The sequence below is a fragment of the Fibrobacter sp. UWB4 genome, assembly GCF_002210345.1.
GTDB lineage: Bacteria > Fibrobacterota > Fibrobacteria > Fibrobacterales > Fibrobacteraceae > Fibrobacter.
On sequence record NZ_MWQI01000007.1, the window covers coordinates 1 to 57,671 of the forward strand.

The 57,671-nt window shown below is 49.7% G+C and carries 48 protein-coding genes and 2 tRNA genes (1 of these 50 running past the window's edge); 40 read left to right on the top strand and 10 right to left on the bottom strand.

What is annotated here, in order from left to right:
- The 14 genes from B7990_RS10685 to B7990_RS14855 form a co-directional block, all read left to right on the top strand.
- A partial coding sequence (locus tag B7990_RS10685) for a hypothetical protein (protein WP_141099263.1) occupies window positions 1-98 on the top strand: 98 nt, incomplete at its 5' end.
- Window positions 99-109: 11 nt separating this feature from the next.
- Window positions 110-262 carry a 50S ribosomal protein L33 gene (gene rpmG / locus B7990_RS10690; RefSeq protein WP_088640950.1) on the top strand — a complete coding sequence of 51 codons (153 nt, stop codon included), beginning with the start codon at window positions 110-112 and terminating at the stop codon, window positions 260-262.
- Between the two features lie 12 nt (window positions 263-274).
- A tRNA-Trp gene (locus B7990_RS10695) sits at window positions 275-347 on the top strand.
- Window positions 348-366: 19 nt separating this feature from the next.
- Complete coding sequence (gene secE / locus B7990_RS10700; RefSeq protein WP_014545992.1) at window positions 367-555, top strand: preprotein translocase subunit SecE; 189 nt, start codon at window positions 367-369, stop codon at window positions 553-555.
- Window positions 556-558: 3 nt separating this feature from the next.
- Window positions 559-1,098, top strand: a complete 540-nt coding sequence (nusG, locus tag B7990_RS10705) for a transcription termination/antitermination protein NusG (RefSeq protein WP_088640951.1) — start codon at window positions 559-561, stop codon at window positions 1,096-1,098.
- A gap of 31 nt (window positions 1,099-1,129) precedes the next feature.
- On the top strand, window positions 1,130-1,555 hold the full coding sequence (rplK, locus tag B7990_RS10710) for a 50S ribosomal protein L11 (protein WP_014545990.1): 426 nt from the start codon (window positions 1,130-1,132) through the stop codon (window positions 1,553-1,555).
- Window positions 1,556-1,595: 40 nt separating this feature from the next.
- Window positions 1,596-2,282 (top strand): 50S ribosomal protein L1, encoded by a 687-nt coding sequence (gene rplA / locus B7990_RS10715; RefSeq protein ID WP_088640952.1) that lies wholly within the window; start codon window positions 1,596-1,598, stop codon window positions 2,280-2,282.
- Window positions 2,283-2,290: 8 nt separating this feature from the next.
- The gene (gene rplJ / locus B7990_RS10720; protein WP_014545988.1) at window positions 2,291-2,824 is read left to right on the top strand and encodes a 50S ribosomal protein L10; all 534 of its coding nucleotides are present in this window, start codon (window positions 2,291-2,293) and stop codon (window positions 2,822-2,824) included.
- A gap of 51 nt (window positions 2,825-2,875) precedes the next feature.
- Complete coding sequence (gene rplL / locus B7990_RS10725) at window positions 2,876-3,250, top strand: 50S ribosomal protein L7/L12 (RefSeq protein ID WP_015731969.1); 375 nt, start codon at window positions 2,876-2,878, stop codon at window positions 3,248-3,250.
- Window positions 3,251-3,355: 105 nt separating this feature from the next.
- Window positions 3,356-7,645, top strand: coding sequence for a DNA-directed RNA polymerase subunit beta (gene rpoB / locus B7990_RS10730; RefSeq protein WP_088640953.1), 4,290 nt, complete (start codon window positions 3,356-3,358; stop codon window positions 7,643-7,645).
- Window positions 7,646-7,647: 2 nt separating this feature from the next.
- A complete protein-coding gene (rpoC, locus tag B7990_RS10735; protein WP_088640954.1) occupies window positions 7,648-12,087 on the top strand; it encodes a DNA-directed RNA polymerase subunit beta' in 4,440 nt (1,479 codons plus the stop codon).
- A gap of 67 nt (window positions 12,088-12,154) precedes the next feature.
- On the top strand, window positions 12,155-12,544 hold the full coding sequence (gene rpsL, locus B7990_RS10740; protein WP_015731968.1) for a 30S ribosomal protein S12: 390 nt from the start codon (window positions 12,155-12,157) through the stop codon (window positions 12,542-12,544).
- An 11-nt stretch (window positions 12,545-12,555) separates the two neighbouring features.
- The gene (gene rpsG / locus B7990_RS10745) at window positions 12,556-13,032 is read left to right on the top strand and encodes a 30S ribosomal protein S7 (RefSeq protein ID WP_072829989.1); all 477 of its coding nucleotides are present in this window, start codon (window positions 12,556-12,558) and stop codon (window positions 13,030-13,032) included.
- A 135-nt stretch (window positions 13,033-13,167) separates the two neighbouring features.
- On the top strand, window positions 13,168-14,250 hold the full coding sequence (locus B7990_RS14855; protein WP_141099264.1) for a hypothetical protein: 1,083 nt from the start codon (window positions 13,168-13,170) through the stop codon (window positions 14,248-14,250).
- Window positions 14,251-14,332: 82 nt separating this feature from the next.
- Here the strand turns inward: B7990_RS14855 and B7990_RS10755 are convergent, their stop codons facing one another.
- Together B7990_RS10755 and B7990_RS10760 are read right to left on the bottom strand one after the other, a co-directional pair.
- Window positions 14,333-14,764, bottom strand: coding sequence for a glycosyl hydrolase (locus B7990_RS10755; protein ID WP_254917485.1), 432 nt, complete (start codon window positions 14,762-14,764; stop codon window positions 14,333-14,335).
- Window positions 14,765-14,920: 156 nt separating this feature from the next.
- Complete coding sequence (locus B7990_RS10760) at window positions 14,921-16,069, bottom strand: glycoside hydrolase family 26 protein (protein ID WP_088640956.1); 1,149 nt, start codon at window positions 16,067-16,069, stop codon at window positions 14,921-14,923.
- 144 nt (window positions 16,070-16,213) lie between these two features.
- On the opposite strand from B7990_RS10760, the gene B7990_RS10765 reads away from it, so the two are divergent.
- The 13 genes from B7990_RS10765 to B7990_RS10825 all read left to right on the top strand — a co-directional run bounded on the left by B7990_RS10765 (window position 16,214) and on the right by B7990_RS10825 (window position 34,229).
- The gene (locus B7990_RS10765) at window positions 16,214-17,533 is read left to right on the top strand and encodes a GntR family transcriptional regulator (RefSeq protein ID WP_088640957.1); all 1,320 of its coding nucleotides are present in this window, start codon (window positions 16,214-16,216) and stop codon (window positions 17,531-17,533) included.
- A gap of 184 nt (window positions 17,534-17,717) precedes the next feature.
- The gene (locus tag B7990_RS10770) at window positions 17,718-18,215 is read left to right on the top strand and encodes a hypothetical protein (RefSeq protein ID WP_254917486.1); all 498 of its coding nucleotides are present in this window, start codon (window positions 17,718-17,720) and stop codon (window positions 18,213-18,215) included.
- Between the two features lie 3 nt (window positions 18,216-18,218).
- The gene (locus tag B7990_RS10775; protein WP_254917487.1) at window positions 18,219-19,025 is read left to right on the top strand and encodes a hypothetical protein; all 807 of its coding nucleotides are present in this window, start codon (window positions 18,219-18,221) and stop codon (window positions 19,023-19,025) included.
- A 75-nt stretch (window positions 19,026-19,100) separates the two neighbouring features.
- Window positions 19,101-19,910 (top strand): hypothetical protein, encoded by an 810-nt coding sequence (locus B7990_RS10780; protein ID WP_088640958.1) that lies wholly within the window; start codon window positions 19,101-19,103, stop codon window positions 19,908-19,910.
- A 69-nt stretch (window positions 19,911-19,979) separates the two neighbouring features.
- Complete coding sequence (locus tag B7990_RS10785; RefSeq protein ID WP_141099265.1) at window positions 19,980-20,636, top strand: hypothetical protein; 657 nt, start codon at window positions 19,980-19,982, stop codon at window positions 20,634-20,636.
- 28 nt (window positions 20,637-20,664) lie between these two features.
- A complete protein-coding gene (locus B7990_RS10790) occupies window positions 20,665-21,417 on the top strand; it encodes a hypothetical protein (protein WP_254917488.1) in 753 nt (250 codons plus the stop codon).
- Between the two features lie 207 nt (window positions 21,418-21,624).
- Window positions 21,625-23,040 carry a phosphopyruvate hydratase gene (gene eno, locus B7990_RS10795; RefSeq protein WP_088640960.1) on the top strand — a complete coding sequence of 472 codons (1,416 nt, stop codon included), beginning with the start codon at window positions 21,625-21,627 and terminating at the stop codon, window positions 23,038-23,040.
- 180 nt (window positions 23,041-23,220) lie between these two features.
- Window positions 23,221-24,387, top strand: a complete 1,167-nt coding sequence (locus tag B7990_RS10800; RefSeq protein ID WP_088640961.1) for a ribose-phosphate pyrophosphokinase — start codon at window positions 23,221-23,223, stop codon at window positions 24,385-24,387.
- A 173-nt stretch (window positions 24,388-24,560) separates the two neighbouring features.
- A complete protein-coding gene (locus tag B7990_RS10805) occupies window positions 24,561-28,343 on the top strand; it encodes a response regulator (protein ID WP_088640962.1) in 3,783 nt (1,260 codons plus the stop codon).
- A 7-nt stretch (window positions 28,344-28,350) separates the two neighbouring features.
- Window positions 28,351-31,377, top strand: coding sequence for a response regulator (locus B7990_RS10810; protein WP_088640963.1), 3,027 nt, complete (start codon window positions 28,351-28,353; stop codon window positions 31,375-31,377).
- 115 nt (window positions 31,378-31,492) lie between these two features.
- Window positions 31,493-32,779, top strand: coding sequence for a Na+/H+ antiporter NhaA (gene nhaA / locus B7990_RS10815; protein WP_254917491.1), 1,287 nt, complete (start codon window positions 31,493-31,495; stop codon window positions 32,777-32,779).
- A 102-nt stretch (window positions 32,780-32,881) separates the two neighbouring features.
- Entirely contained in the window at window positions 32,882-33,211 is a 330-nt protein-coding gene (locus tag B7990_RS10820; RefSeq protein ID WP_254917492.1) for a GIY-YIG nuclease family protein, read from the top strand.
- A 73-nt stretch (window positions 33,212-33,284) separates the two neighbouring features.
- Window positions 33,285-34,229, top strand: coding sequence for a hypothetical protein (locus B7990_RS10825; RefSeq protein WP_088640965.1), 945 nt, complete (start codon window positions 33,285-33,287; stop codon window positions 34,227-34,229).
- Window positions 34,230-34,231: 2 nt separating this feature from the next.
- Here the strand turns inward: B7990_RS10825 and B7990_RS10830 are convergent, their stop codons facing one another.
- The 3 genes from B7990_RS10830 to B7990_RS10840 form a co-directional block, all read right to left on the bottom strand.
- The gene (locus B7990_RS10830; RefSeq protein ID WP_088640966.1) at window positions 34,232-35,002 is read right to left on the bottom strand and encodes a sulfite exporter TauE/SafE family protein; all 771 of its coding nucleotides are present in this window, start codon (window positions 35,000-35,002) and stop codon (window positions 34,232-34,234) included.
- On the bottom strand, window positions 34,999-36,288 hold the full coding sequence (locus B7990_RS10835) for a hypothetical protein (RefSeq protein ID WP_141099266.1): 1,290 nt from the start codon (window positions 36,286-36,288) through the stop codon (window positions 34,999-35,001). Before B7990_RS10835 ends, B7990_RS10830 begins: the two co-directional genes overlap by 4 nt.
- Window positions 36,289-36,451: 163 nt before the next feature.
- Window positions 36,452-39,829: a transglycosylase domain-containing protein gene (locus tag B7990_RS10840; protein WP_088640968.1), complete on the bottom strand. Its 3,378-nt coding sequence runs from the start codon at window positions 39,827-39,829 to the stop codon at window positions 36,452-36,454.
- Window positions 39,830-40,005: 176 nt separating this feature from the next.
- On the opposite strand from B7990_RS10840, the gene B7990_RS10845 reads away from it, so the two are divergent.
- Window positions 40,006-40,094: transfer RNA gene (locus B7990_RS10845), tRNA-Ser, on the top strand.
- A 126-nt stretch (window positions 40,095-40,220) separates the two neighbouring features.
- On the opposite strand, the gene B7990_RS10850 is transcribed toward B7990_RS10845, so the two are convergent.
- Complete coding sequence (locus tag B7990_RS10850) at window positions 40,221-41,750, bottom strand: GGDEF domain-containing protein (RefSeq protein WP_176407284.1); 1,530 nt, start codon at window positions 41,748-41,750, stop codon at window positions 40,221-40,223.
- A gap of 294 nt (window positions 41,751-42,044) precedes the next feature.
- Here B7990_RS10850 and B7990_RS10855 point away from each other — a divergent pair, with 294 nt between their 5' ends.
- The gene (locus tag B7990_RS10855; protein WP_088640970.1) at window positions 42,045-42,392 is read left to right on the top strand and encodes a hypothetical protein; all 348 of its coding nucleotides are present in this window, start codon (window positions 42,045-42,047) and stop codon (window positions 42,390-42,392) included.
- Between the two features lie 320 nt (window positions 42,393-42,712).
- Window positions 42,713-44,032, top strand: coding sequence for an SUMF1/EgtB/PvdO family nonheme iron enzyme (locus tag B7990_RS10860; RefSeq protein WP_176407293.1), 1,320 nt, complete (start codon window positions 42,713-42,715; stop codon window positions 44,030-44,032).
- Window positions 44,033-44,098: 66 nt separating this feature from the next.
- Here B7990_RS10860 and B7990_RS10865 read toward each other — a convergent pair whose 3' ends face one another.
- Window positions 44,099-45,277 (bottom strand): FprA family A-type flavoprotein, encoded by a 1,179-nt coding sequence (locus B7990_RS10865; RefSeq protein WP_088640972.1) that lies wholly within the window; start codon window positions 45,275-45,277, stop codon window positions 44,099-44,101.
- Window positions 45,278-45,560: 283 nt separating this feature from the next.
- Here B7990_RS10865 and B7990_RS10870 point away from each other — a divergent pair, with 283 nt between their 5' ends.
- The 10 genes from B7990_RS10870 to B7990_RS10915 all read left to right on the top strand — a co-directional run bounded on the left by B7990_RS10870 (window position 45,561) and on the right by B7990_RS10915 (window position 55,461).
- Window positions 45,561-47,228, top strand: coding sequence for a thiamine pyrophosphate-dependent enzyme (locus B7990_RS10870; protein ID WP_088640973.1), 1,668 nt, complete (start codon window positions 45,561-45,563; stop codon window positions 47,226-47,228).
- Between the two features lie 18 nt (window positions 47,229-47,246).
- Window positions 47,247-47,720, top strand: a complete 474-nt coding sequence (locus B7990_RS10875; RefSeq protein WP_088640974.1) for a 2-oxoacid:acceptor oxidoreductase family protein — start codon at window positions 47,247-47,249, stop codon at window positions 47,718-47,720.
- A gap of 183 nt (window positions 47,721-47,903) precedes the next feature.
- Window positions 47,904-48,707 (top strand): LPS export ABC transporter periplasmic protein LptC, encoded by an 804-nt coding sequence (lptC, locus tag B7990_RS10880; RefSeq protein WP_254917494.1) that lies wholly within the window; start codon window positions 47,904-47,906, stop codon window positions 48,705-48,707.
- On the top strand, window positions 48,707-50,044 hold the full coding sequence (locus B7990_RS10885; protein WP_088640976.1) for a hypothetical protein: 1,338 nt from the start codon (window positions 48,707-48,709) through the stop codon (window positions 50,042-50,044). The genes lptC and B7990_RS10885 overlap by 1 nt, the downstream gene beginning before the upstream one ends.
- Window positions 50,041-50,778 (top strand): LPS export ABC transporter ATP-binding protein, encoded by a 738-nt coding sequence (gene lptB, locus B7990_RS10890; RefSeq protein ID WP_173353569.1) that lies wholly within the window; start codon window positions 50,041-50,043, stop codon window positions 50,776-50,778. The genes B7990_RS10885 and lptB overlap by 4 nt, the downstream gene beginning before the upstream one ends.
- Before the next feature lie 8 nt (window positions 50,779-50,786).
- Complete coding sequence (gene rpoN / locus B7990_RS10895) at window positions 50,787-52,421, top strand: RNA polymerase factor sigma-54 (RefSeq protein WP_088640977.1); 1,635 nt, start codon at window positions 50,787-50,789, stop codon at window positions 52,419-52,421.
- A gap of 184 nt (window positions 52,422-52,605) precedes the next feature.
- Window positions 52,606-52,923, top strand: coding sequence for a ribosome-associated translation inhibitor RaiA (gene raiA / locus B7990_RS10900; RefSeq protein ID WP_088640978.1), 318 nt, complete (start codon window positions 52,606-52,608; stop codon window positions 52,921-52,923).
- Window positions 52,923-53,951, top strand: coding sequence for an HPr(Ser) kinase/phosphatase (gene hprK / locus B7990_RS10905; protein ID WP_088640979.1), 1,029 nt, complete (start codon window positions 52,923-52,925; stop codon window positions 53,949-53,951). The genes raiA and hprK overlap by 1 nt, the downstream gene beginning before the upstream one ends.
- Window positions 53,944-54,861: an MlaD family protein gene (locus B7990_RS10910; RefSeq protein ID WP_088640980.1), complete on the top strand. Its 918-nt coding sequence runs from the start codon at window positions 53,944-53,946 to the stop codon at window positions 54,859-54,861. Before hprK ends, B7990_RS10910 begins: the two co-directional genes overlap by 8 nt.
- 126 nt (window positions 54,862-54,987) lie before the next feature.
- Entirely contained in the window at window positions 54,988-55,461 is a 474-nt protein-coding gene (locus B7990_RS10915; protein WP_088640981.1) for a TraR/DksA C4-type zinc finger protein, read from the top strand.
- A gap of 132 nt (window positions 55,462-55,593) precedes the next feature.
- Here the strand turns inward: B7990_RS10915 and B7990_RS10920 are convergent, their stop codons facing one another.
- The 3 genes from B7990_RS10920 to B7990_RS10930 all read right to left on the bottom strand — a co-directional run.
- Window positions 55,594-56,637, bottom strand: a complete 1,044-nt coding sequence (locus B7990_RS10920) for a serine hydrolase (protein WP_088641078.1) — start codon at window positions 56,635-56,637, stop codon at window positions 55,594-55,596.
- Window positions 56,638-56,937: 300 nt separating this feature from the next.
- Window positions 56,938-57,252 (bottom strand): hypothetical protein, encoded by a 315-nt coding sequence (locus B7990_RS10925; RefSeq protein WP_088640982.1) that lies wholly within the window; start codon window positions 57,250-57,252, stop codon window positions 56,938-56,940.
- Window positions 57,253-57,297: 45 nt separating this feature from the next.
- Window positions 57,298-57,671, bottom strand: partial view of a glycosyl transferase family 2 gene (locus tag B7990_RS10930; protein ID WP_088640983.1) — the end only. Its footprint extends 529 nt past the window's final position; only the last 374 of its 903 coding nucleotides appear in the window; the start codon falls outside the window, past its right edge; the stop codon is at window positions 57,298-57,300.

Sequence of the window (57,671 nt, forward strand, 5' to 3'; positions counted from 1 at the left end):
TCATCGCTCCGATCGCCATGGAAAAGCAGCTCCGCTTCGCTATCCGCGAAGGTGGTCGCACGGTTGGTGCAGGTTCTGTAACCGAAATCATCAAGTAATAGAGTAAAAAATGCCCAGAGAACTCATCGTGCTTGAATGCACAGAATGTGGTCAGCGCAACTATGATTGCGACAAGAACAAGCGTCTTCATCCTTCCCGCGTGGAATACAAGAAGTACTGCCGCTTCTGCCGCAAGCATACTGTTCACAAGGAATCCAAGTAAGGAAGTCCGAATAGGTCGATAGCTCAATTGGTAGAGTCACGGTCTCCAAAACCGTTGGTTGGGGGTTCGAGTCCCTCTCGACCTGCTCACTTCCCGGAGAAAAAATGCGTAAGGTTCAGCAATATGTATCAGAATCTGTCCAAGAACTGAAACAGGTTACTTGGCCCACCTGGGAAGAACTTAAGGGTTCTACTCTTGTTGTAATGCTTTTTAGCGTTATCATGGGATTCTATATTGCAGGGCTCGACTTTGTGCTCTCTTGGATTGTAAATTTCATTATGGGTAGAGGTTAGTGTATGTCCATGCAGTGGTATGCCGTTCACACCTTTACCGGTCAAGAAAACAATATCAAGAAACGCCTTGAGCAAATGATTGAGCGCGAAGGCGTTCAAGATAAATTTGGACGTATACTCGTACCTATCCGCGAAGTTGTTTCCAACGTTCGCGGTAAGCGTCGTGTTAGCGTCCAAAATTTGTTTCCTGCATATATCATTATTGAAATGGAGCTGGACGAGCTCACCCAGCACCTGGTGTCCACCATCAATGGTGTCACCCATTTCGGCGGAATGACTCGCGCTTCTCGAGTACCTATTCCGCTTCGTCAGAGCGAGGTCGATCGTCTTCTGGGTGTTGATCCTGAAAACTCCATCGAAGGCGAGATCCAAATTCCGTATACAATTGGCGAAAATGTCTGCATCAAGGAAGGTCCTTTCAAGGGCTTTGTGGGCGTCGTAGATGAAATTATGGAAGCCAAGATTAAGGTCATGGTTTCCGTTTTTGGTCGTTCTACGCCAGTCGAACTCGCTTTTAACCAAGTCGAATCCGCCGACGCATAATTGATACGGTCTTTGAAACGGAGATAATACAGTGGCAAAGAAAATCACAGGTTATATTAAGCTCCAGATTCCCGGTGGCGCAGCTAACCCAGCTCCTCCGGTAGGTCCTGCCCTTGGTCAGAAGGGCGTGAACATCATGGAGTTCTGCAAACAGTTTAACGCAAAGACTCAGAATGACAAGGGCATGATTGTGCCGGTCGTCATCACGGTCTACGCTGACAAGAGCTTTACCTTCATCACGAAGGTCTCGCCGGTTCCGGCCCTCATCAAGAAGGCTACTGGCGTGCAGAGCGGCTCTGGTGAACCCAACCGTAAGAAAGTTGGCAAGATCACTCAAGCCCAGATCACGGAAATCGCCCAAAAGAAGATGCCGGATCTAAACACAATCGACCTCGAAGCCGCCAAGCGCATGGTTGCGGGCACTGCTCGTTCCATGGGTATTGAAGTGGTTGACTGAGGCAGGTAATTCACCGTTACGTATCTGACAGGAAAATTTCATGTTCAGAGGAAAAAAATACAAAAAGATTGCTGAATCTTTCGATCGCACCAAAGCGTACGATTTGAAGGAAGCAATCGAAATACTCAAAAAGTCCGAATTGAAGTTCGACCAGACGGTCGAAGTACACTTCAATCTCGGTGTGGACCCAAAACATTCCGACCAAGTGGTTCGTGGCACTGTCGTGCTTCCGCATGGTACCGGTCGTCAGGTCCGCGTCTTGGTGTTCTGCAAGGACAACAACCTTGAAGTTGCCAAAGCCGCAGGTGCTGACTACGCTGGTGGTGCCGACTTGGTTCAGAAGATTCAGGAAGGCTGGCTGGATTTCGACGCCGTCGTTGCTACTCCCGACATGATGCCGGTGATTAGTAAGGTCGCACGTGTCCTCGGTCCTCGTGGTATGATGCCGAGCCCCAAGGCTGGTACGGTGACTGTTAACGTCGCTCAGACCGTCAAGGAACTCAAGGCCGGTAAGATTTCCTACCGCGTTGACAAGGGCGCAAACGTCCACGCTCCGGTTGGCAAGCTTTCCTTCACTGCCGATCAGCTCGTTGAAAACACGAAGGCTGTCATCGACTCTGTTGTGAAGAACAAGCCTCAATCTTCTAAGGGCACTTACATCAAGAGCCTCACATTGACGGCTACGATGGCCCCGGGCATCAAACTTGATATGGCACTGACGCGCTAGGAGAAACCATGAAAGCTGTAGTTAAAAAACAACAGACCGTGGACGCGCTCGTCGAGTCCTTCAAGGGCGCTACCGCCGTCTATCTGCTCAATTTCCAGGGCATCACTGTCGATAAGGACAATGCCCTCCGCAAGGCCCTCGCTGCTAAGGGTGTCAAGTACCACGCTGTGAAGAACACTCTTCTCAAGCGCGTTCTCGAAGCACTCAAGGTTGAAGGTCTCAACGACTCCCTCACTGGCGCAACGTCTGTGATGGTCGGTTTCGAAGAAGACCCGCTCCTGCCGGCTCGCGAAATTGAAGCATTCCACAAAGCAAACCCTGATTTCTTGGTTGCCAAGAGCATTTACCTTGATGGCAAGGCAATGCCGGGCTCCGAAGTCGTGAACCTCTCCAAGATTCCGGATCGTAAGGGCATGATCGCAATGATCGTCTCTATCGCTCTCGGACCTGGCTCCACGATCGCCGGTCAGCTCAAGACCCTCCAGGAAAAACTGGAAAAAGAATCGGGTTCCGAAGCAGCCCCTGCTGCAGCGGAAGCTTAACAACAAACCACAAACCAAAAATTTTAAACGGAATAATCGGAGAAACACATCATGGCAACTGATATCAAGGCATTGGGCGATCAAATCGTTGGTCTTACCCTTCTCGAAGCCAAGGCTTTGGCTGACTACCTTAAAGAAACCCACGGCATCGAAGCCGCTGCCGGTGGCGCTGTAGTTATGGCTGCAGCTGCTGCAGCTCCTGCTGAAGAAAAGACCGAATTCGACGTCATCCTCGCCGAAATCGATCCGGCCAAGAAGATGGCTATCCTCAAGGAAGTTCGCGCTATCACGGGTCTCGGCCTCGCTGAAGCCAAGAAGGTCGTCGAAACTGCCAACAGCGTCATCAAGGAAGCTGCACCGAAGGCTGACGCCGAAGCTCTCAAGAAGAAACTCGAAGAACTCGGAGCAAAGGTTACCCTTAAGTAATGCTTTTGCTGCATTAATTCTTCCTTACCAATTGCCTGCACAACAGTGCGGGCTTTTGGTGTTTTTTGACTATTATTAGGCTCTTCACCGGATGAGGTATTTCTAATGACGACGGAGCGAAAATCCTATTCCTCCAACAAGTTCCACCTGGAACTCCCGTACCTGATCGAAGTCCAGAAGGCTTCGTACGAGCAATTCCTTCAAAAGGACATTCCGCAAGAAAAAAGGATGAACGTCGGGCTTGAACGCGTGTTCCGCGATATCTTCCCGATCACCGATGACAAGGATCTGTATTCCTTGAAGTATGAAGGATATTATTTCGGCATCCCGAAATACAGCATCCCCGAATGCCGTGAGCGCGGTCTCACGTATTCCATGGAACTTTTTGCAACTCTCTCCCTCCAGGTGTTTGAAAAGGACGGAGAAGAAAGCAAGCTCAAGGAAGAAATCAAGAACGATGTCTTGGTTTGCGAACTTCCTATCATGACCGAGAACGGAACGTTTATCATTAACGGCGCCGAACGCGTCGTCGTTTCGCAGTTGCACCGTTCTCCTGGTGTGAGCTTTGACGAAGAAATGCAGCCCAATGGCCGCTCTGACTACAAGAGCCGTATTATTCCGCATCGCGGCGCATGGGTTGAATTCAACACCGAAGGCGACATCCTTTACCTCATCATCGACCGCAAGAAGAAGATCGCCGCTACCGCTATGCTTCGCTGCATCGGCTTCGAAACGACTCAGGATATCCTGAACCTCTTCTACAAGAAGACCGACGAAATCGTTCTCGACGATGCCGCATTCAATGACTTTGACAAGGAAGGTGTCTGCACCCTCATCAACCGCATCATCTTCAACGATGTCGTTGACGAAGAAACGGGTGAAATCATCCTCGAAGCTAACACTGTCATCGACGACAAGAAGCTCGAACGCCTCCGCGAAAGCAGTGTCGAAAAGATCACCGTGCTTTCCAAGGAAGAAGACAACCTCCTCATCCACTACACGCTCGCTGCCGACAAGACGAAGTCCCGCGAAGACGCCCTCAAGGCCGTCTACTCCGTGACCCACCAGCAGCAGGAAGAAGCTCCGAACCTCCAGACCGCCGAACGCTACTTCGACGAACTCTTCCTCAACGACCCGCACAAGTACGATCTTGGCGAAGTCGGTCGTTACCGCTTGAACGCAAAGGTTTACACCGCTGCTATTCTTGCCAAGGTTAAGGAAGTTGCTGAACGCTTCGACCGCGTCAACGAATTCAAGATGCCGTCTGTGACCCAGATGACGATGAGCAAGACTGACTTCCTCGCTATCATCGAATACATGGTCGGCCTCTTCAACGGCGACGAAGGCTACACTCTTGACGATATCGACCACTTGGGCAACCGTCGTACACGTTCCGTGGGCGAACTCCTTGCCGGTCAGATTTCCGTCGGCCTCTCTCGTATGTCTCGCGTCATCCGCGAAAACCTTTCTCTCCATTCCGAAGAAGAACAGACGACTCCGCGCGAACTCGTGAATACTCGCATGGTCTCTACTGTCGTCCAGGCATTCTTTGGCCAGAGCCAGTTGTCCCAGTTCATGGACCAGATGAACCCGCTTTCTGAACTTACTCACAAGCGTCGTCTCTCCGCTCTCGGTCCTGGTGGCCTTACCCGTGAACGTGCAGGCTTCGAAGTCCGTGACGTTCACTACACGCACTATGGCCGCCTCTGCCCGATCGAAACTCCGGAAGGTCCGAACATCGGTCTTATCAACTCCCTCGCATCTTACGCCGTGGTGAACCACTTCGGCTTCATCGAAACCCCGTACCGTATTGTGGGTCTCGTTGAATTCAAGGACGCTCAGGGCAACAAGTGCTACTTCCCGGAAGAAAAGTGGCATTTCGGCATCTTCAAGGGCTTCGTTCATGATCCGCACCTCTTCGTGGAACTTGAACTCACCCAGAAGGAAATTGACACTGTCCGCCTGAACCTCGACAACCGCCAGCGCGAATTGTTCGAAGGCTTCGTGAACAAGGTCTTCCAGCTCAAGGATGCCGACGGTAATGTTTCTTACTGCAAGAACGGCTTCGCCCTCGACGATTTCGACGGCACTCCGGACTACGTGCAGGTGGGCGACGTCGTGGAACAGATCGTTTCCGACTACATCAGCTACCTCACTGCAGATGAAGAAGACTCCTTCAAGGTCGCTCCGGCTTCTACCGAACTTGACGAAAACAACCGCTTCAAGGGCGACATGGACGGCTATGTCATCGTCCGTGACAAGAGCGAATATCCGCACTTGATGAAGCAGGATTCCATCGCCATCGGCGACACCGAAACCGAACGTATCGACCTCATGGACGTGGCCCCGATGCAGATCGTGTCTGTGGCTGCTGGTCTTATCCCGTTCCTTGAACACGATGACGCTAACCGTGCATTGATGGGTTCTAACATGCAGCGCCAGGCTGTGCCTCTGCTCCGCGCCGAAGCTCCGGTCGTGGGTACTGGCCTCGAACGCCGTGCCGCTCTCGACTCGGGTACGGTTGTCCGCGCCAAGCACGACGGTAAGGTCACGTTTGTTGACGCTCGCCACATCACGGTGCAGCGCGGCAATATGGTGAACGGCGTATTTGAACCGCTCACTGGCCTTGGCGAAAACTATGAATTCCTCGGCAAGGATCCGATTGACGAATACACGCTCCGCAAGTTTGAACGTTCTAACCAGGATTCCTGCATTAACCAGAAGCCGATTGTGAACGTGGGCGACTTTGTGAAGGTCGGCGACGTCTTGGCTGACGGTGTTTCTACTGACCATGGCGAACTGGCTCTCGGTAAGAACATCCTCATCGGCTTCCTCCCGTGGAACGGTTATAACTACGAAGACGCTGTCATTATCTCCGAAGAACTTGCCATCAAGGACACGTTCACTTCTATCCATATCGAAGAATACGAAATGGAAGTCCGCGACACCAAGCGCGGTCCGGAAGAATTGACTCGTGAAATTCCGAACGTCGGTGAAGACGCTCTCCGCAACCTCGACGAAAACGGCGTGATCCGCGTCGGTGCTGAAGTCGGTCCGGACGATATCCTCGTCGGTAAGGTTACCCCGAAGGGCGAAACCGAACTCACTCCGGAAGAACGTTTGCTCCGTGCCATCTTCGGCGAAAAGGCCGGCGATGTGCGTGACTCTTCCCTCAAGGCTCCTCCGGGAATGAAGGGCGTCGTGCTCGAAACCCGTATCTTCAGCAAGAAGGACAAGGCCGACAAGAAGAGCAAGGAAAAGGATCAGGAAACGATCGAAGAAATTCGTCAGAATTTCCAGAGCCAGATCGACCGCATCAAGGATGCATGCCGTGAACACTTGTTCGACCTCCTCGCAGGCAAGTCTGCTGGCAAGGTCATGGACAACGAAACTCACGAACTCCTCATCCGCGAAGGCCAGACTTATAACGAACAGAACCTCAGATTCATCGACGTGACGAAGGTCTCTCCGAACTCCACATTCGTTGTGGATGACGATGACCTCCAGGACAAGGTGCTCTCTCTCGTTCTCGTCGCCCGCGACAACCTCGATACCCTTACCCGCACGATGGAAAAGGAAATCGACAAGGTCACGAAGGGTGACGAACTCAAGCCGGGCGTCTTGAAGAGCGTCAAGGTCTACATCGCAAAGAAGCGCTGCCTCTCCATCGGTGACAAGATGGCTGGTCGCCACGGTAACAAGGGTGTCGTCTCGAGAATCGTTCCGGTCGAAGACATGCCGTTCACTGAAGACGGTCGTCCGCTCCAGATTCTTCTGAACCCGCTGGGTGTGCCTTCTCGTATGAACATCGGTCAGGTGCTTGAAGTTCACTTGGGCTGGGCTGCAAAGACTCTCGGCTTCAAGGTGACGACTCCTGTGTTCGACGGTGCCAAGTTCGAAGATATCTGCAAGGAACTCGAAAAGGCTTACCAGAAGAACCCGATCGTGAACTACGAAATGGATCCGGATAACAACAAGATTATCGGTAAGGCCAAGCTTTACGACGGCAAGACCGGTGAAGCCCTCCTGAACCCGGTGACCATCGGTTACATGTACTACCTCAAGCTCGGTCACTTGGTCGACGACAAGATCCACGCACGTTCTATCGGTAGCTACGCTCTCGTGACGCAGCAGCCGCTTGGCGGTAAGAGCCAGTTCGGTGGCCAGCGCTTCGGTGAAATGGAAGTGTGGGCTATGGAAGCTTACGGCGCCGCTTATACGTTGCAGGAACTCCTCACCGTCAAGTCTGACGATGTACAGGGCCGTTCCAAGGTCTATGACGCCATTGTCAAGGGTCAGAATACTCCGAAGCCGGGTATCCCTGAATCCTTCAATGTTATGATTCGCGAAGTTCATTCTTTGGGTCTTGATATCGAGACCACTGGAGACAAGTAATTATGGCTGAAGAAATGACTGAACAGTTTGGCGACATTTCTATTCATCTCGCCTCCCCGGACCTGATCCGTTACTGGTCCTATGGCGAAGTGACAAAGCCGGAAACGATTAACTACCGTTCCTTCAAGCCTGAAAAGGATGGTCTTTTCTGCGAAAAGATCTTTGGACCGGTTAAGAACTGGGAATGCAACTGCGGTAAGTTCAAGCGCATCCGCTACAAGGGCGTCATCTGCGACCGTTGCGGCGTTGAAGTGACTCACTCCAAGGTCCGTCGCGAACGCATGGGCCACATCGAACTTGCTATCCCTCTGACCCACACCTGGTTCGTCCGTAACCAGCCGTGCGTCATCGGTGCACTCCTCAACCTCAATACTAAGGACCTCGACCATATCATCTACTACGAAAAGTACGTGGTGATTGATCCGGGTACGACCGACCTCGAACCGAACTCCCTGATCGACGAAGCTCAGTATCAGGACCTCGTTGCCGAAGGCCGTGAATTTGAAGCCAAGATGGGCGCATCTGCTATCAAGCAGTTGCTCGACCGCGTCGACTTGACCAAGCTCTCCGAAGAACTCCGCTTGCAGGCAACTTCCAAGTCCAAGACCAAGCAGGATGATGCTGTGAAGCGCCTCAAGGTCGTCGAAGCCTTCAAGAAGTCCCAGATGGAAAGCTTCCGCAGCTACTACAAGAATCCGGATCCGGCCCGCGACGCAAGCAAGGCCTGGCTCAAGGGTCTTGCCGAAGCTGTCGCCGAATTCAAGGTAGACTACGAAGCCAAGCACTCTGACTTTGTGCTTGCCGACGCCTACGAAGAATTCCGCCACAAGTATCCGAACGAAGCTCGCTTGCTCGCTAACCAGCCGTCCTGGATGATCCTCGATGTGCTTCCGGTTATCCCGCCTGATCTTCGTCCGCTCGTACCGCTCGAAGGTGGCCGCTTTGCTACCTCCGACTTGAACGAACTCTATCGCCGTGTCATCAACCGCAACAACCGCTTGAAAAAGTTGATTGACATCCGTGCCCCTAACGTGATTCTCTGCAACGAAAAGCGTATGCTCCAGGAAGCTGTCGACCAGTTGTTCGATAGCGGCCGCCGCACCGCTCGTGCAGGTTCTGCACGTCCGCTCAAGAGCCTCGCTGAACTCCTCAAGGGTAAGCAGGGCCGCTTCCGTATGAACTTGCTCGGTAAGCGTGTTGACTATTCCGGCCGTTCCGTGATTGTCGTGGGACCGGAACTTCGCATGCACCAGTGCGGTCTCCCGAAGCGCATGGCTCTTGAACTTTACAAGCCGTTCATCATCCAGCGCTTGGAAGAAGAAGGCATTGTCTACACGCTCAAGTCTGCTAAGAAGTACGTTGACGCAGAACGTCCTGAAGTTTGGGACATTCTCGAACAGATTATTGAAGACCACCCGGTCATGTTGAACCGCGCTCCGACGCTTCACCGCTTGGGTATCCAGGCCTTCTATCCGAAGCTCATCGAAGGTAACGCGATTCGCCTCCACCCGCTCGTCTGTACAGCATTCAACGCTGACTTCGACGGTGACCAGATGGCTTGCCATCTTCCGCTTAGCTTCGAAACTCAGCTCGAATGCCGCGTGTTGATGCTTTCTTCGAACAACATTCTTCACCCGGCTTCCGGTCAGCCGATCGCTGTGCCGGGCCAGGACATCGTGCTAGGGCTCTACTACCTGACCAAGCCGCGTCCGAACCGCAAGGGTGAAGGCATGCACTTCTACGACCCGGCCGAAGCCGTCCGCGCTTACGAAAACGACGTCGTGGATTTGAACGCCAATGTTTACCTCAAGCTCCCGGCAGGTCGCAAGATCTATATGGGCGCTCTCGAAAAGGATTGCACCTGCATCCGCGAAATGGCTGATGACAATGGCAATCTCGAAGTCCAGGTCAAGGCTGGCGAAAAGATTAAGTTCCTCACCCTTAAGGAAGACAACGTCATCAAGACGACTGTCGGCCGTATCATCTTCAACGAATTTGTTCCGAACGCTCTTGGTTACGCCAACGAAACCTTCGGCAAGAAGGTGATTGCTAAGTCCATCGACGACCTCTATCGTCGTACCGGCAACCGCGTGACCGTCGACTACCTCGACGACCTCAAGGCTAACGGTTACAAGTGGGCTACTCGCGCTGGTTCTTCTGTGGCTATCGCCGAAATGGTGATCCCGAAGGAAAAGCAGGAAATGCTCGACAAGGCTGCCGAACAGGTTTCCAAGATTCGCGCCCTTTACGAAGACGGTGTCATTACTGACGGCGAACGTTATAACCAGACGATTGACGTGTGGTCCAAGACGACGTCCGATGTCGCAGCCAAGCAGTGGGATTTGCTCTCTCACGACCGTGACGGTTTCAACCCGGTCTACATGATGGCTGACTCCGGCGCTCGTGGTAGCCGTGAACAGATTAAGCAGCTGTCCGGTATGCGTGGTTTGATGCAGAAGCCGATCAAGCAGCTCGGTGGTCAGGAAGTTATTGAAAACCCGATTAAGTCCTGCTTCCGTGAAGGCTTGAACGTGATGGAATACTTCATTTCGTCTCACGGTGCTCGTAAGGGTCTTGCTGATACGGCTCTTAAGACGGCTGACGCTGGTTACCTTACCCGTCGTCTCGTGGACGTGGGCCAGGACCTCGTTATTACCGAACCGGACTGCGGAACTACCGACGGTATCGAAGTTTCCGCATTCAAGGACGGTGACGATACTGTCATTCCTCTTGAAGAACGTCTCCTCGGTCGCGCACCGGTCGATGACATCAAGCACCCGGTGACGGGCGAAGTGATCGTCAAGGCTGGCGAACTCGTGACCGAACGCGACCTCCCGAAGATCTCTGCTACGGGTCTTGAACACATCAAGATGCGCTCTGTGCTCACCTGTAACTCCAAGAACGGTGTCTGCGCTAAGTGCTACGGCCGTATGCTTGCTTCCGGTCGTCCGGTTGACCTCGGCGAAGCTGTTGGTGTGCTTGCTGCACAGTCCATCGGTGAACCGGGTACGCAGCTTACCCTCCGTACGTTCCATATCGGTGGTGCTTCCTCCCGTTTGACGGTTGAAAGCGACAAGAAGGCTGCAGTCGATGGCCACGTCGAACTCGAACAGGTCGAAACAGTCGACCACGAAGGCCAGAAGGTTGTCGTCTCCCGTATGGGCGAACTCGTTATTTTCGATACGACCGGCATTAACAAGGGTCGTTACCAGATTCCGTACGGTGCAATCTTGCACGTCGAAAACAATGCTACCGTCAAGAAGGGCGAAAGCATGTTCGAATGGGATCCGTATAACAGCCCGATTATCACGAACGTGTCCGGTACGATCGCATTTAGCAATCTTATTGAAAACAGAACTTACCGTATTGAACGCGATGAAATGACCGAAGTCGAAACTTGGATCGTCATCAGCGACAAGCAGCACGGTAAGAACCAATTGCGTCCGGTCATCATCATCAATGATGAACGTGGCGAAAAGGTTGGCCACTTCATGTTGCCTGACGGCGCTATCCTCGCCGTGCATCAGGGCGACAAGGTTACCTCCGGTCAGGTTATCGCAAAGCTTCCGCGTGCAGCTGGTAAGACCCGCGATATTACCGGTGGTCTTCCGCGCGTCGCTGAACTCTTCGAAGCTCGCGTTCCGAAGAACAAGGCGTTCATCGCACCGGTTGACGGTCTCGTCAAGTACGGTAACGAAGTGCGCAACAACCAAGAAGTTATTATTCAGCAGATGGATGGCAACGAAGTGAAAGTGCTGGTTCCGCGTGGTATCCATCTGGCGGTCAATGACGGTGACCGTGTCCGTGCTGGTCAGAAGATCAGCGAAGGCAGTGTGGACCCGCACGATATCCTCGACGTTCTCGGACCCGAGGATGTGCAGCGCCACTTGGTGAACGAAATCCAGGCAGTTTACCGCCTGCAAGGTGTGGCTATTGCAGATAAGCACATCGAATGTATCGTTCGTCAGATGATGCGTAAGGTCCGCATTTTGGATCCGGGTGAATCGGATCTCTTGCCGGGCGAAGAAATTTCCAAGACCCGTCTCCGTACCGAAAACGAACGTCTGCGCGCTCTCGGTAAGGCTGAAGCTAAGTATCAACCGATGCTCCTTGGTATCACTAAGGCTTCCTTGGCAACGGACAGCTTCATTTCTGCAGCTTCCTTCCAGGAAACCCAAAAAATCCTTACTCGCGCCTCCATCGAAGGCTGCGTGGATCCGCTCATGGGTCTTAAGGAAAACGTGATTATGGGTCGACTTATTCCGTGCGGTACTGGTGCCCGTCACTTGAGGAACGTCCAAGTGATCGATGCCGATGCCGACGAAATGGAAGAACGCTCTCGTTTGCAGAATGTACAGGCTGAAAATTATGAATCTGGTTCCGGAATCCAGCTCCTGGATAACGAAATCGGCTCTTCTGACGAGGAAGATTCGGATAATTAACAGCTAAGTACTTGAAATATTTGGAAATAAAACTATATTTGCACTCCAAAATCTAGGAGATTAAACAGTGCCAACTATTCAACAGCTCGTCCGTAACGGACGTGAACAGATCAGCAACAGGACCGCTTCCGTAGCTTTGAAGTCCTGCCCCCAGAAGCGCGGCGTTTGCACCCGTGTTTACACCAGCACCCCGAAGAAGCCGAACTCTGCTCTTCGTAAGATTGCCCGTGTGCGCCTCTCCAACAAGATGGAAGTTACCGCTTACATCCCGGGTGAAGGCCACAACCTCCAGGAACACTCCATCGTGCTCATCCGCGGTGGTCGTGTTAAGGACGTTCCGGGTGTTCGCTACCACATCATCCGTGGTACGCTCGATACTCAGGCAGTCAACGGCCGTCAGAACGGTCGCTCCAAGTACGGTGTTAAGAAGAAAGGTGCCGCTCCGGCCAAGAAGTAAGGAAGTAATCTATGTCTAGAAGAAGAAAGGCTCTCCATCGCTCCATCCTCCCGGATCCGCGTTTCCACTCCACGCTCGTCACTGAACTCGTCGGTGTCGTGCTCAAGCAGGGCAAGAAGACTATCGCTGAACAGATCGTCTACACCGCTCTCGACCTCCTCGACAAGAAGGTTGAAGGCAAGGAAACCCCGCTCGAAAAGTTCGAACTCTGCCTTGAAAACATCAAGCCGCGTGTCGAAGTCAAGTCCCGTCGCGTTGGTGGTGCAAACTACCAGGTCCCGATGGAAGTTGCTCCGGATCGCGCCAAGGCTCTCGCTCTCCGCTGGCTCCTCGATGCAGCTCGTAACCGCAACGAAGCCAACATGGCAGAACGTCTTGCTGCAGAACTCGTTGCCGCTAAGAACAGCGAAGGCAACGCAGTCCGTAAGAAGAACGATACGCACAAGATGGCCGAAGCCAACAAGGCTTTCGCTCACTTCCGTTTCTAATTCTTGCGCGCAAGCACAGAATTATCCTAGAGAGAGGCTCCGCTCAAAAAGCGGAGCCTTTTCTGTATTTGTATGAAAAGCCTGGTTTTGTCATTCCTTTTTTTATATTATTCAAAGTAGTCTCAGGGAGAAAGAATGAATAAATATTTATCAATTGTTTTTGTTCTGTTGTTCGTTGCTTGTAGCGATGAGAATCCAATAAATAATCCAATTGATGTAATTGCGATGTCTTCTGACTTGGAACAGTCTTCGTCAAGTGAAAATGTTCAGTCTTCATCTGCTAAAAAGGGCGTATCATCGTCAAGTAAGGAATTATCGAAATCATCGAGTTCGGTACGCTTTTCTTCAAGTGCAAAAGTTTTATCGTCAAGTTCTGTTTTGTCATCGTCATCTAGCTCGGCAAGTTTGTCGTCTAGTGCTGAATTTTTTGAATCTTCAAGTTCCGTGCAATCGTCGTCAAGTGTTGTCTTAGAGTCTTCGTCTAGCGAGGTATTTTCTTCTAGTTCGGTCGCAATATCTTCTTCAAGCGAAGCTTCTTCTTCTAGTGTTTATGTGAAAATTTGTGGACCAGAGCCAAGCACCGTGAGCTTGGAAGATGTTTTTGAAAATCAAGGCAAGGCTGCGTATCCAGATACCTCTGAATACCAAGTGAAGATATATATAAACTCTCCTGGAGTTCTTGAAATGAATTTTGGGATGGCTATTCTTACTGCGGGACCTGACAAGTCGATTACAACTGTCAAGAACAGTTTAGTTCAAACGGAAACGGTCCGTAATAATGGGCGTATAAAAGTTACTGATTTAAAAACGGGAAAGGTTTTACCTTCGTCTGATGCCGAAACCAATCTTATGGATTTTAGACAGTTTGTTGGAACGCCGGAAGACTATTCTGGAGCTACTTTTGAAGATGGCCTATGGAAGTTGTCTCCTAAAGATGATGCTGGGAAAATCTTGTATTATTCTGCTTGTGAAGAAAGAATTATGAAGATTTTTTATGTTTCGGGCGATACTGTGACAACCATGAATTATTCTTATTTTGATGAATTTGCCGATTTTCCTGGAACTGTTAAGTCGATGAATTTGGAAAGATCCGTTTATTTAAGGGATGCCACTATGCGTGACTATATAAAGTCCGATTCCATGAAGGTTTTCATGGATTGGAGCTTGTATAGGATAAAACAAAGGCATCTTTTGCCAGGTAAGCTGTTTGATATATAGATTAGGATCCCTTAGCTTTTGTTCTCATCTTCGCAATGCCCGCCTTCCAGGCGTTGACGGCATCTTGCGAGGTGTTGAGCGCTCAGTCGCCTTCGTAGTCTTTGCTTTGGCTGAACCACATCACGGCAAATACGCGTGAGTAGTCGGTGCGGAAATGCTCGAACATGTCGGTAATCCATTTGGCCTTGCATCCACCTTTTTCGGAACTGGAGATTTCGGCGATAAAGAGCGGCTTGTTTATATTTGCGAGTGCCTTGTAGGCGTCATCGAAGACTTGCGCAAAGGACTTCCAGCTGGACCAGCTTTGGCTCTTGCCCCAGTTGTACCCGTCAATGGAAAAGTAATCCACAAATTCGTCGCCGGGATAGTTGCCCGTGAGCGTGGCGCCTTCGCCGTGGTTCGTGACGTTTGTGGTCCAGACCCACTTGACGTTCTTCACGTTTTCTTCGCAGAAAATCAGAATTATTGGTGATGTTCCCTTTTGCGTGCATACAAATTCTAAGAGCCGTTTCAATCGGTCAAAAACTCGGCTCTGATTGATTCCATAAAGCGGCGATTATGGCTATTCCGTTTGGAGAAGCTTAGTAGGAATAAAAAATTCCCACTCTAGCGTTACCTTTGGGGTGGCTAGAATGGGGGTTGTCTAAGGAGCTTTATGAATAAGTTTTGTTTAGCGCTTCACGGAGAGCTTGAATAGGCTTCGCGTACTTGCCTTGGGGGCGTCGATAGCGTGTACGCCCGCGGAGAAGTGCTGCACCGGGCTCTGCCATAGGACGCGGCCCTGGTAGTCAAACTGCACGACGCTTGCCTTTAATGCTTTGCCGGTCTGCATGTAGAGCTTGCCGTCTTGCAGGCGAAAGGAGCTGCTGGATGCCCTCCCGGCTGGTTTGATGGAGGTGCTGCTGTCCAAGGCCTTCATCTTCGCGATGCCCGCCTTCCATGCATCAACTGCAGCCTGCGAGGTGTTGAGTGCCCAGTCGCCTTCGTTATCTTCCTTGCTCTGGCTGAACCACATCACTGCGAATACGCGGGAGAAGTCGGTCGCGAAGTGCTCGAACATGTCGGTAATCCATTCAGCCTTGTTGCCGCCAAGTTCGGAGCTGGAAATTTCAGCGATAAAGAGCGGCTTGTTGATCTTGGCGAGTGCGTCGTAGGATTTTTTGAACACCTGCGAGAACGTCTGCCAGCTAGACCAACTCTGGCATTTGCCCCAGTTGTAGCCGTCGATGGAGATGTAGTCGACGTATTCGTCGCCGGGGTAGTTGCCGGTAAGCGTCGAACCCTTTCCTGCGTTTGAGGCGTTGGTGGTCCATACCCATTTGACGTTCGTTACGCCTTCTTCCTTGAAGATTTTTACGATATGACGGAATGCTTCGGCGACGTTTGCGTCGGTGTTTCCGGCGCCAGCCTTGCCTACGCCCCAGTCGTACCAGTCGCCGTTTGCTTCGTGAAGCGGCCTGAGCCAGATTTCTTCGCCGTAGTCTTTGACGCCCTTGGCGTATTCGCGGATGTATTCATCGGCCTTGCCGTTCACCAAATCCTGGGCGTTGTAGCCGTTTGCCATCCAGGTCACCACAAGCGTGGAGCCGTTGTCTTTCGCAACATTTGCGAATTCCTCGGTTGCGTTCCAGTCGTTCACGTCAAAGAGCGCGAAATAGCTGATGAGGTCGATATGTGTGCCCTGCAAATCCTGGAATGCCTGCACGTTTTCTTGGGTGGGCTGCGGGTATTGGCCGGGGCCACCGACCCAGGCGCCGACTTGGAATGCTAAAGCGGTCATAGGCAAGATCCCCAATGTGAAGAGTAGTGATTTGAACATAGTAGCCCTCGATATTCAAAAAGTTGAAGTTTATTTTGTTTCCTTACATAAATTAGGTTACTAGGCTTTCCCTGTATCTGAATTTTTTGTATGTTCGTGCTATAGTGTATCTAGTGTTATAAAATGAGGTGAGGGACCGTTTTTATGACAGTCGAAGATTTTTGCAAGTGGATTGGATCGTCTAATTTCAAGGATGGGGATCGGCTCCCGTCCGTGCGCGAGGTGGCGGCGTCTTCGGGGGCGTCGACGTTCACCATTTTCCGTGCTTACAAGAAGCTGGCGTCTCAGGGGAAGATTTATGGGGAACATGGCAACGGGTATTTTTGGGGGATGAAACCTAAAATCGAGGTGCCTGCGCATGAACTCGAAACGGAACGCGTAGAGCGATTGCTGCTGGAGGACTGGAAGTCGGGAAAGATTTCGGTTAATCGCCCGCTTCCATCAATCAAGGACATGTGTCAGTCTTATGCGACGACGTTGGGGACCATGCGGCGTACACTGGAATCATTGCATGCAAATGGAATTTTGGAACGCAGGGGGCAAGGGCGTTATTATTTTGTCGATGCCCGGTTGGCGGTTTCTAAGACAAAAGAAATTCTCCTGATTATGCGTTGCAACCCTAACGGGGATTTTAATTGTCTTGGCGAACGCGAACTTTCGTTTATGCGAAAAGTGTATGTGGAAGCGCACCGTAATAACTTAAACGTCAAGGCGCTTGGCTATTACGAAGAAGAGGGCGCATTTTTGGATGCGAACGGCAACCGCATCAAGCTGGAAGAATGCCGAGGCTGCTTTGGAGCCGTTGTCTCGACGATGCTCGTATTCGATATCAATAAACTATTTGCAAAACTTGCGGCAACGCGTTTCCCTGTAGCAGTGTGGTGGGAGCACCCGCTGTACGACATTCCGCGTGCGTTGAAAAAAGAAAAGCGATTTGCGTTTTTCAACCTCGCCTTTGGTGAGTTCCCGGGACGCATTGTCGGGCGTTTTCTGAAGAAAAAAGGCTTGACGCGGATAGCCTTTGTTTCTCCGTATCACATGAGCATGTGGTCGAGGGACCGCTTGAAAGGTCTCAAGAATGTGGGGCTTGAGGTGTTCGAAGCGACTGATGCCTCGCATGCGAGCCCTTATGACTTTATGCAGGAACCGCGTGCACATGCCCTTTATAGACAAATTTTAATGACGCTCGTGAAAAAAATCCCGCCTGTGGATGCGTGGGTTGTTTCTAACGACAGGGTCGGTGTCGAGCTGATTTCGCTTGCGAACCAGGGCAAGATTCCGCTCCCGCCTTACATGGTTTCGTTCGACAACTCTACGGATAGCTACCGCAACCGCCTGGATTCTTTCGAGTTCAACGTGGAAACGCTTGCTGAACAGTCTGTGTTTCACTTGGTTTCGCCGGGTATTACCTTGTATAAAAAAGGCGATTTCCGTGAACTCTCGGGGCATGTTGTCAAGAAGTAAAATATTTTTGTTCTTATATGGTGCAGGCGAGATTATATTTAAAGTAAAGGATTTGTTCGTGAAAAGAATAAGGAAATTTATTGTACTTCTATTTTCGGTTTCGCTGTTGTTCCTTGGCGGTTGTGCCAAGAACCATAACGATATCTTTCTTCATAAGACAACGTCTTTTTGGACGGGGAGCCCGGTGATTAAATTGGATGTCCCGTATCCTGAACCGCTCACTTTTGAACTCCCGTCTGCTGAATGGACTCCTCTTAAAATTCAAAAGAAGGAAGGTGTAAATACGCGGGTCGAGCTTGCAGAAGGTGTGGCCGATTCGTATGTGAAGGTGGCGATTGAAGGCCAGACTAAGAGCTTATTCGAAAGCCTTGAAATCGAAAGCGGTGTGGATTTTGGCCAGTCGGATTCGTTGATTCTCATGGGGCTTTTCGATCATTACAAGACGATGACTAAAGCTGAAAATTCTGATAAGCCGATTCAGTATAGCGAGACGAAATTCGAAAGGCAGGATGGCGATGCGTTTGCTTGGATGGTAACTTCAAACGGTTCGTACGGTGTTGCGTATGCGGTACTCATGACGAAGAACAATAATTATTTCACGATTGAAGTCAACCAGAAAAATCGCGAGACGAATATCGAGAAAACGCTTTTGGATATTGTAAAGAGCCATAAGACGTATTAGTAATTGAATGATGAAGAACGTTGCATGGCTGGGTATCATAGAATGAAATTATTTTCTTTGTTCTTTATGTTAATGTTTGCGGTATGTGTTTTTGCACAGCCGTCTGCGCAGAATTTGCAGGACTCGCTGGATGCAGATTCGCTTTCGAAAATTTCTCTAGTGCTTGATGTTGATACGAACGGCGTTGTTGATACGAATAAAGTTGAACATATTGATGCTGGGATTGAAGAAATTCCTATTGCAGAAAGAGAGTTTTTCCCGAGCGGTTTTGTTATGGAAATAGCTTATGCCGCACCAACGGTGATACAAGTCCCTTTTTTAGGAATGCGTGATAAATCTGCGGTATGGGGAAATGAGTTTGTTGCTACTGGATATGCGGTAGTGTCAGTAGATGTTGAATTTCGGTCAGGTGGGGTAAGAGTTTCGGATGAATTTTTGTGGGCGTTTATTTTATCTGTGTCGATTTCTGGAAATCCCAATGATCCTACTATTAACAGAGAAAAACGTGATAGGATTTCGGAATGGGTTGAATACATATTGATTGGCAATACTTATTGGGCGTTGTCGCAAAATGCGAAAATTGGGTTGTTTGAATCGCATCATTTTGTGGATTATCTCTTCAGCAGTGCCGCTTATTCTGAATTTTGGGAATTTGGTTGGTCACAAGCTGTGGGACTTAGGTATGTTTATTCGGGAAACGCAAAAGATGGAGGTGCTTATATTGATTTGGGAGCACATGCAAGAATTACAAATAAGCATTTTCTTTTTGGTGTATTTGTGCAGTTAGGAATTTTCGGCGGTCATAAGTAAAAATTCAAAGTGTCTCTAGTGTTTGGTTGCTGAGAAATTATTTTATATATATACCTATATTGCAAGGACATTTTTATGAAAAAGATTTTTGAGAGCTGTGTTTTGATGATTTCTATTCTTGCCGCTGGAGCTTCGGCCAAAGGACTTTATTTGGAAGGTTCTTTGGGCATCGCCAAGGCGGATTACGTGGAACAGGAACGCCCTCGCAGGTTGCAACAGGCCGATGACCATGTTGGAGAATGCCTCGACATTGAGGGTTGCAAGGATACGGGACCTAGCGGGGATTATGCTCCGCGGGATAGGGTGGAATACGTGGGCTATGGCCCAGTGCTGGATTTGAAAGTGGGGTATGGCTGGGAAAAACTGGCTGTATTTGGTGTTATTCAGGGAGCGTACACCGAAGGTTTCCATGTATTTGATTGTTATGTAATGAGTAAACCCGTGGAATACAATGGCGACCATGAAGGTTATGCGTTCCACAATCATAGAGTGGAGTATGAAGACTATCTTCGCTATAGTGAGCTTCATTCCTTTTCAACGCGATTGTTCTTTGGGGCCGGATTTACGGTATTTCCCTTTGCAAAAAAAGAATCGCCCTTGACGGGTTTCCATGCCGGCGCATCATTCGGTTTTTCTATTATCGAGACGCAGGTAGAAGAGGAAAAGACTGGTGTTGCAGACAGGAATCATGGTGCTATTGAGATAACATCTGCCCCAAATTACAGCCTCACTTTTGATGTGGGACATACTTGGTCTGTTAACGAAAAATGGAATATGGGTGTTGCTTTGACCGCGGCGTTTGAAAATCCTGTTGAATTTGAAAAGGAATACAGCATGTTCAACCTTCATACAATTTGGGTGGGGTTGCGGTTTGCCAGGAAGTAGTTTTAACGCTAAGCGAATGATCTAAATAGTATAATCCTATTGTTGGCTTAAAATGAAGGAACTTTGTCCGTGAAGCTTTCTAAAAGAATGAATTTGTTTGCGCTATTCTGCTTTTTCGTGCTCACGGTACATGCTTTTGCGCAGCCTGCCGAAGTAAACGAGCCCATTTTGCAGGAATACTGTTATAATTGCAATGTCTATGATGTGAAACCTTATACACCGTACGGATTTACGGTAGAGGCTGCTTACGCAGGACCATCAGTATTGAGCATACATCTTTTGGGGTACAGGAATTTTTATATAAAGCATAAAGTCCTTGTTGGCGTGCCTTGGGTTGCTGCGGATATCGATTTTGACGGGGGAAAGGTTTCTGACGAAGGTATATTGGCTGCAATCCTTTTTTTTAGCAGTTTTGAGCATAATGGCAATTTTTTAATTTGGCTGGATTATTTATTGTTCGGTAACACCTACTACCCTTTGACTGGAGATGATGGGATTGGGTTGTTCGAAACGCATCATATTGTAGATTACCTAATTTATGATTTGAGTAATGATAAACCTTGGGAATTTGGTTGGTCACAGGCTGCGGGCTTTAGGTTTGTTTATGCGAAGGGCGATAGGGATGGTACATATTATCTTGACTTAGGGGCCAATGTTCGATGGACCAATAGGTCTTTCCGCTTCGGTGTATTTGTGCAATGGGGCATGACGGGAACACATACGTAATTTTTTTTGAGTTATTGTTGTTTTGAAGTTGAGTTTTATTCGATTTTTTCTTTGCTGTGTTTTGATTTTTGCGACTCAAGCGTTGGCTCAGGAACCTGCTCTGGATTTGCAGGATTCTTTGCGCGTTGATTCACTACATGTTGACTCTCTTTCGAAAATTTCGTTGACTGCTGATATTGATGCGAACAATGTAGTTGATACGAATAAAGTTGAAAGTGTTGATGCGGGGATATCTCAAAATTTAGATTCTGTAGATGTAATTAATCCTTATTATCCATCGGGGTTTACAATTGAGGCTGCTTATGCGGGACCGACTATATTGCAACTTAGATTGTTTGGAGGAAGAGAAAATCCTCATGAGCTGTTTAAAAATAAATGGATTAGTTTTGGTTTTGCTGTTGGATATCTTGATATAGATTTTCAACGAGGCTTTATTTCAGATGATTGTTTGTTCATGCTCTTAATATCTTTAATGGGACGTACGGAGACGTTTGAATCTTTTTGGGTTGTATTGGCATCTGTTGTAAATGGTAATACGTATTTGTCATTAACGGAAAATGCTAGAATAGGATTGTTTGAAACGCATCATTTTGTGGATTACTTATTTAGTGGTTTAAGTTCGTCGTATGGTTGGGAATTTGGCTGGTCGCAAGCAATGGGAGTAAGGTTTGTATTGTCAAAAAGTTCTTACCTTGATTTAGGAGGCCATGTTGAAATTACGAACCAACGCTTTCTTTTTGGAGCGTTCGTACAGTTAGGAATTTTCGGCGGTCATAAGTAAAAATCACTGGATCCTTCCTCTGTCTCCTTACAGGATCCAGAGTCAGGATGACGAAGAAGCGTTAACTGATGACTAACAACTAATGACCAATGACTAATCGCTAACAACTAAATCTTCACATTTTTTCTTCTTACTGTCTACTACCTACTTCCTACTTTTTTATATTTAGAACACAAAAAATTTTCACTTTAACAGAAGGTTAATAAAATGGCTAAAATCGCTAAAGTTTGGGCTCGTCAGATTTTGGATTCCCGTGGCAATCCGTCTCTCGAAGTCGATGTCACTCTTGACAACGGTATCGTTGGTCACGCAGCTGTTCCGAGTGGCGCATCCACCGGTGAACGCGAAGCTTGCGAACTCCGCGACGGCGACAAGAAGACCTATCTCGGCAAGGGCACTCTCACTGCCGTGAAGAACGTCAACACCAAGATCGCTAAGAAGATCGTTGGCATGGATCCGTCCAAGCAGACTGAAGTTGATGACGCTATGATCGAACTCGACGGCAACCGCATGCTCAAGAACACGCTCGGTGCAAACGCTATCCTCGGCGTTTCCATGGCTGTTTGCGTTGCTGCTGCTAAGGATGCTGGCCTTCCGCTTTACCAGTACATTGCTAAGCTCCATGGCACTGAAAAGCTCACCCTCCCGTGCCCGATGTGCAACGTGATCAACGGTGGTGCTCACTCTTCCGCTCCGATCGACTTCCAGGAATTCATGATCGCTCCGGTTGGCGCTAAGACTTTCTCCAAGGGTCTCCAGATGGTGACCGAAATCTTCCACGCTCTTAAGGCTGTCCTCAAGAAGGGTGGTTTCGACACGACCGTCGGTGACGAAGGTGGCTTTGCTCCGGGCGTTGCTATCAAGCCGGCTAAGAACAAGTTCGGTTACGAAATCAAGGACGTGATGACCCTCGAAAAGGCTCTCGCTGCTTTGAAGACCGCTACTGAAAACGCTGGTTACGTTTTCGGCAAGGACATCAAGATCGCTCTTGACGTTGCTTCTTCCGAATTCTGCGACAAGGATACTGAAAAGGAAGGCTCCAAGGCTGTTACCTACACCTTCAAGAAGAGCACCAAGAAGACCCTCAAGTCTGCTGACATGGTCAAGCTCTATGAAAAGCTCATCGACAAGTACTCCATCTTCTCCATTGAAGACGGTCTCGATGAAGCTGACTGGGCAGGTTGGAAGGTTCTTACCGACAAGCTCGGTGGCAAGATCAACCTCGTGGGTGACGACCTGTTCGTTACGAACCCGACCATCTTCGACGAAGGCATCAAGGCTGGCATCGCTAACGCTATCCTTATCAAGGTGAACCAGGTCGGTTCTGTTTCTGAAACCCTCGCTGCTATCAAGCGCGCTCAGGTTGAAGGCTATGCTCCGATCGTTTCTCACCGTTCTGGCGAAACCGAAGACACCTTCATTGCTGACCTCGCCGTCGGTACTGCCGCTGGCCAGATCAAGACTGGTTCCCTCTCTCGTACGGACCGCGTCTGCAAGTACAACCGCCTCCTCCGCATCGAAGAAGAACTCGGCAAGGCTGCTGTCTACGCTGGCGATCCGCGCAAGGGTGCCAAGGCTCCGGCTAAGAAAGCTCCGTGCAAGAAGGGCTGCAAGAAGGCCTAATCAGGCGAGAGTCGCGACTGCGACAGTTGCTTTAGAACAAAGTATCTAGAAAGAGCCTCGGCTAAAAGCCGGGGCTTTTTTGCTTTTGGTAATTTTCTTGCCCTAAAACTTGAAACGTGGATAGATTCTAACTATATTTGGGAATAACACAAAATAACCCCCTAAATCAAGGCTAGGAAAATGTCAGATCGTTTTATCGTGACCGGCAACTTTACCGATGATCCTTTTGCCATCGACATGGCGCAGTACATCGGTCTCCGTGAAGATATCTCCGACGTAGTCTCCCTGAAGACTTTCGCCAACTCCGAATTCTGCCCCCGCTACATGCTGGACATGGATGACCTGGAACATATCGGCAAGCGTCTGGAAGGCAAGATTGTCTTGATTTGCTCTGTCTCTAACCATGAACGCAGCCGCAACGACTATGCGATGCGTAACTTCATCTTGGCCCGCGCCGCCAAGGACAACGGTGCAGAACAGGTCGTCCTGGTTGAACCGGACCTCTTCTACAGCGCCCAGGATCGCGGCCCGCACCGCATCGGTGAACTCGAAAAGGACCGCCCGGACATCGACCTCAAGAAATTCGACGGCCAGGCATTCACGAGCCTCCTTTACGCCCAGCTTTTGAAGACTGCTGGTGTCGATGCCGTTGTCACCTGCCACAACCACAGCATCAAGGTTCAGAATCTCTTCAACGAAATTTTCGAAGGCAACTTCCACAACTTGATCCCGACGGACGTTTACGCCCACTACATCAAGAACAGCAACTTTGTGCAGACCGGCAAGGACGGCAACAACCTCGTGATTGTCTCCCCGGACAAGGGCGCACGTCCGTTCATGAACGCCGTGTTCGACGCTCTCCAGCTCCCGGAATGCAAGCGAGTCGTGATGGACAAGGTCCGTACTGGCGAACGCGAAATCAGCATGACCTTCAACCCGGAACTCTCCGACATCAGCATCGAAGAAATCGAAGGCAAGGACGTGATCGTGTTCGATGACATGGTCCGTACCGGTACGACAATCGTTCAGTGCTGCGAACACATCAAGAAGGGCAACCCCAACCGCGTGTGCTTTGGCGTGACGCACTTCCACACCAGTGCCGAAGCCCGCGAAAAGCTCAACAGCCCGGCTATCGACGAAATCCTCACGACCTCCACGCTTCCGGATATCATGAACCGTGACTGCCAGGGCCGCCTCCGCAAGAAACTCACTGTGCTCAAGCTCGGCAAGTGGATTGCTCGCCACGTGATGCAGATGTACGGCATGGACGATGGCCGTTTCGAGAAGGACTTCTACAAGATCGATATGTCCTCCAAGAACCCGCGTTGGCCGCCTGCATTCTTCTAGTAGAATCTGTATATGGAAACAAAATCCGGATGTCGAAAGATGTCCGGATTTTTTTACTTTTTTAGCTTTTTTCAGGAAAAGTGTTGTTTAACTTGACATAAATTTTTTCGTTGATTTGAAATTTTAATAATAAAACGTATTATTTTTATAAGATAGGATATGGGACCTTATTTATGGCTGATGAAAACACGAAAACTTTGACGACCGATAATCTTGATTGTTTTGGCATTGGGCTGTGGGCTGTCGAAATAGACGAAGGATGCGCTCCGCGGATGACGGCAAACCAGACCATGCTTAAATTGCTTGGTCTTGGGGATGGTGTACCTGAAGAGGACGTGTTTCATGCCTGGTTTGACAATATTGATCCCGATCATTTTGCTGAAGTCAAGTCGTATGTCGATAAGATGAGTGCTGGCGAGGCGCCTGAAATCCAGTATCCATGGCATGCTCCCGATGGTCGGGTCCGCTTTGTCCGCTGTGGAGGAACCCGCAATTATGGCTATAAGAAAGGGGTAAGGCTTGAGGGCTGGCATCGAGACATTACCGAGCTTGCGTTAATCCAGAAGACCGCCGAAGAAGAACTGCGCGACGAAATCAAGACGATGGATCTGGATACCCGGCGTGAACGGTTCCAGAGCGCTCTCAACGAGAAGCTTTATGGAAAGGCGATTCTTGATAAGGCCTATAGCTATTTTAAGGTGAATCTTTCTGAAGGGAAAATTTCGCGCCCCTTTGTCCAGATTGTCGAAGGCGAGTCGCGGGATGTGAGCGGCTCTTTTGGTGAAGATTTTCCGTCGTATGATGCGGTTGTAGAAAAAATTGCAAACCAGCTTGTCGATAAGGAATACCGTAAGGCGTTTATCCAGCATCTTTCTGCAAAGGCGCTTATTGAACAGTTCCAGAAGGGCGATTCGATTCCTGAATATACATGCCGCTTTTATTCGCCGCACATAGGCTGGCATTACAGCCGCTTTGTCTGCTATGTCTCGAAGAACGAGATTCTGAACGAATACCAGGCGATGATGGTGGCGTACAACGTCTCGGAGCAGCAGAAGCAGGATGCGACGATCCGAGACTGCATCGATGTGCTTTATTCCGAAAAGCGGTCTGAGGATGCCATCGAGGAGCTGCTTTCGACGCTTGCCTCTTTTTATGATGCCGATAGGGCCTATATTCTGGAAAGTGATAAGGACAGGGCTTATCTCAGCATGACGTATGAATGGTGCCGAAAGGGTGTAAGGCCCAATAAGGCAGGGCTTCAGCGTCTCCCGTTTGAACTTATCAATCCCTGGATCGAGTCTGTTGGCGATATGGATGCCGTTTATCTCGATTCGCAGAATGACGAGTCTGGAGTTTGGGACAGGCTTTATAAAACGCTGCCGGTTCTGGATGTCAGGAGCGTTGGAGTCTCGACGATTGTATCCAGTGAACGGCGGTATGGCTTTGTCGTCATAGATAATCCGAAGGAATCGCAAAAGAATTTTGCCGTGCTGAAGCTGGTCGCTGGTTTTGCGGAAAACGAAATCAACCGCAGGAAGCGCATGGACGAAGATGCCGCCGTGACATCGCTTTTGGCGTCGGATTATTCGTGCATTTTCTATTGCGACCTGGAATCGGACATCGTGACTCCGCATAAGCTGAACGCAAACATCCAGAAGAGGCTTTGCTGTTCTCTCAAGGAAATGACCTATAGCGAGGCGATAAACTTTATTATCGGTAACATTGTCGCGGCGGAGAACAAGGACTTCGTCTTTAAAAAGCTTTCGATAAAGAACCTGAAGCCACTTCTCCAGAAAAAGGGGGTCACGAGTTTTGAGTTCTTGAATTTTGCCGACCACTTCTGTGAGTGCAAAGTCGTTGCCGTAAATAAAAAGCAGAAGGCTTTTGTGATCGGCTTTGCAGATAAGGATGAGCAAATCCGTACAGCGCGCATGCACCAGAAGAAGATCGAGCAGGATCTGGAAATTATCGATATCCTGGCATCGGAATACTCTTCAGTCTATTATATCGATCTTGAAAAGGATACCATTACCCCGTATTCGATGAATAAGGAATCGGAATCCCTGTTTGGCAGCCGTTTCCGTTCGGGACTTTCATATTCCAAGGCGTTCGAGGAATATGTGGATGGCGTTGTCTGGGAACGCGACCGCCAGATGATGCGCGAGGCTGGCGCGATTGAGAATATCCAGAAAAACCTTGTCCGGCAGAAGACGCTTATCACGACGTATCGCGGGAATGTGGGCGGCCGACCGCACTATTGCGAAATGAAGTTCGTGAAGGTCGGTGACGAGTTAGACAAACCGAAGGCTGTTGCACTTGGTTTTGCCGAAAAGGACGATCTTATTCTCAAGGATTTCGTGAACGACATCCTGTACGACGATTATGTGTCCATTTACTTTGTAAATGTCGAAGACAATTCGTTCCGTACGATTAAATCCTCCAACGTGACGTGGGTTGAAAAGCGTCCGCTATACAGTACGTATTCTACTGAGATCAAGAAAATCAGCAACCTTGTCCAGGAAGAGTTTAAGCAGGATTGGCTCAAGCTGTCGAACCTGTTCTATGTGCAGAAGTTCTTGAAGGATAACGATCAGCGTGAACAGGAATTCAAGATTGAAAGTGGGGAATGGCTGCGCGCGAAGTTTACGACCATTGAACGCAACGATGAAGGCGAAGTGGTTTCGTTTGTACTTTCGTTTATGCTCCTGAGTGATGATCAGGTTGAAAAGCTTGAACTGGATGCGAAAATTGCCGAACAGAATGACCTGCTTGAAAAGCAGCAGGTGATGCTCCAGAAGGCGCTTTCAATGGCGCAGTCTTCGGACCGTGCAAAGACGACGTTCCTTTCTAATATGAGCCACGATATCCGTACGCCGATGAACGCAATTGTCGGCTTTACGGGACTTGCGATGGCCCATATCGATGAAAAGGAGGTTGTGCTGGATTACCTGCGCAAGCTTGGCCAGAGTTCAAATCATCTGCTTTCGCTCATCAATGATGTGCTGGATATGAGCCGTATCGAATCGGGCAAGATGATGCTTTCGGAAAAGGACGAGGACCTTGTCGAGATCGTGAATGCGCTTAGGGATATTGTCCAGGCGGATGTTGATGCAAAGAAGCTCGTGTTTGATGTGAAAATGAATGTTTCCGATTCAGGAATCGTCTGCGATCGTCTGCGCCTGAATCAGGTGCTCCTGAACGTGCTTTCTAATGCCGTTAAGTACACGCATGATGGCGGCTCCATCTTGCTGCAGGTCGATGAAAAGAAGTCGAAAAGGCTGGGGGCTGCTCAGTTTGAATTCCGTATACGCGATAACGGCATGGGCATGAACGCGGAATTCCTGAAAATGATTTATGAACCGTTTACGCGAGCGAATTCCTCGACGGTGTGCGGGATCCAGGGAACCGGTCTTGGCATGTCCATCACAAAGAACATTGTGGAAATGATGGGCGGAAATATTGAAATCTTCAGCGAAGAGAACAAGGGGACAGAAGTTGTTCTCAATCTGGATTTCAAGTTGCACAACCGGGATTGCGCAGAGCTTGAAATGCCGGTAAAAGGTTTCAGTTTCAAGGGCAAGAAGGTCTTGCTTGTTGAAGACAACGAGATGAATCGCCAGATCGCAAGCGACATTCTGGTTGATAACGGGTTTGAAGTTTTCACGGCAGAAAACGGAAAACAGGCTGTCGATCTTATGAAGGATTCTAAGCCGGGACAGTACGATCTTATATTGATGGATGTGCAGATGCCGATCATGGATGGCTTTGCGGCGACCCGAGCAATCCGTGTCCTTCCGGCGGGTTACCAGTCGCGTATTCCTATTGTTGCCATGACGGCGAATGCCTTTGAAGAAGACCGCAAGGCGGCACTTGATGCGGGAATGGACGAACACATTTCTAAACCGATAGACATTGACAAAATGAAGTATATTTTGTCAAAATTCCTTAAAAAGTGATGACTGAATGTTGAAGAATATTGATGGAATCCATAATGAAAAGGTGATGCGTCGGGATCACCTTGTTTTTGCCGTAGTTCTTGTCGCTGTTTCGACTTTGTTGTTTTTTATTGCCTGTCAAAAAATTCTGAAGATTGTGGAGGATGGCTGCTTTAATCGGTTGCGCGAATATGCCGAAGTCTCGTCGAATGAATTTATTATGAATAACCTGCATTATGGCGGAACATTGCAGTTCGTTGCCGATGCGTTGGGTGACCGGGAAAACTATTCTATCGACAGCTTGCAGCCTAAGCTCCACGAAATGCAGCCGTTCTTGCGCGATCAGAAAATAAGTGTGCTTTTGCCGGGCGATGTTGTCGTTTTGCCGGATGGTGCTGTGACGGAATCTTTGAATATGGGGCTTTCGTATAAGGAAGAATCCTCGCAGGATGCTCATGTGGCAGTACACCTTGAAAGTGACAAACCCGAAGAAAAGCTCCTGTTCCATTTTGTACCGGTCAAGAGCCGTGGGCGTACTGTCGCTGTTGTATTCTGGAAATTTAGCCTTGGGCTTATTCACCAGTATTTGCGCAATGACAATCGCTATAATCGCAAGATGTTTGTGTATGTCGTCAACCGCGATGACGGTCGGTTTATTACCGATACCAAGCACGATTCATTGAAAAGCATATACGATTACATGAATGAAATGGATAATGAAAAGGGCTTGTTCTCGATGCATGTTGACAGCATGCTTGCCGGTGCTACGGGTGAAGCTTGTGTTGAAAATTACTGGGAGGAGTCCAACTGCTTTTATTATAGGCCGTTGGCTGTAAACCATTGGAGTATTGTGATATCGGCGCCTGAAAAAACGGCGATGGCCGCTATCCACAAGGTGCGCTCTATCTTGCTTTGCTTTGGAATTTTGGTGCTTGTTCTCTTTGTTGCGTATTTTGCGCTGCTCCACCGAGTGGCGATACGCTGTATTTCTAGTGAATTTGACCGTTCGAAACAGGACGATGTCGGAAGGGTCCGTTACATGCAGATGAAGCTTTTGGGATTGCTTTCTAAAAACTTTATCCATATCTATTACGTGAATCCGGAATCGGGATCGTATGTGGTTTATCCGAGCGCCATGAATGACTTGTACAAAGAAATTCTAAGCCGTTTCGATTGCAATGTTTCGCTTTACGATATCATGAACAACGATGAACTCACGAAAATCCATAAGGACGATCTGGAACTCTGCCATAGCGTGTTCAACAGGGATGCCTTCCTGGAAATGATGGGGCCGAACGAATCCCGAAAAGTTGTGGATATGCGCTGGTTCATTAACGGGAACTGGGTCTGGTTGCGCCATACGCTGATTGGTTTTGCCGATGGCAAGGGCGAGGGCTACGTGCTCATCGGTGTTGAAGACGTGAATGACGAAAAGGTCGCTGTCGAGGCTGAACGCGAAAGGCTTTCTGTGATCAAGGGCCTTTCGGAAGACTTTTCGCTGGTGAGCTTCATCAACCCGTCAACCCGCGAAGACCATCTCTATTACGTCAAGAAGAATAACTGGGCGGATAATCCGAACTGGAGAAAGGTCGGGAACTTTGAGGACCGCTTAAAGCTGATCGCGAATACGCTTGTGCATCCCGATGACCGCAAGATGTTCATGGAAATGACGTCTAGCGAAGTTGTGAGTGAAAAGCTTGCGGCGAAGGGCGCCTATTATGTCAACTACCGCATGATTATCAATGGTGTGGTTGAATATTGGCAGCTCAAGTTTGTGATGGCGGGTAAGGCTCCTGATGCGCAGAACCAGATCGTGGCGGGCTTTATCAGCGTCGATGAATCGACCCGTTTGCAGCTGGAGCAGAAGGAACAGCTCGAAACGCAGGCCGAAGCCTTGAAGCAGGCGCTCTCGGCAGCGCAGGCGGCAAATAGCGCCAAAAAGGAATTCCTCAATAGCATAAGCCATGAAATCCGTACGCCGCTCAATGCTGTCATCGGCCTTACGTCAATTGCGTCAACGCATTTGGAAGATACCGAGCGCGTCAAGGATTGCCTTGTGAAAATCGACCAGAGTTCTGATCGCCTGCTCTCGATTATCAACGACATTCTCGACATGAGCCGTATTGAATCAGGCAAGTTCGACCTCAACGAAGGTCCGATGCACTTGTTCGAAGTCATCCATGAGGTGGAACGCGATATCCGCAATGACTTGCAGGCGAAGGACCTCAAGTTTCAGCTGGATTGCGTCGGCATCAATGATGACGAAGTCGTTTGCGACAAGGAACGCTTGCGCCAGGTGCTCCTCAAGGTGCTTTCAAACGCGATCAAGTTTACGAAGGAAGGTGGCTCTGTCTCGATGAGCGTCAAGGAAACGCCGCTCACGAAGTCTAGCTATGCGGCCTACGAGTTCCGCATCAAGGATAACGGTATCGGCATGAGCGAAGAGTTCCTCAAGACGGTCTATGAACCGTTTACGAGAGAATCTGCAGTGTCGAGAGATGTCCGCGGCATGGGCCTTGGACTTGCCATCACGAAGAACTCCGTCGAGATGATGGGTGGCCAGATTGAAATTGCAAGCCGCCTGAATGTCGGTACCGAAGTCACGATGACGTTTGAGTTCAAGCTGGTGCAGCTGAAGAAAAACGGAGAAGGCGATACCCTTGTCAACTCCGGATTTGCAGGAAAGAGGATTCTTTTGGTCGAAGACAACATCCTCAACCGCGAAATTACGATGGAAATCCTCCAGGACAATGGTTTTATCGTGACGGCGGTGGAAGATGGCGATATTGCCGTGAAGATGCTTTCAAAGGCAAAATCGAGGCCGTTCGATGTCGTCTTGATGGACGTTCGCATGCCTGTGATGGACGGTTACGAGGCGACAAAGCGCATCCGCGCCTTCGAAAACAAGGATGTTGCCGAAATCCCGATTATTGCCATGACTGCTAACGCTTTTGACGAAGACCGCAAGGCTTCTTTCGAGGCGGGCATGAACGAGCATATTGCAAAGCCGGTCAGTATTGAAAAACTCAAGGACGTACTTGCGATGTTCTTGTAATTTTATTCCTATTTATCTGTTACAACGGCGGTACGGCTCCAAAAAAATGTAAAAACTTATCTATATTGAAATGCATATGTCAGCACGAGTAACAAGCAGCGATAAAATTGAAGATATGTTTCCGGAAACCCCGGTACGTAAGATCATCACCCCGATCGAGCGCCTGATGAAGGTGGAGACGACGGGCGGCATAGTGCTTATCATTATGACGCTTGCGGCTCTCATCTGGGCGAACCTGAGTCCGTCATCGTACGAGCACTTTTGGCATCTGCCGTTCGTGGTGACGATAGGCAGCTGGGTGGGGGCTGGCGACTTGCACTGGTTCATCAACGATGCGCTGATGACGATATTCTTCTTCAATATCGGGCTTGAAGTCAAGGGCGAAATGACCTATGGCGAACTCCGCGATCCGAAGGCGGCGAGCCTCCCGATTATTGCGGCTGCTGGCGGTATGCTTTTCCCGGCGCTGATTTACTTGGCTCTTTGCCCTCCGGGTACGTCACATGGCTGGGGAATCCCGACGGCGACGGATATCGCGTTTGTGGTGGGCTGCATGGCTATCTTGGGCAAGAAGGTTCCGCATGCGCTCCGCGTGATGATTTTGACTTTGGCCATTGCGGACGATATCGGCGCGATTCTCGTGATTGCGATTGGATACCCGAGTGGCGACGGTATCAACTTTGCTGCTCTTGGAATCGCCTTTGCTCTCCTTGCCTTGATTAACGTGTTCTTCCGCATCGGTGTGCGTAATCTGCTGCTGTTCCACATTATCGGCATTGCCGTGTGGGCGTTCTTTGTCAAGTCCGGTGTGCACCCGACGATTGCTGGTGTGCTTCTCGGTCTCTCTGTGCCGGCGAAAGCCGTGGTGGCGAAGGGCGTGGTCGCGAACTTCACGAACAGTGTCGGAAACGTGCTCTCTGGAGAAACGAAAGACCGCAATGAACAATATGAAGTGTTTACGATGCTCAAGCGCGGTGCAAGCGAAAGTGTCTCGCTTCAGGAGCGCATGTACAAGATGCTTGTCCCTTGGGTGAACTTTGGCATCATGCCGCTCTTTGCGCTCTCGAATGCCGGTGTCGAAATCAAGCTCGGTGGTCTGGATGTTCCTGTGCTTGGCGCTGTGGCTCTTGCCCTCATTTTCGGTAAGCCGATAGGTATTTTCCTCTTCAGCCTCTTGTCCGTGAAGGTTGGCGTTTCCAAGAAGCCGAGCTACTCCTGGAAAGTCCTTTGGGGTGGTGGCATGCTTGCCGGTATCGGATTTACGATGGCTCTCTTTGTCGCTGGCCTTGCTTTTGAAGACGGTGCGAACAAGGACTCTGCAAAGCTTGGCATCCTCCTCGGAAGCTTTAGTGCCGCTATCCTTGGAACCATCTACATGAGCATTGTATCTAAGAAAGAATAGTTGGTGGAGTTTAGAACTTAGGAATGTCATGCCGGCCTCTGAGCCGGCATCTCCATATACAGTTCAAATTGCGTTTTTCTAAAGGCTAATGACTAACGACCAATGACTCAAGCTCACTTCGTCTACATGCTCCGTTGCAAGGGTGACCGCATTTACACGGGCTATGCCGTGGATGTCGATGCCCGCTATGAGGAACATTGCAGTGGGCACGGGGCTAGATTTACCAAGGCGTTTCCGCCGGAATGCATTTTGCGCACGTTCGAACTCGAAACCCGAGAAGAAGCGCTCCGCCTGGAAGCGCGTATCAAAAAGCTCAAACGCCCGCAAAAGGAACTCCTCGCTACAGGCGGTTCTGCAATAGAAGGTGAACTGCGCGCAGGTCTCGGCGAACGCCTCAAACCGAAAAAGAAACGCCGTAAAAAGCGCGTATAGTCGTTCTCTGGGGTATTGCCTATTGCTTTCAAAATAGTGTATTTTATTAAAGAATATTTTTTGAAAGTAGACTATGATATCCATCGAAGACGCCAAAAATCAGGAAGACCTCTTCCAAATAAAGTCCGCCATCATGAGCAAGAAGCTCGAAGAAATTGGCGGCCGAAAAGGCGTGATGGAAATTTTGAGCCTGTCTTTGGATGCGTACAAGAATAAGGATTACGAAAAGTCGTTGAAGATTCTTGAGCCGCTCATGCAGGCGCTTAAAGAGCATCCGTTTGTGACTAGCGACGCCGTCAGCTATGTTGCCGTTTCTGATGAGATGGAATGGGTGCTTTATCAGCATTTTTACCAGAATCCATCGCAGCAGATCAAGAATGTCAGCCTCGTCTGCCCGATGGACTGGATCTATCGCCAGTATGCGCTCGCTGCTTTAGATTTAGGCGATTATTCTACAGCATTGAAAGGAGTCACCGAAGCGATCCAGTGGAATCCGTCCTCTGCAAAATGTAGGATTTTGTATGCGATGCTCTGCAGTGCAGAAGGCCACTGGGAAAACTTGCGGAAAGAAATTGTCTCTGCCATGAAGTACACGTATCGCTCTAGCGATATGATTCATTGCTTCCGCTTTTTGAAAGATTACTTTATGTACAAGAAGATGTACAAGGAGGCTGTGTATTGCAGCTTCTTGCGGTCGCGCTTTTCATCGTCGAGCGATGTCCTGCTTGAAATTGTCGGCGATATGGCGATGCTTCTCAAGAAAATCGATTTTGACTATAAAAGTATAAACGATGAAGATATGATTGAATCTTGTAAGAAATATGAGATTACGATAGGCTTCAATCCAGAAGTGATTGCTGTGGCGCAGAGCAGTTATGAAGATGCCTTCCTTGCCAAAGACTCAGGAAGGGCCGCCTATTTTGCGCAGATCATGGAAGACCTCAAGACAGAACAAGAAAAAAGAGATGCCGCGTATCTACGGCAACTCTTTGAAAATCACAGGAATCCAGTGAGCTAGAATTATTTCATCACCAAGTCCACCACGAGTGCGATGGCCATGCCGATGCTGCAAATGCTGATGAATCGCTGGATGAACTTGTTGCCTTTCTTGCGCTGCGTGAAACTGCCGAGGTAGCCGCCGAGCCAGGCGCCTGCGGCCATGATAATGGCGATGGGCCAGTCAATTTTCCCTGCGATGCCGAGTGCCACTGTGCTTACGATCAGGAATACGTTCGTGAGTGCATTCTTGACGGCGTTCACGTGAATCGGGTCGAGGCCGGTGTAACGCGTGAGGCTGAAAATTTGTACAAAGCCGACGCCCACCTGCACGATGCAACCGTAGACGGCAATCAAGAAAAATCCGATGGCGCCTTTGACGGTGAGTTTCTCGGGCGGATTCTCGGGAGGCTTTCCGAGAATGTCCTTGCGCAAGTTGCTCATGATGACCACAAGGCAAATCACGACGGCGAGAATCGCCTGGAAGAGCTTGTCTCCAATGCGGACCAGGAAGCATGCGCCAAGGAGTGCGCCGAAGAATGTCGGCAGCAGTAGCTGGAAGAATATCTTCTTGTTCAGGTAGCCGTGACGCGCAAGATTATAGGCGCTGCTGAAGTTCCCGATGATGAGTCCGATGCGGTTTGTGCCGTTTGCGACAGTGGCGGGAAGCCCGAGGAAAATCATGATGGGGAGGCTGAGTGTAGATCCGCCGCCTGCGATGCTGTTGATGAGGCTTACGACTGCACCCAAAATAAAGAACGCCGGGTACTGGGCGTAATTCCACCAGTCTGTCACTTGGTGAGTTCCTTTTCAATAAACTTTCTGTTGCTTTCGACTTTATCGCGCTGCGTTGTTTCCGGGAATTCCGCGAGGCACTTGTCGAGCGGTGCGATGGCGTCGTTCAGCAATTTCTTTTTCTTTTCTTCGTCCGTTTGCTTCAGGGACTTTGCAAAAATCTGCGATGTGGTTTTGCGCTGCTTGTTGCAGTAGGCGTCGGCAAGGGCTATATACTTTTCGTTTGCTTCTTTGCGGAGCTTGCTTGTCTTGAGCTTGTTCAGCAAATCCTTTGCCTTGTCGAACTTCTCATTTGCGATGAGCGTGTCGGCCTGGGCGAGCGCCTTTTCAGGGTCTTGCTTTTCCCACATTTTGGCGGTCTCGGAATCAGTGGCTTTTTCAAGTTCATCGACGTGGTTCAGGAATGCCTGCACATGGAGTGTGTCTTCGAAATCGCGGTAGCGGATGCGGAATGTTTCGGTCTGCTTACGGGCTTCGGCGAATTGCGCCTTTTCGTCGGCGAGAACCTTGATTTCGTTGAATTCCTTGGAAGCCTTCTTGAGTGTGTTCGTATAAGCGATTTTCTTCTGGTCTTTAGCCCAGTTCGCGAGCGAGTCTCCCGGAGCGAGCTGTGAAATCAAGCTGTCTGCGGTTTCGGCGACCATGCTGTACGAGGCTTGCACTCGGTTCATATTCTGAATCTGGAGCGCCATGGATTCGAATTCTTTAGCCTTTTCTTCGCGGCGCTTGCCGAAATCATTGCGCAATGTATCCGAGTAGGCTTGCCATTCTTGCCACATCGGAGCCATCGTCGAAAAGCTGTTCAAGATGACGGACGCTGAATCGGTTTGGCCTGCGCGGCTAAGCGTATCGGCGTAGCTAAAGACGTAATTGGCAAGTGCCGGGAATGCCTTGTACGGGTCCATCGTCGTTTCAAGCGTACAGTGCGAAAAATGGGTCTGGTCGCACGGCGGCAGCATCATCAAGACCGTATCGACTCGCGTTTGTACGAGAATGGTCGGCGTCTGGTCCGGAGTCAACATCTGCTCGGGTGTCGTGAGCTTGAATTGGTCGAGAATCTGTGTAGCGCTATCGCCTGTAACGACCTGCATCTCGGTATGCGTTCCGATTTGCGTTTCTGCGGATTGGACTGTATCTTGTCCGACAACTTTCGTGAACGGAGTGGACTGTGTTTTGTCTGTGGGGTTTGTGTCTGGAGAGGGGCATTGGCTGGTCCCGATACATGCGGTGAGCGAGAATGCTGTGGCGAATGTGGCTGCCTGAACGAAAACCGTTGATTTAGACATGAAACACTCCGAAAAAATTCAATATTCCTGCGTTATTAAAGATAATAATTAGAATGTGTAAAACCTAGTGCAGTCAATAGTCATTGGTCATTAGTTGTTAGAAACCATGATGGCTTTAGCTGTTTAAGCTATTGACTAATGACCAACTGCTAATAACTAATTGTTATTCAGCGTCGGCTTCGATAGGCACGAATGCGTTTTTGCTGTTGAAGCTTTCAGGCAAATCCCAGTCGTCGTCCTTCGGCATCGCGGCCTGCGGTTTCGGCGGCTGGACTGGCGTGAACGTCTGCTGCGGATTAAGCGGAATCTGCTTTGCGGCTTCCGTTGCCTTCTTGATGGAATCTGCTTTCATGACTTCTGAAACTGGTCTTGCATCAGCAGGGATGACTTGCTGCGGCTTCGACGCAGTCCCAGCTTGCGCAGTAGCTGGCTGTGCGACACTGGGAGCGGTTTCTTGTGCTTTAACCGTTGCGGAATCTGTTGCGGTTCCGGTTTGCGGTGGCGTACTTGTCTGCGGCATCGGCAAGCTCACGACAATTCCAGACTTTGCAATCGTTTCGGCGGCAATCTTCTGCACTTGCGGCGGCGTGAATCCCGGCACATCGAGCCACGGGAGCGGACGGCCTTTTTCGCCGTTCACAAGCGCTTCGCCGGTCATCGGGTCCACCGTGAGTTCGCCACGTTCGTTTGTCAGCATCAGCGGCACTTCACCCGTGGCGATCATCGAAATGTCAAGGAAGTCGATCTGCTTCGGGATGCCGAGAATGTCGATTTCTTCCTTTGCAAACGAAGCCCACTGCGGCAAACCGCCCGAGGCGCCTGCAATACGCGTACGTCCCGATTTCAAGGGCTTGTTGTCGTCAAAGCCCACATAGCTACCAATGGCAATTACGGAATCCAGTGCGATGCCGTTCTTTTCCTTGACGTATGTTGGGAGCGCTCCCAGGAACGCCACGTTGCGGTAATCATTTGTCGTACCTGTCTTGCCCATCACCGGGTAGCGGAGCTTCGAGGCGCCTTCAGGATTCTTGACGCTAAGTGCGGTGAGCTGGCTGTGTGCCGTGCCGTTCGTGAACACGGAGCGCAGCATCACGCCCATCTGCGTTGTCACGGTATCGTCAAGCACCGTCATCGATTCCATCTTGTTCCTGAAAATCGTGCGGCCGTCGCGGTTCCTGATTTCCTTGATAAAGCAGGCTTCGGTCCAGTTGGCGTCCTTGCACTTGAAAATCTTGCCCGTAAGGAGCGTCTGGTAGGCGGTCGTGATTTCGGCAAGCGTAATGTCGTTCACGCCGAGCGGCATGCTGAACACTTTCTGCAATTTCTGGTGGATGCCGATTTCGTTTGCAAAGCGGGCGTAGTCTGCCATCGCAAGCGCACGGCGGTAATCTGGCCAGTAACGCAAATGAGCCATGTCAAAGTAGTCCGCGTCGCTATCGACCGGTTCAATCATGGCGTTCAAACGTTTAAAGTCGGCAAGCGTAAAGTTTTCGATCAGCTGCACGGAATCGAGCGGCAAGAGCTTTGTCGATTCGTCCGGGTCGAGTTCCTGGATTTCTCGGGTGCGCCAGATTTCAGAATAGCGCTTGAAATTGTGATTCACGTACTTCGTGATTTTCGGGTCGCGCTTCGCTTGTTTCAAGCCGACATCGTTAAATGTTCCGTAGCGCAAGTTTTGCACGGCGCGAGCCTGCAATACCTTGCCGTCGTTCATGTAGCGCTCCACAAGAGCGTCGCGAGCCTTCGTAAATTCGATTTCGCGTTTGACTTCGTCCTTCATCATGAGGCCGAACTTGTCGCGCAGGCGTTCGATCAGCTTGATGCGTTCTTCGCCAGGCATGCGGGCGAATCCGTTTTCGCGGGCGACATCCTCGAATTCCTTGTCCGAGAGCTTGTCCATGAGGTGTTCCAAAAGCCAAATACTTGCGATATTTTCGGAACGTGTCGCTGCCCATGCAATGCTTACGACGTCACCCTTGTTTTTGTGGTCCGGACGCGGGAAGTAGAACTGGTTCCCGTACTGGAATGCGTTGAATTCGTTTTCGAGATTGTCGAGGTAGTTCCAGTGGTACTTGAGGGCAAGCGCGTAAAGAATCGGCTTCCAGCTGGAACCGAGCTGGCGGAGCGCCTTGAAGCTACGGTCGAATCCGGTGTTGTGGAACCCGCCCTGGCTTGCGAGCACCTTGCCGTTTCGGATGGCGACGAGAGCGCCTTGCAGCACCGGTTCCGTTTCAATCTTGCACGGTGCGTAACCGTTGATCGGCATTTCGTCGATGATGCTCACGAGGAGGATGGCGCCCGGCTTGAGCTGGGTCGCGAGAATCTTGTTCACGTCGCCACCGGCGAGCTTTGCAAAGTCGTTGACGGATTGTTCCGTGACGATGCCCTTGAGCTGGCCGAAGTTCAGCTTCAGCGATTGCAGCCTGCCGGTCGTATCGTAGAAAACGCTATCCACGGCGCCGTAGAGGTAATCGCCCTTGCGGGCTGTGCGGGCGCGGTTTGCGAATTGCGCTTTCGGGAGTACAAAACCGCCGAGCTGTAACTGCAAGTTGCTGATGTTTGTCTGCAACGCGCGCTTGGCGGCGTCCTGTGACTTGGCGTTCAAAGTCGTCGTGATTTCGAGCTGTGCCTTGCGCCAGTCCTCGATGCCTTCGCTCTGGAAAAGCTCGTGGAAAAAGTCGCTGTCGAGGCGTTCTTCCAAGCGTTCGAGCGTCGTGCTCATCGTGAAGCGGAAATTGCCGTGGTTGAATTCGAGAGGTTTTGCGGTGGCGGCGTCCATGTCGGCCTGCTCGATGTAGCCTTCTTCGACCATGCGCCCGAGTACATAGCGGAGTCGCGTCTCGCCGCGTTCGAGCGCCCTTTGCCTGCGCTCTTCGGTGCGCTGGATGAACGGGTCGTAGTTGAACGGTCCTTTGACCGAGCCTGCGATGAATGCGCATTCGGCAAGCGTCAGGTCCTTGAGTTCCTTGTTGAAGAAGTACTGTGCCGCAATGGCGACACCCTTGCCTGTACCCGAGACGTGGAACTGGTTCAGGTAAAATTCCAGGATGTCTTCCTTGGAAAAATGCTTTTCCATGCGGAGCGCGTTCAAAAATTCCTTGAGCTTTTCCTTGACGGAACGTTCTTCGCGGCCAAAAATGTTCTTGACGGCCTGCTGTGTGAGCGATGAACCGCCCTGGATGAATCGCCTGGCCTTGATGTTGTTGAACATGGCTCGCATGAACCCTTTGAAGTTATAGCCGTTGTGGGTCCAGTAGCGGGAGTCTTCGGCGGCGACGAGAGCGTTGATCAGGTTGACGGGAATATCGCCGTAGGGAACGTAAACTCGGTGGTTCGCGTCAAAGAATGCGCCGAGCAATGTCTCTCCGTCCTCGTAGAAAACGCGGGTTTCTCCAGAAAGGACCTGCAAGATATTGGTCCGGTTGAACAGATTGTCCGGATCGCGTTCGGGAAGGATCTTGAACACGACGATATAGAAGGGTATGCAGCAAATTAGGGCTACGAGAAAAAAAGCTACAGTGATTTTGACAAACTTATTCATTTTACCGTAAGATGTTGACTGTTAACGATTTACAAGATATAAAAGTTTTGCGGGCGCGTCCTGTAGAACGGTGGCTTTCGTGTAAAAAATAGGCTTATTTGCATGGAAAAACAATGATTTTGCCTGTTACCCCTTGAAAAATTGCTGAAAATTTGTTAAAATTAGGACCCCAAGATGGGAAGATGGCCGAGTTGGCCGAAGGCGCGTCCCTGCTAAGGACGTATAGGACTAAATCCTATCGCGAGTTCGAATCTCGCTCTTCCCGCTGAAAAGCCCCGAGTCGAAAGACCCGGGGTTTTTTGTGTCTTCTCCCCGCGGAGGCGGAGAGTTCCCTGCACAAAACTTACCTCCACTAACCAATAACCATTGACTAATGACCAATGACTATTGACTAGCTCTTAAACTTCCCTTTATCTATATACATGAACGTATCTGCGCGCTTGAGCACGTCTTTTACGCTTTCGTCGATCTGTGCGCTATATTCGGCCATCCCCGCAGCGAATGAGATGCGTTCCCTCGGAGACCGTTTGAGGCTGATGGAAGATTTGAGCTTTTCAAAAAGTTCTGCGCGTTTTTCGTACTGTTCGCCGAAAAGGATGATGACAAATTCATCACCGCCGATGCGGAAAACCGGGCTGTGGCTGAAAACGTTGCAGAAAACCTTGCTGCAGTTCTTGAGATATTCATCGCCCATGTCGTGCCCGAACGTATCGTTGATAACCTTCAGGTCGTTGACGTCGCATTCTACAAGCGCGAATTTTATTTTGTCCTTGGCGTTGATTTCGTTGTCAATCAGTTCGCATTTTGCCTTGAACGCGGCGGCGCTCCCGACACCTGTCAGCGGATCCTTATTCGCGATCAGCTTTGTATGCTGGAGGTCCTTTCTTAACCGTTCTGCCGTTTCTTCGAGACGGTGCTCTTCTTCGACATTGATGATGCCCACGATGAACGCCTGCGCATTGCTCTTGTCGCTTGCGATTTTCAGGCGGTAATGCTCCGTATGCCCGTCGATGCTGGCGAGGAACGGGATGGTGTAGTAGGGGGCCGTCTGCAAAATGTCGATGCACTTTTCAATGGTTGATTTCTCGATAAATGCGCTAAACTCATTGGGAACGAAAATTCGCCGCATGAAGTCGTCGAAACTCTTGGGGTCCGATGAATTGCGGCCTTCCCAGAGGAGCGGTACGAACTTTTCGCTGACCTGGTAGTATTTGGTCTGATTTTTGGTAATGTCCATGTACAGGACAAGGTCGTAGTCTGAAGAAAGCCCCGCGATGATGACGGCCTTTTGGGTGAGGTCCCTGTTCCTGCTGATTTTCGAGATGAAAAATGCGTAGATCGTGCAGCATCCGAGCATGAATCCGATGGAATCGCAGGGGGCAAACGGGTATACCTTTTGGAGCAGCCCGCAAAGAAGCGGCGCAAGAATGAACAGGAAGCTTGCTGCGTAATGGCGCCGCGTGTTTACGTTTTTCGCGCTTGCGATTCTGTATGCGGTGAATAGCCCAATGACGAAGAATGTAAAGTACTGGCTGTAGTAAAGGAGGTTTCGACCTGACCGTGCGATGTATGTCCCGTCGTCCGAAATGTCAAAAATAAATTTTGATTTGTAATTTAAGGCGAGCAGCGCAAATTGGAATAATACGAGCGCAAATGAAAGCATCTTGGCGGGAATTGCTTTATCGCGTTCGATCCTGATGAAGTTCAGTATGTAGCTCAGCCAGATGTAGGCGGAAAGCGCTGCTGTAGCGTGAAAAACTGTCGATGACGTGAAAAATAGGGAGTTGTTATGGACAATCCCGCTCCCGAAGATGCCCCAAACGCCGTCCTGGATGCAGAAAAATATCACCCAGATGGAAAGGTGCAGGAAATCCTTGTCCGTTTTTTCGCTTTTGTCCAATACAATTTTAAACTGATTCATGAAAATCAGCAGAACAAGGGCGCAGGTAAAAGATAGAACTGAATAGAGTGGATTTGCCATAACACCTTGAAGTATTTTAAACTAATATAAGTTTTTTGTACCTTTTTTGCAAGTTTTCGGGAAAAGTGTGCTTTTTATCACGAAATGTGCCACACGTTCTCGTCATCCTGAAACCCGTAAGGGTTGAATGATCCCGTTATTTCACGTAAAAACGGCATTTTTCTAAAAATATATTGACTTTTACAATCTTAGAATGGATATTATTAGGTGGATTTAATCATAAGGAGTTTGATCATGAAGACGAATAGCTTTTTGGTCGGCGCCATTCTCGGTGCCGCAGCGACTGTTGCCATTACGAAGAAGTTTTTTAAATGCGGTTCTTGCAACGAAAACGAAGCCTGTGATAATCCGGTTATCAAGGATGCCGACGACGCCGTCGAAAAGCTCCGCAATTCCGTGGACAGCCTCCGCAAGGAGCTGAACAGCCGCATCGAATCCGAGCAGACCTACGCCGCCAAGTGCGAAGACCTCAAGGATCAGGTGGCCAAGCAGAACGCAGAAATCAATAACCTCAAGAACATCTGCGAAATGCAGGACAGCCGCAACAAGAAACTCGAAGACGAACTCGCTAGCAAGAAGTAGTTAGCGAACGTCCCTGCTAACGTCATTGCGAGGAGCAAAGCGACGAAGCAATCGTTATGTCATTCCGGCCAGAGCCTGTGCTGAGCGGAGTCGAAGTAAGCCGGAATCTCCATACTTGTCTATTATTAAACCAAGATGCCATGTTCTCTATAGTACTGATGAAGGTGATGACGCAGTACTTATGCAAAGACATGTTTCCAAAACATCAAGAGCTGTAACCAAAACACTTCCAAGAGGGCGAATCGCGTTTTATTACAGTGGCGAAAAAAATTCCGTTGTTATCCATGAAATGGGACATTTACTAGATCTAAGTGATGTTGATGAAAAAAATATTTTTCTTATTGCTAATTTGTCTTTCTTGTTCTTTGGGCGGAGACTTTTGCGTTTTCGATGCCAATGGTAATTGTGCATCCGTTTTGCATAGTATGAAAGATGCTCAGAATACCTCAAAAAAAATTGGATTTAAAAAATATTACATAGCCCAAAAAGAAAAAAACATCGTGGCAAGGCATTCTTACAAAACTGTAAACCCGAAAAAAAATATTGGCCGTAAGAAATGGTACGAGGTGGATTGGAATCAGGGCGTTAAACTTTGTCCTGAATCAAATTTCAATATAGGCGACGGAATTTGGATTGTAAATGGATCTGCTCATGTAGATTCTTTAAATTGTATTTATGTAGATGGCTCTCCTTATACTAGAAGTATTCTTGTCCTTTATGCAAGGAATATGAATGATTTGACTGATGCGGACTCTAGCTGGATTCTAGTAAATCAGACGATTGTGGAATTAGCCGGAAAAACATTTAAAATATGGGATTCGTATTCTTATGATCCTAAAAAAATAAAAATTCGAAATGTTACTTTTAAGCAAGATTTAATTGTTGATAAAACAGAACTTAGAATACGTGATGCCATTTGGCTTCGTCGATATATATCTGAGTTGAGAAAATTACGAGATGTTCCTGGATATAACTCTTTTTGGGGGCGGCATAATTATGCTTTTTACCCTACGAAAGATACTTTGGAAATATTGGATTATCCAGCACCTGGCGATGGCCGATTGACTTTAATACGTTCTATGCTGGATCATCTAGAAATGACATGGACGGGTGCTATATTGAAGAATTCGTTAGATGCTGAAGAAAAACAAAGTTATTTTATGCAACCTTCTGTTGAAAATTTACAAGGAGGACTCGACTCATTTGTTGATGTTTTAGATACTGCTGCGAATGGGTATCGTTATCCATCAAAAGATGAATGGTTTGTATTGCAGAGAGGTGGTGCCACTACAATATTTGCATGGGGAAATGATCCCGATGAAAAAGAATTAAGTCGTTATATGAATTTAAATTGCTCCGAAGGAAGAATGGGTGTTTATCCTGTAAGAATGTTTGCTCCTAATGGTTATGGATTGTATGATGTATATGGAAATGCTGAAGGAAATGTGATTAACTTTGTGGGTTCCGAATATAGCTATGGCCCCATTTGTAATGGTTATGATGTTTCTACTCGTTTGCCTCCAGTGTGTATTTTTATGAAGAAATATGCATGTGTCAGAAGAGATTTAAAGTCTGTAAATTATGACCTTCCTTATGTAAAGGCCCTTAAGGGCATGCGTCTAGTGCGTAAACTTGAATAATGACAAAATTTTGGGCTACATTGTCATGCCCTGCTCCGACAGGGCATCGCCTTCTCGTAAAATAAACTACGCTTTCCCTAAATCCTTCGCGAATTCTACGGCGAGTTCTTCGAGCTTTGCGGCAGAAGCCTCGTCGAGTGCGGACTTGAGCGTGACCGTCGTTTCGCAGAATGTCACGTTCTTGAGCGTGTCAAGAATCTCGTGCATTTTCTTGGCGGCCATCGGTGCCCATGTGCCGTTTTCAACAATGCCCACTTTGCGGTTGCTGTAGTTTTTCGCCTTGATGTGCGTGAGGAACTTTTCGGCGGCGGGGAAGAGCCCGGCATCAAGCGTTGTAGCGCATACAGCAAGATGACTGTAGCGGAAAGCCTGTGCTACCGTTTCCGAAGAATACGTGCGGGCCAAATCCATAATCGTCACGTCAACGCCTTTTTCGCGGAGCGATTCGGCTAGCTTCTTTGCGGCTTCTGCCGTGTGTCCGTAAACGCCCGCGAATGCAATGAACACACCCTGCGTTTCGGGAGCGTAGCTGCTCCAGGTGTTGTACTTTTCAATGTAGAAACCCAAATTGTCTGTAAGAACCGGGCCGTGCAACGGGCAAATCGTTTTGACTTCAATGCCGGCGAGCTTCTTCAAAACGCTCTGCACCTGCATGCCATATTTCCCGACGATGTTGATGTAGTAGCGTCTTGCTTCGTTCACCCAGTCTTCGCCGAGCTTGCCTGAAAGTCCGAATGTGCCGAACGCATCAGCAGAGAACAAGATTTTTTCGGATTCGTCGTAGCTGAGCAAGACTTCGGGCCAGTGGACCATCGGGGCGGCGATAAACTTTAGCGTGTGCTTGCCGAGCGAAAGCGTGTCACCATCCTTGAGCGTGAACGTCTTTGTGCCTTCCGGGAGCTTGACGAACTGCGGAATGAACGCAAGCGCCTTTGCGGATGCGGCAATGGTTGCGTCCGGGTATTTTTTGATGAATTCGAGAAAGCCACCGGCGTGGTCGGGTTCCAAATGATGGACAATCAGGTAGTCGGGCGTTTTGCCCTGCAATGCATTTTCAACATTTGACAACCATTCACTTACTTTGTGTGCGTCTACGGAATCCGTGACCGCAATCTTCTCGTCAAAAATCACGTAGGAATTGTAAGAGACTCCATCAGGAACCTTGTACTGCCCTTCAAATAAATCAATCTCGCGGTCATCCACCCCAACGAACTTAATGCTATCACTAAAATTAGGAACGATCATTTTTCTACCTCTTATTTTTAATTTCACTCATCGCGTCATTCTGAACCCCTGAAAGGGGTGAAGAACCCAGTTAATTCATGTCTATGCATTACGAGACTTTACTGGATTCTTCGGGGCGTGCCCCTCAGAATGACGATTTTGCGTAGTTAAAACCTTAATAATATATAACAAAAAATTACTTCTTGTTTTTGCGTTTCTTGAAGTCCGTGCCAAGGATGCGCAAAATAGTTTTTTTCTATATTGCAGTTCGTTTAAAAAACGATTAAAACAAAAAAGGAATATCATGCCAGCTTTTGATCCAAATGCGAAAAAGATGCTGATTTCGGGCAACGAAGCCATTTCCCTTTCCATGCGTCATTGCAATGTGCAGCTTGCCGCAGGTTATCCGGGAACTCCGTCCACCGAAATCTTGGAAGATTACTCTGAACTGGGTGGCTATGCCCAGTGGGCTCCGAACGAAAAGGTCGCTGCCGAAGTCGCTCTCGGTGCCGCTTTTGGTCATGCCCGCAGTGTTGTCACCATGAAGATGGTTGGCTTGAATGTGGCAAGTGATGTTCTCTATACTGCAACTTACACGGGTGTCGATGGCGGCATGGTGTGGATTGTTGCCGATGACCCGGGTCAGGGCAGCTCCCAGAACGAACAGGATACGCGTAACCACGCTAAGGCATCTGTTTGCCCGATGTTCGAACCGTCCAACTCTCAGGAAGCCTACGATTTCTTCCGCATCGCCATGCAGACGAGCGAAAAATTCAAGATTCCTGTCATCCTCCGCATGACCACCCGCGTGGACCATTCCAAGTCTATCGTCGTGCCGAAGGAAGAACTCCCGGCAATGGTGCCGAACTTTGAACGCAACATCGCCCAGCACGTGATGGTGCCTGGCTTCTCGAAGCCGGCTGGCCGTCGCCTCCGCGCCAAGATGGACGAAATGGAAGCCTGGAACGTTGCCGAAGGCCCGAACAAGGTCGAAATGCGCAGCGCAGATTTCGGTATCATCGTGAGCGGCATCAGCTACCACCACGTTCGCGAAGCCGCCCCGGAAGCTAGCATCCTCAAGCTCGGTATGACCTACCCGCTTCCGATGCAGCTCATCAAGGATTTCGCCAAGAAGTTCGAAGGCAAGCGCCTCATGGTCATCGAAGAAAACGACCCATGGCTTGCTGAAAACATCAAGGCCGCTGGCATCCAGTGCGAAAGCAAGTTCGACCCGATTTTCCGCTTTGGTGAACTCGATGTGAACCGAGTCCGCCGCATTATCGCTGGCGACAAGAACCCGGATCCGGTTCCGGTCAAGGGCAAGCCGCCTATGCTCTGCCCGGGCTGCCCGCACCGCAGCTCCTTCGCAGTTCTCAAGGAACTCGACTGCATCGTCTCCGGTGACATCGGCTGCTACACGCTCGCCGCTCTCCCGCCGATCAGCGCCATGGACTACATGATTGACATGGGTGCCGCTATCGGTATGGGTATCGGCCTCCGCAACGTGCTCCCGCGCGAACAGGCAAAGCGCGTTGTCTCCGTGATTGGTGACTCTACGTTTGTTCACAGCGGTATCACCGGCCTTGTTGAAGCGGGTTACAACCGCCCGGAAACTGGCCACGTCGTCATCATTCTCGACAACAGCATCACCGCTATGACCGGTCAGCAGGAACACCCGGGTACGGGCCGTCACCTCGACCACACTCCGGCATACAAGATTGACTACGGTGCTATTGCAAAGAACGCCGGTTTTGACAATGTCTACGAAGTGAACCAGGTCAAGGAACCGGAAGAATTCAAGCGCCTCGTGAAGGAATCCCTCGAAAAGGACGAACTCACGCTCATCATCGCGAAGAGCCCGTGCATTCTCGCTCTCAAGAGCATCCTCGCTTGGGACAAGGCTAACAAGGAAAAGGCAGAAAAGGCTCTCGCCGAAGCAGAAGCCGCTGCCAAGAAGAACGGTAACATTTAATAGAGAGGTTGAATAATTATGAGCGTAATTAACGTTAAATTTGCAGGCCTCGGTGGCACAGGTGTTATCAAGGCTAGTGACGTGATGGCCGAACTTGTTTTCGAACAAGGTTACGATGTGAAGAAGGCCGAAGTCCATGGCATGAGCCAGCGCGGTGGTTCCATCGCTTCTGACGTTCGCTTTGCAAAAGATGAAGAAGTTCAGTCCCCGATGATTCCGTGCGGCGAAGCCGACTACCTCGTCGTCTTTGACGAAACGCAGGTTGTCGTGAACGAAGCCTACATGAAGCAGGGCGGCGTGCTCCTCACGCCGGCGGACATCGATGTTTCCAAGCTCGAAAATGTGAAGGCTTTGAACGTCGCCATGCTCGGCAAGCTCTCCAAGTACTTCGACTTCACCGTGGACCAGTGGCTCGTCGCTTTGAACAAGCTCTTTGCCGAAAAGTTCCACGAAGGCAACAAGAAGGCATTCATGCTCGGCCGCGAAGGCTAATTGCTTACCGTCATCCTGAACGAAGTGAAGGATCCAGTAACATTTCAAAAGGACTGCCCCCGCGCAGTCCTTTTTTCTGTATAGTGCATCTCCCCAAGAAAATCGCCCAATTTCCCTCAAATTTCTGCGAAAACCCCAATTCCCGCCCCTTTTTATTTGTAATTTGTATTCGTGGCACAATTTTTGCAGAACATTCGATGCATTCAAAATGCGCTTGTGCCGGCATCTTGCCCGGCGACATCCCGTATTGCATTCCGCGCATCTCGCAGAGCCTCCCGCTTGTGGGGCGTTTTTGCGTGTGCCATTTTGGCCGCATTTTTGCTCGGTTGCGAAGAAATCGAAGAACCCAAGCCCTGGATTCGTGTCGAGCGCCCGCAGATGCTTTTTACCGATACGACGCTTCTCGACAGCTACGACAAGGGCGTGCTCAACTGGCGCCTGAAAACCGCTTATCTGGAACGCTGGGCTGACAAGGAAATTGTGACGGTGCGTCCGGTGTTCGTGGACATTTACGATTCCATCGGCGAGCGTGTAGCATTCTTGCGTGCGGACTCCGGCAGTCTCGACATGACGTTCACGTACGTTTACGCTTACGGTCACGTTTATGCGCTGACTCCCAAGGGCGCCTCGGTCCGTGCCGATTCGCTCCTCTGGAACAAGAAAGATAATTTGGTCAGAACCGCAAGCTATGTGCGCGTTGTCTCCGAAGATGGCGACGTGTTGCAGGGCGTTGGTTTTGAAAGCGATGCGCAGTTCGACAACTGGAAAATCCTTTCGAACGTGACGGGCATTTTCCAGGATGCGGCAAAGCGCATGAAGGATGAAGACAAACGACAGGCTGAGGCGGAACGTCTCAATAATCCTCCTTCTTCGTCTTCTCGTGCGGTACCAGCGTCAAAGCCTGTTTCGTCGTCTTCTTTGGCGAAGCCTCGTAAAGGTGGTTTAGCAGGGTTGCCTTTTATGCAAAATAAAGCGGGGAAGCCGTGATGAATTTCCGCGCATTTCTCTCCATCGCCTCGTTGGTTTTGGCGTCTACTCTCGCGTTTGCGCAGTCTTCTCCGCTTATTATGTACCATGCTGATAACCTTGAAGTGTCTCGCAAGCGAGGTACGCTTTTGCTGTACGGAAATGTCCATTTCGTACATGATAGCGTCGCGTTCAAGACGCAGCGCGCTTCCTGGAACCGCAATACCGAAACAGTTGAGTGCAATGGCGGTTTTCTCTTCACGCATCCGTCTGGCTTTGTCCGGGCGAAAAACGGCTCTTATCAGAAGCGCAGTGAAATCGCAATTGCTTCTGGCGAAGTAAGCGCCGGTGATTCTGCGGGCAACTATTTAATGACGGGCCAGTATTTAAAGTATGACCGCAAAGAAGACATTGTTTCAATCCCGATGTCGCCACGCCTTTATCAGTACGACAAGCAGAAGAACGGAAAAATCGATACGGTAACGATTGAATCCCGTTCCCTTATTTACGATAAAAAGAATAGCTTTGCACAAGCTTATCAAGACGTGAAGCTCACGCAGAAAGATCTCGTGGTCACTTGCGATACGGGTTACTTTAATCGCAAAGACAACTGGCTTAGCATGAAGGGCCACCCGACGTGCGACATGAAAAACTACCATCTTACGGGAGATTCCATTTTTCTCGTGCTTGATGAAACGGGCAAAATGCTCAAGTCGGCCCTTGTCATTCGTAATGCTCATGGCATCCAGCATGAATCCCCGAAGCACGGCAACCCTGGCAACGTGACTGAAGCTTTTGGCGATACGCTTTACTGCGAATTCAAGAAGGGAAAAATTGAGCGTCTTTACGTGAACTTGAATGCAAAGGGATTTTTCTACGAAACGGACTTGAAGGATTATCGCAACTTGATGGACGGTGACCGTCTAGATTTGTATTTTAAAAAGGGGCGCATGGATCGCGCTGTTGTTTCGGGCAAGGCGCAGAGCACCTACTTCTACGTGAAAAAGGATAGGACAGTCTCTGGCAAGAACGAGGCGGCGGGCGACACGATTCACATCTTGTTCGATGCCCAGAAGAATGCGGTAAAGTCGCTCAAGCTCATGGGCCGTAAGACTAACGCTAGTGGGCGATTTATCGATCTGGAAAAGGAAAACCGCAATAAAGAAAAGGCAAGGCAGGATTCTTTGGCGAAGCTTGATTCTCTTTCGGGGAATGCTTCAAAAAAGGTTTATACTGCAGCCGATACGGCCAGGTTTGAAAAGGCTTTTGGCGGTAAGAATTTTAAGGGCCTTTTCGATCGACGGAGAAGAAGAGCGAAACAGGACGGCGAAACTGCGAAAACGGAGGACGCACAGTGAAAAATTTGGTTAGCACGATACGCACCGACAAGCTGCGCAAGATTTATGGCCATCGCCAGGTGGTGAGCGACGTCTCCATTCAGGTTTCGCAGGGTGAAATCGTCGGGCTGCTGGGTCCGAACGGTGCCGGAAAGACGACTACGTTCTACATGATTGTGGGCATGGTCCGCCCGGATGCCGGCCACATCTTTTTGGACGATATCGAGATGACGGACAAGCCGATGTACAAGCGCGCCCGCCTCGGCGTGGGCTACCTTCCGCAAGAAGCTTCCATCTTCCGCAAGCTCTCCGTTGAAGACAACATCATGGCGATTCTCGAAACGCAGGACATGAAGCGTGCCGAGCGCAAAAAGAAGCTGGAACAGCTCCTTGAAGAATTCAAGATCACGCACATCCGCAAGACAAAATCCATGAGCTGCTCCGGTGGTGAACGCCGCCGTCTTGAAATTGCACGTGCGCTTGCAAGCGACCCCTCGTTCCTTTTGCTCGACGAACCGTTTGCGGGTATTGACCCGATTGCCGTTGCCGATATCCAGTCCATCATTTCGGAACTCAAGGACCGCGGCATGGGCGTACTCATCACGGACCACAACGTGCGCGAAACGCTTTCGATTACGGACCGCGCTTACATCATGTACAAGAGTCAGGTGCTCACGGAAGGTTCTTCGGAACATCTGGCCAAAGACCCAGAAGCGCGCCGCATTTATCTCGGTGATTCTTTCCGCTTGGATTAGGAGTTTTTATGAATCTTGGGATGCAGGCAAATATCGGACAGACGCAGGAGCAGACGCTATCACCTGCGCTTCTCCAGTCTGTGAAGATGCTCCAGAAAACATCGCAGGAACTGGAAACCGCTATCAAGGAAGAAGTCGAAGTCAACCCGCTTTTGGAAGTGGACGATGGCGACTTTGACGATCAGGAAGTTCCCGTGGACAAGGACCCGGAAGAACTCGATCCGCGCGCAAATGATTCCAGTGAATTCCCCGATGATATCGAGGATATGGCTCGTGGCTCCCTGGACGATACTGCCGATGTCGATAGCAGTTATCTTGACGGTGAATCTACGGATGTGAATTGGGATAGCTATTTGGGCGATGGCACATCGTACGATGACGCGCCGTTTAACGATTTGAATTCAGGTTCGAAGGACCCGGACGAGGATTGGGACCGCCCGATCAAGGACGTGGGCAAGAGCTTGCAGGAACAGCTCGAAGACCAGCTCCGCCTCTGGAACGGCACCCGTGAATTGCAGGAACAGCTCCAGGAAAATGGCGTTACCGAAGAGCATTTCCGCAAGTTGGTCCAGTACCTCATCAACTCCATTAACGATGACGGGTTCCTTTGCGATTCCAGTCGCGAAGGTGAATCCGAGGCGATGGTCGTCCAGTCGGACGACAAGTATATTGACGAGATTGAGCGCGTACTCCGCGGGGAACTCAAGCTCGAAGACGCGAGCCTCCCGGTGCGCGAGGCGGTTCACGTTTTGCAGTCCTTCAAGCCGAGCGGCATTGGTGCCCGCGACCAGCGCGAATGCTTCCTGATCCAGGCGTACGCAATTCCGAATTTCCCGAGCCTCGCTATCCGCATTCTCGAGAAGGAATACGAGAACCTCTTGCAGCTCCGCTATGCAAAGATAGCGAAGGCCCTGAGTGTTTCCGCCGATGAAGTCAAGACCGCTGTCGCAAGCCTCTCACGTTTGCGCCCGCATCCGGGATTCCAGCTTTCGCATTCGTATTCGCACATCATCAATGCGGACTTGAAAGTTGTCGAAAAGAAGGGCAATTACGAAGTCATCTGTTTCAAGACCAAGATGCAGAAGTCGCTCCGCATCAACCAGACGTACAAAGCGATCCTCACGGATCCGTCTGCATCCAAGCAGGACAAGGAATACGTGAAGGCGCAGCTTGCGAAGGCGACAGACCTCATCAAGGCGGTCGATAACCGCTTCTCGACGATTGAGCTTGTGATGCGGGCGATTGTCAAGCGCCAGCGCGGATTCTTTGAAAACGGCCCTGCATTCCTCAAGCCGATGATCCTCCAGGATGTCGCCGACGATGTCCATTTGGCGGTGAGCACGGTGCAGCGCGCGACCGACCAGAAGTACGTGGAAACGCCTTATGGCATGTACGAACTTAAACAATTCTTTACGTCCGGTGTCAAGCAGGGCACGGCCCCGGATGCCGAAGAAGTGGGTTCCGCGCAGATTATCGACGCCATCAAGACGCTTATTGACGAAGAGGACAAGTCTTCTCCGCTTTCCGACCAGGACATCAGCGACGAGCTTCTGAAGCAGGGAATCAAGGTAGCGCGCCGTACAGTCGCCAAATACCGCGAAAAAGAACTCAAGATTTTGCCTAAAAATCAAAGAAAACGGTAAAAAAGGCGTTTTTTGGGCGGTTCGCCATAGCAAATATTCCAAGATGGAACGATTTTTTTTGCAAAATCCAATTTAGTTGTGGATTTTTGAAAAAAAAAGATGTATATACTTTAATTGCGGAACGGAAGTTCCAAACTGTTTTATTTCGTTAAAATATCTTAACATTAACATACGGAGGTTCATTATGGATATTCAGTTTTCTGCTCGTCATTTTAACGCATCTGCAGGTCTTCAGGACCGTATTCAGGAAGAAATGGATAAGTTGGCCAAATTTTACCCGAATATCACTAGCGCCTCTGTAATTCTTGACCATGAAGTCGAACACCAGCGTCATTGCGAAATTTCTGTCAATATTACAGGTTCTGTCATTGTCGCTTCTGCCGACGAGGAGAACATGGGCAAGGCAGTCGATGTGACGCTTGAACGTATCAAGGTCCAGCTCAAGAAGGCCAACGACAAGCAGAACGATCATAGGGCTCAGCCGGTTTCCGAACTCACGTAATGGCTGATAGATTGAAAGATATCAAGATCCTGCACCGGGAACGCTTCCCGGTGCGGGACTTTTTTATCCGCTATGGCAAGGACTTGCAGTTGGTACAGCACTGTCCCGACGAAGACATGGAATCTTGCATTGAAGAAAGCGGAATTCACCGCCCTGGCCTTGCCATGGCTGGTTATACGAAAGTTTATAGTTCGCAGCAGATTCAGGTGATTGGCCACACGGAGTGGAATTACCTGGAATCGGTCGGTCCTGAAGCGCGAGCGAAGATTTTTGAAAATTTGTCTGTGTTCCGTGCCCCCATGTGGGTCGTGACGCATGCGCAGACTCCGCACGATGAACTTAAGAATATGTGCAACCGATTGCACATCCCGCTGTTCTCAACAACGCTCCACACGTTTGAATTTTTCAAGATGAGCCAGAGAATCCTCGACGAGTTCTTTGCGCCTCATGCAATTATTCATGGAAGCCTTGTGGATGTCTATGGCGTGGGCATGCTCTACGTGGGCGACAGTAACGTCGGTAAGTCTGAATGTGTCCTGGATCTTGTCGAAAGCGGACACCGTATGGTGGCCGATGACGTTGTCCACATCAGTCACGTGGGTAAGTCTATTATTGGCCGTCCGGACCCCTTGATCCGCCATCACATGGAAATTCGCGGTGTCGGCATTCTGGATATCCGCTCGATGTTCGGTATCCACGCGATTCGAAAAGTCAAGAAAATCGAAATGATTGTTGAACTCCAGCCGTGGCGCCAGGATGTTTCTTATGAACGTACTGGACTCAACGAAATGGAAGAAAACATCATGGGCGTGAACATCCCGAAAGTCGTGTTGCCTGTGGCTCCCGGCAAGAACATGACCGTGATTTCAGAAGTCATTGCGATGAACGCCCTCATGAAAATGAGCGGCCAGAACGTAGCTCAGGATTTTAACGAGTCTTTATTGCAAAAGATCAAAGCTAAGGCAAAGGGTGAGTTTACCGATGATTTGCTAGATTTTAATCCGCAGAACTGGTCTTTCTATGAATAGTTTGCTGTTTAAAATCAAGAAAAACTTTGTCGCAAGTTTCATCTTTGTCGTTATCGTGGTTTCGTGTGGGCTTTTGGCCTATTTTTTCCATCCGGCAAGCCCGTATCGCGAACGCTATACGTTTGTGGTAAAATACGAGACCATCGGTACGCTTTCTCCAGGCAACCTTGTACGCGTCCGTGGCATTGCTATGGGCGAAATAGTCGATGTCAAGCTCACTGAAGAAGCTGTCTATGTTTCTGCTCGAGTGCTTGCTGAAGCTCGAATCCCTGTGAACTCTGAATTCCGACTCGTGACGGCGGGCCTCATGGGCGAACGCGAAATGAGCATCATCACCGGGAACTCAAGCAAGCTCGTTGCCGAAGGCGATACCGTGAAAGGCCTTTATGACGAAGGCACTGCGGGCATCACGAAGAACCTTGCAGAGGTTTTCAAAGATATTGGCGATGTCAAGCAGACACTTACGGATTTCTATGATTCGATGACTGTAGGTGAGGCGGGCAAGCGGATGGACCGCGTGGCGAAAAAAGCGACAAGGATTGTTCGCGTGACGAAGGCCGATGTCCGCAAGTGGAAATCCCTCGTAGACGAATTGCTCGACGGTTATCATGAAGCGGGTGAGAAGATTGAATCTTCCTTGCGGGAGCTTTCGGACCGTGGCGGCGAGACCGCTGCAAAGGCGAACGAAGCTTTGGACCGCGTACGTGCCTTGATGGACCGTATTGATGTTTCGAAAAACGCAGCTGTTGCCGTTATTGCGAAATTTGATGAAAGCGATGGTACTGTAAGCCAGTTCCGCGACGAGACTTCTAGGCTGAATAAAGATCTTGATAACCTAAAAAAAGATTTTGAAGCGATGCTCAGCGGCGTCAAAAAAGACGGCCTCAAGCTTAACGTGGACATTTTTTAGTAGACAGTAGATCGATTTATCAACATTTTTTTTGAAAAAATAATATTTTAATTGTTCTTTTTTGTAAAAAAAAGATAATTTAAAGCGGTGCTTATCACAGTGTAACTCACAAAGAAGGAGTTTAATATGGCTGAGAAGAAACCCGTAAAGATGAGCGATGCTGATCTTAAGTTCTTTGAAGAAATGCTTTTGGAGAAAAGGCGCGAGCTTGTGACCGCCCAAAGTGAGTCCGAAAAGGCTAATGTGTTCCAGGGCCAAAAATCCCAGTCTGGTGACGGTGGCGATTCTGATGGTGCCGATTCCGCGACGGACTACAATTCACTTGAGACTAATTTCTCGTTGGCTGCCCGCGAAGGCAAGTACCTTGTTTACCTTGAAGAAGCTCTCAAGCGCATCAAGAACGGGACGTTTGGCGTTTGCAAAATTTGTGGACAGCTGATTCCGAAGGCAAGGCTTATGGCCGTGCCGACTGCTACCAAGTGCGTGAACTGCAAGGAAGAAACCAAGAAAAAGGAAATCCTTGACAACCGCATGGAAATGGCCAAGATGTTCGCTGAAGCCCAGCGCAAGGAAATGCTCCGCAAGGCCTCCGGCCGCTAATTTGTCATTCCCGCCGGAGCCTGTGCTGAGCGCAGTCGAAGTAAGCGGGAATCCCCTTTTTAAAAAAAAACGACCCGTACGCGGGCCGTTTTTGCATTCTTGTCAAGCCCGCCTCCGAGCGGGCTTCTCCTTTTATCCAGAAATCGCGCCGAAAAACGTGTCCGCGAGCGTTGCGCGGAATGCGTGAATCCTGTCGGCGTTCGGTTCGCGGTGCGGATAAGTGAAGTTGCTGAGGAGAATGATGGCGCCTCCCTTGTCCGGGTCGGCGACGATGCTTGCGCCCGTGAAACCTGTCTTGCCGAATGCTTGCGGCGAGACCTTTGTGCCCATGAACTTGCTTGTGTGCAGCTCCCAGCCGAGTGCGGTTTCTGCTCCGACGCTATCGGCGAGGGCGTTGTGGCTCACGATGTCCAGGATCCCGGCAGGGGCGATTTGCTTACCTTCGAATTTGCCGTCCATCAGAATCATCTTCACGAATTTCAGAAGGTCGGGTACACAGCTGAACATGCCGGCACTCCCGACGGGGAACAGCTTCTGCAATACCCAGGCGCTTTCGTCGTGGACTTCGCCCTGGATTTCGCGGTGGCGGAATTCGCAAAGCTCAGTCGCCGCAATTTCTGATTTTGGAACGCGCGTGAGCGGATTGTAGCCCGAGCGCGTCATGCCGAGCGGCGTAAAGAACCTTTCGTTACCTTGTTCCTGCAAGTTCTTGCCTGTAAGTCTCTGCAACAAAATGCCGAGCAGTACGCTTGCTGGGTTTCCGTAATTAAAGATGGTTCCTGGAGCGGCATCGAACTGGTACGTATAAAGTGCGTCCAGGATTCCTTCGGGCGAGAGCGTCCTAAGCGTCTTCATCGGCACACGGTAATCGAGGCTGTGCGTGAGCAAGTGCGAAACGTAAATCTCGTCGCGGTAGTTTGTCTTAAGTTCCGGGATGAAGTCGATGACTTTTGCGTCGATGGAGAGCTTGCCTTCGAGAATGTACGAGAGCGCAAGCGTCGATGTGGGGCAGACCTTTGTGAGCGACGCAATGTCGAAAACCGTGTCTTCGGGAGTGTTTAGCGTGACTGTATTGCTTGTGCCGTCCGGGAGCAAGTAGCCTACGACGGCCTTGTCAAAAATATCTTCGGATTCTGCGTTCTCTAAAAGTTCAAATATTTTCTCGGAAATCTGCATTTTCGCCCCGGCAAATTTTGCCACAAATAAAAAAAGGGCATCTCCTACGGTGCGAACACTCGAAACTACTATTTTACAATGATAGCAGCGCCTCGGGGATTTGTTTTTCGCGTCGATGCGCGCCTAAACTGAACCACAAGAGCAACGAGCTGATTTATTCCTGTTAGATCGGGTGTAAAATCCGTGGGATGCCCACGTATAATATATGTTTCTTAAAAGGCAAAAACAAGGGAGAAAATGAAAAAAATCTCGGCACAAAATACCGAGATTTCGAATGTGTATTAAATGTATCTGTTGAGCCTAAACTTGGTTGTCGGCTTTAGGGAGCGCTTCGTCCAGCTGGAGCGAAAGTTCTCTAATATCTTTATCCATCAGGTCATGATACGATTTGGCTTTGCGTAATTGCTTACGCAGCTCGACAATTTCGGAAGTGAGTTCCACAGCCAGCAAGCAAAGCTGCTTTTTCATTTCCAGTTTAAATTTCGAGGAATTATCGAGACGACTTTCGATGAAATCGACGATTTCCTTCAAGTCCGTATCGGGCAAGTCTGTGCGGATGTGGATGCGTTCTTGAGCGACGTTAATGCTGACTGATCTAAGTGTCTCGTTTGCCATATTATTTCATTCCTACGCCGAATGGATCGTTATCCAACAACCACCTTAGCCGAAAAAACCGGGTTGCGAGCCTCCATTGCTCGCGAACAGGTCTGGGGTTTCTTCCTGAGGTTTGTTTTCTGCCTGTTGAGCAGGGGCTTCTGCCTGTTCTGCTGCCGGCTCGTTGATATTGATTTCGGTGCCGAGTTCGTTTTCGATCGTAGAAAGGAGCTGCTGGAACTTGCTCTGGGCTTCGGCGATTTCGTTGCCCTGGTTCTGGACCTGTCCGTTGAGGTTGTCGATGATGTCGTTCTTTTCAGCGATCTGTCCGTTGAGGCAATCAATGATGTTGTTCTTTTCGTCCATCTGGCCGTTCAGAGAATCAATGATGCTGTTCTTTTCGTTGACCTGACCGTTGAGAGCGTCGATGATGCCGTTCT

Bases quoted from the DNA above. Each gene is read 5' to 3' on its own strand.
- rpmG (WP_088640950.1), top strand. From the start codon at position 110: ATGCCCAGAGAACTCATCGTGCTTGAATGCACAGAATGTGGTCAGCGC.
- secE (WP_014545992.1), top strand. From the start codon at position 367: ATGCGTAAGGTTCAGCAATATGTATCAGAATCTGTCCAAGAACTGAAA.
- nusG (WP_088640951.1), top strand. From the start codon at position 559: ATGTCCATGCAGTGGTATGCCGTTCACACCTTTACCGGTCAAGAAAAC.
- rplA (WP_088640952.1), top strand. From the start codon at position 1,596: ATGTTCAGAGGAAAAAAATACAAAAAGATTGCTGAATCTTTCGATCGC.
- rplJ (WP_014545988.1), top strand. From the start codon at position 2,291: ATGAAAGCTGTAGTTAAAAAACAACAGACCGTGGACGCGCTCGTCGAG.
- rplL (WP_015731969.1), top strand. From the start codon at position 2,876: ATGGCAACTGATATCAAGGCATTGGGCGATCAAATCGTTGGTCTTACC.
- rpoB (WP_088640953.1), top strand. From the start codon at position 3,356: ATGACGACGGAGCGAAAATCCTATTCCTCCAACAAGTTCCACCTGGAA.
- rpoC (WP_088640954.1), top strand. From the start codon at position 7,648: ATGGCTGAAGAAATGACTGAACAGTTTGGCGACATTTCTATTCATCTC.
- rpsG (WP_072829989.1), top strand. From the start codon at position 12,556: ATGTCTAGAAGAAGAAAGGCTCTCCATCGCTCCATCCTCCCGGATCCG.
- B7990_RS14855 (WP_141099264.1), top strand. From the start codon at position 13,168: ATGAATAAATATTTATCAATTGTTTTTGTTCTGTTGTTCGTTGCTTGT.
- B7990_RS10760 (WP_088640956.1), bottom strand. From the start codon at position 16,069: ATGTTCAAATCACTACTCTTCACATTGGGGATCTTGCCTATGACCGCT.
- B7990_RS10765 (WP_088640957.1), top strand. From the start codon at position 16,214: ATGACAGTCGAAGATTTTTGCAAGTGGATTGGATCGTCTAATTTCAAG.
- B7990_RS10780 (WP_088640958.1), top strand. From the start codon at position 19,101: ATGAAAAAGATTTTTGAGAGCTGTGTTTTGATGATTTCTATTCTTGCC.
- eno (WP_088640960.1), top strand. From the start codon at position 21,625: ATGGCTAAAATCGCTAAAGTTTGGGCTCGTCAGATTTTGGATTCCCGT.
- B7990_RS10800 (WP_088640961.1), top strand. From the start codon at position 23,221: ATGTCAGATCGTTTTATCGTGACCGGCAACTTTACCGATGATCCTTTT.
- B7990_RS10805 (WP_088640962.1), top strand. From the start codon at position 24,561: ATGGCTGATGAAAACACGAAAACTTTGACGACCGATAATCTTGATTGT.
- B7990_RS10810 (WP_088640963.1), top strand. From the start codon at position 28,351: ATGTTGAAGAATATTGATGGAATCCATAATGAAAAGGTGATGCGTCGG.
- nhaA (WP_254917491.1), top strand. From the start codon at position 31,493: ATGTTTCCGGAAACCCCGGTACGTAAGATCATCACCCCGATCGAGCGC.
- B7990_RS10820 (WP_254917492.1), top strand. From the start codon at position 32,882: ATGACTCAAGCTCACTTCGTCTACATGCTCCGTTGCAAGGGTGACCGC.
- B7990_RS10825 (WP_088640965.1), top strand. From the start codon at position 33,285: ATGATATCCATCGAAGACGCCAAAAATCAGGAAGACCTCTTCCAAATA.
- B7990_RS10835 (WP_141099266.1), bottom strand. From the start codon at position 36,288: ATGTCTAAATCAACGGTTTTCGTTCAGGCAGCCACATTCGCCACAGCA.
- B7990_RS10840 (WP_088640968.1), bottom strand. From the start codon at position 39,829: ATGAATAAGTTTGTCAAAATCACTGTAGCTTTTTTTCTCGTAGCCCTA.
- B7990_RS10850 (WP_176407284.1), bottom strand. From the start codon at position 41,750: ATGAATCAGTTTAAAATTGTATTGGACAAAAGCGAAAAAACGGACAAG.
- B7990_RS10855 (WP_088640970.1), top strand. From the start codon at position 42,045: ATGAAGACGAATAGCTTTTTGGTCGGCGCCATTCTCGGTGCCGCAGCG.
- B7990_RS10860 (WP_176407293.1), top strand. From the start codon at position 42,713: ATGAAAAAAATATTTTTCTTATTGCTAATTTGTCTTTCTTGTTCTTTG.
- B7990_RS10865 (WP_088640972.1), bottom strand. From the start codon at position 45,277: ATGATCGTTCCTAATTTTAGTGATAGCATTAAGTTCGTTGGGGTGGAT.
- B7990_RS10870 (WP_088640973.1), top strand. From the start codon at position 45,561: ATGCCAGCTTTTGATCCAAATGCGAAAAAGATGCTGATTTCGGGCAAC.
- B7990_RS10875 (WP_088640974.1), top strand. From the start codon at position 47,247: ATGAGCGTAATTAACGTTAAATTTGCAGGCCTCGGTGGCACAGGTGTT.
- B7990_RS10885 (WP_088640976.1), top strand. From the start codon at position 48,707: ATGAATTTCCGCGCATTTCTCTCCATCGCCTCGTTGGTTTTGGCGTCT.
- rpoN (WP_088640977.1), top strand. From the start codon at position 50,787: ATGAATCTTGGGATGCAGGCAAATATCGGACAGACGCAGGAGCAGACG.
- raiA (WP_088640978.1), top strand. From the start codon at position 52,606: ATGGATATTCAGTTTTCTGCTCGTCATTTTAACGCATCTGCAGGTCTT.
- hprK (WP_088640979.1), top strand. From the start codon at position 52,923: ATGGCTGATAGATTGAAAGATATCAAGATCCTGCACCGGGAACGCTTC.
- B7990_RS10910 (WP_088640980.1), top strand. From the start codon at position 53,944: ATGAATAGTTTGCTGTTTAAAATCAAGAAAAACTTTGTCGCAAGTTTC.
- B7990_RS10915 (WP_088640981.1), top strand. From the start codon at position 54,988: ATGGCTGAGAAGAAACCCGTAAAGATGAGCGATGCTGATCTTAAGTTC.
- B7990_RS10920 (WP_088641078.1), bottom strand. From the start codon at position 56,637: ATGCAGATTTCCGAGAAAATATTTGAACTTTTAGAGAACGCAGAATCC.
- B7990_RS10925 (WP_088640982.1), bottom strand. From the start codon at position 57,252: ATGGCAAACGAGACACTTAGATCAGTCAGCATTAACGTCGCTCAAGAA.